Annotated in this window: 54 protein-coding genes and 1 pseudogene (1 of these 55 cut by a window edge); 20 read left to right on the forward strand and 35 right to left on the reverse strand. The window is 72.0% G+C overall.

What is annotated here, in order from left to right:
• Positions 1-395 (reverse strand): amidohydrolase family protein (locus tag ACF07V_RS35200; protein ID WP_392159749.1); only part of this gene is annotated, 395 nt, incomplete at its 3' end.
• 339 nt (positions 396-734) lie between these two features.
• Here ACF07V_RS35200 and ACF07V_RS35205 point away from each other — a divergent pair.
• Both ACF07V_RS35205 and ACF07V_RS35210 read left to right on the forward strand, forming a co-directional pair.
• Positions 735-1,544, forward strand: a complete 810-nt coding sequence (locus ACF07V_RS35205; protein ID WP_369147381.1) for an IclR family transcriptional regulator — start codon at positions 735-737, stop codon at positions 1,542-1,544.
• 7 nt (positions 1,545-1,551) lie between these two features.
• Complete coding sequence (locus ACF07V_RS35210) at positions 1,552-2,148, forward strand: hypothetical protein (RefSeq protein ID WP_392159750.1); 597 nt, start codon at positions 1,552-1,554, stop codon at positions 2,146-2,148.
• Positions 2,149-2,284: 136 nt separating this feature from the next.
• On the opposite strand, the gene ACF07V_RS35215 is transcribed toward ACF07V_RS35210, so the two are convergent.
• Together ACF07V_RS35215 and ACF07V_RS35220 are read right to left on the reverse strand one after the other, a co-directional pair.
• A complete protein-coding gene (locus tag ACF07V_RS35215) occupies positions 2,285-2,953 on the reverse strand; it encodes a response regulator (protein WP_392159751.1) in 669 nt (222 codons plus the stop codon).
• On the reverse strand, positions 2,950-4,074 hold the full coding sequence (locus tag ACF07V_RS35220) for a sensor histidine kinase (RefSeq protein WP_392159752.1): 1,125 nt from the start codon (positions 4,072-4,074) through the stop codon (positions 2,950-2,952). Before ACF07V_RS35220 ends, ACF07V_RS35215 begins: the two co-directional genes overlap by 4 nt.
• A 194-nt stretch (positions 4,075-4,268) precedes the next feature.
• Between ACF07V_RS35220 and ACF07V_RS35225 the strand changes: the two genes are divergently transcribed.
• Positions 4,269-4,697: a DUF6223 family protein gene (locus ACF07V_RS35225; RefSeq protein WP_392159753.1), complete on the forward strand. Its 429-nt coding sequence runs from the start codon at positions 4,269-4,271 to the stop codon at positions 4,695-4,697.
• A gap of 15 nt (positions 4,698-4,712) precedes the next feature.
• Here the strand turns inward: ACF07V_RS35225 and ACF07V_RS35230 are convergent, their stop codons facing one another.
• Together ACF07V_RS35230 and ACF07V_RS35235 are read right to left on the reverse strand one after the other, a co-directional pair.
• Complete coding sequence (locus ACF07V_RS35230) at positions 4,713-5,393, reverse strand: ABC transporter ATP-binding protein (protein WP_392159754.1); 681 nt, start codon at positions 5,391-5,393, stop codon at positions 4,713-4,715.
• Positions 5,390-6,466, reverse strand: coding sequence for an ABC transporter permease (locus tag ACF07V_RS35235; RefSeq protein WP_392159755.1), 1,077 nt, complete (start codon positions 6,464-6,466; stop codon positions 5,390-5,392). Before ACF07V_RS35235 ends, ACF07V_RS35230 begins: the two co-directional genes overlap by 4 nt.
• 112 nt (positions 6,467-6,578) lie before the next feature.
• Here ACF07V_RS35235 and ACF07V_RS35240 point away from each other — a divergent pair, with 112 nt between their 5' ends.
• Positions 6,579-7,748 (forward strand): histidine kinase, encoded by a 1,170-nt coding sequence (locus ACF07V_RS35240; RefSeq protein WP_392159756.1) that lies wholly within the window; start codon positions 6,579-6,581, stop codon positions 7,746-7,748.
• 3 nt (positions 7,749-7,751) lie between these two features.
• Positions 7,752-8,378 carry a response regulator transcription factor gene (locus ACF07V_RS35245; RefSeq protein WP_351188462.1) on the forward strand — a complete coding sequence of 209 codons (627 nt, stop codon included), beginning with the start codon at positions 7,752-7,754 and terminating at the stop codon, positions 8,376-8,378.
• A gap of 55 nt (positions 8,379-8,433) precedes the next feature.
• Here the strand turns inward: ACF07V_RS35245 and ACF07V_RS35250 are convergent, their stop codons facing one another.
• The 7 genes from ACF07V_RS35250 to ACF07V_RS35280 all read right to left on the reverse strand — a co-directional run bounded on the left by ACF07V_RS35250 (position 8,434) and on the right by ACF07V_RS35280 (position 14,038).
• Positions 8,434-8,658, reverse strand: a complete 225-nt coding sequence (locus ACF07V_RS35250) for a hypothetical protein (RefSeq protein WP_392159757.1) — start codon at positions 8,656-8,658, stop codon at positions 8,434-8,436.
• Between the two features lie 124 nt (positions 8,659-8,782).
• On the reverse strand, positions 8,783-9,394 hold the full coding sequence (locus ACF07V_RS35255; protein WP_392159758.1) for an amphi-Trp domain-containing protein: 612 nt from the start codon (positions 9,392-9,394) through the stop codon (positions 8,783-8,785).
• 2 nt (positions 9,395-9,396) lie between these two features.
• Positions 9,397-9,822, reverse strand: a complete 426-nt coding sequence (locus tag ACF07V_RS35260) for a hypothetical protein (protein ID WP_392159759.1) — start codon at positions 9,820-9,822, stop codon at positions 9,397-9,399.
• A 28-nt stretch (positions 9,823-9,850) separates the two neighbouring features.
• A complete protein-coding gene (locus tag ACF07V_RS35265; RefSeq protein WP_392159760.1) occupies positions 9,851-10,309 on the reverse strand; it encodes an SHOCT domain-containing protein in 459 nt (152 codons plus the stop codon).
• 67 nt (positions 10,310-10,376) lie between these two features.
• Positions 10,377-10,574 carry a hypothetical protein gene (locus ACF07V_RS35270; RefSeq protein ID WP_392159761.1) on the reverse strand — a complete coding sequence of 66 codons (198 nt, stop codon included), beginning with the start codon at positions 10,572-10,574 and terminating at the stop codon, positions 10,377-10,379.
• A gap of 135 nt (positions 10,575-10,709) precedes the next feature.
• On the reverse strand, positions 10,710-13,373 hold the full coding sequence (locus ACF07V_RS35275; protein ID WP_392159905.1) for a LuxR C-terminal-related transcriptional regulator: 2,664 nt from the start codon (positions 13,371-13,373) through the stop codon (positions 10,710-10,712).
• 347 nt (positions 13,374-13,720) lie between these two features.
• Positions 13,721-14,038 carry a DUF5955 family protein gene (locus tag ACF07V_RS35280; protein ID WP_392159762.1) on the reverse strand — a complete coding sequence of 106 codons (318 nt, stop codon included), beginning with the start codon at positions 14,036-14,038 and terminating at the stop codon, positions 13,721-13,723.
• 194 nt (positions 14,039-14,232) lie between these two features.
• Here ACF07V_RS35280 and ACF07V_RS35285 point away from each other — a divergent pair, with 194 nt between their 5' ends.
• The 3 genes from ACF07V_RS35285 (at position 14,233) to ACF07V_RS35295 (ending at position 18,107) form a co-directional block, all read left to right on the forward strand.
• On the forward strand, positions 14,233-14,847 hold the full coding sequence (locus ACF07V_RS35285; protein ID WP_392159763.1) for an NTP transferase domain-containing protein: 615 nt from the start codon (positions 14,233-14,235) through the stop codon (positions 14,845-14,847).
• A 224-nt stretch (positions 14,848-15,071) separates the two neighbouring features.
• Positions 15,072-16,694, forward strand: a complete 1,623-nt coding sequence (aceB, locus tag ACF07V_RS35290; RefSeq protein ID WP_392159764.1) for a malate synthase A — start codon at positions 15,072-15,074, stop codon at positions 16,692-16,694.
• Positions 16,695-16,961: 267 nt separating this feature from the next.
• A complete protein-coding gene (locus ACF07V_RS35295; protein ID WP_392159765.1) occupies positions 16,962-18,107 on the forward strand; it encodes a GDSL-type esterase/lipase family protein in 1,146 nt (381 codons plus the stop codon).
• A gap of 12 nt (positions 18,108-18,119) precedes the next feature.
• Here the strand turns inward: ACF07V_RS35295 and ACF07V_RS35300 are convergent, their stop codons facing one another.
• The 3 genes from ACF07V_RS35300 to ACF07V_RS35310 form a co-directional block, all read right to left on the reverse strand.
• Entirely contained in the window at positions 18,120-19,907 is a 1,788-nt protein-coding gene (locus tag ACF07V_RS35300; protein WP_392159766.1) for a hypothetical protein, read from the reverse strand.
• A gap of 51 nt (positions 19,908-19,958) precedes the next feature.
• Positions 19,959-21,026, reverse strand: a complete 1,068-nt coding sequence (locus ACF07V_RS35305; protein WP_392159767.1) for a hypothetical protein — start codon at positions 21,024-21,026, stop codon at positions 19,959-19,961.
• A 96-nt stretch (positions 21,027-21,122) separates the two neighbouring features.
• A complete protein-coding gene (locus ACF07V_RS35310; RefSeq protein WP_392159768.1) occupies positions 21,123-22,082 on the reverse strand; it encodes a fibronectin type III domain-containing protein in 960 nt (319 codons plus the stop codon).
• A gap of 131 nt (positions 22,083-22,213) precedes the next feature.
• On the opposite strand from ACF07V_RS35310, the gene ACF07V_RS35315 reads away from it, so the two are divergent.
• Positions 22,214-23,026, forward strand: coding sequence for a hypothetical protein (locus tag ACF07V_RS35315; protein WP_392159769.1), 813 nt, complete (start codon positions 22,214-22,216; stop codon positions 23,024-23,026).
• Between the two features lie 16 nt (positions 23,027-23,042).
• Here the strand turns inward: ACF07V_RS35315 and ACF07V_RS35320 are convergent, their stop codons facing one another.
• From ACF07V_RS35320 to ACF07V_RS35360, 9 genes are all read right to left on the reverse strand, one after another.
• Complete coding sequence (locus ACF07V_RS35320; protein ID WP_392159770.1) at positions 23,043-23,699, reverse strand: aspartate/glutamate racemase family protein; 657 nt, start codon at positions 23,697-23,699, stop codon at positions 23,043-23,045.
• A 59-nt stretch (positions 23,700-23,758) separates the two neighbouring features.
• Positions 23,759-25,108 (reverse strand): nucleobase:cation symporter-2 family protein, encoded by a 1,350-nt coding sequence (locus ACF07V_RS35325; RefSeq protein WP_392159907.1) that lies wholly within the window; start codon positions 25,106-25,108, stop codon positions 23,759-23,761.
• A 409-nt stretch (positions 25,109-25,517) separates the two neighbouring features.
• Positions 25,518-26,906 (reverse strand): 8-oxoguanine deaminase, encoded by a 1,389-nt coding sequence (locus ACF07V_RS35330; RefSeq protein WP_392159771.1) that lies wholly within the window; start codon positions 26,904-26,906, stop codon positions 25,518-25,520.
• Positions 26,907-26,954: 48 nt separating this feature from the next.
• Complete coding sequence (locus ACF07V_RS35335; RefSeq protein ID WP_392159772.1) at positions 26,955-28,373, reverse strand: nucleobase:cation symporter-2 family protein; 1,419 nt, start codon at positions 28,371-28,373, stop codon at positions 26,955-26,957.
• A gap of 74 nt (positions 28,374-28,447) precedes the next feature.
• The gene (pucL, locus tag ACF07V_RS35340; protein WP_392159773.1) at positions 28,448-29,371 is read right to left on the reverse strand and encodes a factor-independent urate hydroxylase; all 924 of its coding nucleotides are present in this window, start codon (positions 29,369-29,371) and stop codon (positions 28,448-28,450) included.
• A gap of 5 nt (positions 29,372-29,376) precedes the next feature.
• Positions 29,377-29,766, reverse strand: coding sequence for a hydroxyisourate hydrolase (gene uraH / locus ACF07V_RS35345; protein WP_116158141.1), 390 nt, complete (start codon positions 29,764-29,766; stop codon positions 29,377-29,379).
• Positions 29,763-30,296, reverse strand: coding sequence for a 2-oxo-4-hydroxy-4-carboxy-5-ureidoimidazoline decarboxylase (uraD, locus tag ACF07V_RS35350; protein ID WP_392159774.1), 534 nt, complete (start codon positions 30,294-30,296; stop codon positions 29,763-29,765). Before uraD ends, uraH begins: the two co-directional genes overlap by 4 nt.
• Before the next feature lie 156 nt (positions 30,297-30,452).
• The gene (locus ACF07V_RS35355) at positions 30,453-30,791 is read right to left on the reverse strand and encodes a helix-turn-helix domain-containing protein (RefSeq protein ID WP_362648219.1); all 339 of its coding nucleotides are present in this window, start codon (positions 30,789-30,791) and stop codon (positions 30,453-30,455) included.
• A 44-nt stretch (positions 30,792-30,835) separates the two neighbouring features.
• Positions 30,836-31,090 carry a hypothetical protein gene (locus ACF07V_RS35360; protein WP_078908558.1) on the reverse strand — a complete coding sequence of 85 codons (255 nt, stop codon included), beginning with the start codon at positions 31,088-31,090 and terminating at the stop codon, positions 30,836-30,838.
• 137 nt (positions 31,091-31,227) lie between these two features.
• Between ACF07V_RS35360 and ACF07V_RS35365 the strand changes: the two genes are divergently transcribed.
• From ACF07V_RS35365 to ACF07V_RS35375, 3 genes are all read left to right on the forward strand, one after another.
• Positions 31,228-32,061 carry a TIM barrel protein gene (locus ACF07V_RS35365; RefSeq protein ID WP_392159775.1) on the forward strand — a complete coding sequence of 278 codons (834 nt, stop codon included), beginning with the start codon at positions 31,228-31,230 and terminating at the stop codon, positions 32,059-32,061.
• 44 nt (positions 32,062-32,105) lie between these two features.
• Positions 32,106-32,996, forward strand: a complete 891-nt coding sequence (locus tag ACF07V_RS35370; protein WP_392159776.1) for a 2-hydroxy-3-oxopropionate reductase — start codon at positions 32,106-32,108, stop codon at positions 32,994-32,996.
• A 187-nt stretch (positions 32,997-33,183) separates the two neighbouring features.
• The gene (locus ACF07V_RS35375) at positions 33,184-34,641 is read left to right on the forward strand and encodes a catalase (protein WP_392159777.1); all 1,458 of its coding nucleotides are present in this window, start codon (positions 33,184-33,186) and stop codon (positions 34,639-34,641) included.
• A 339-nt stretch (positions 34,642-34,980) separates the two neighbouring features.
• Here ACF07V_RS35375 and ACF07V_RS35380 read toward each other — a convergent pair whose 3' ends face one another.
• Entirely contained in the window at positions 34,981-36,183 is a 1,203-nt protein-coding gene (locus tag ACF07V_RS35380) for an MFS transporter (protein WP_392159778.1), read from the reverse strand.
• 58 nt (positions 36,184-36,241) lie between these two features.
• Here ACF07V_RS35380 and ACF07V_RS35385 point away from each other — a divergent pair, with 58 nt between their 5' ends.
• Positions 36,242-37,216 (forward strand): ArsR family transcriptional regulator, encoded by a 975-nt coding sequence (locus ACF07V_RS35385; RefSeq protein WP_392159779.1) that lies wholly within the window; start codon positions 36,242-36,244, stop codon positions 37,214-37,216.
• A 132-nt stretch (positions 37,217-37,348) separates the two neighbouring features.
• Here the strand turns inward: ACF07V_RS35385 and gcl are convergent, their stop codons facing one another.
• Positions 37,349-39,136, reverse strand: coding sequence for a glyoxylate carboligase (gcl, locus tag ACF07V_RS35390; RefSeq protein ID WP_392159780.1), 1,788 nt, complete (start codon positions 39,134-39,136; stop codon positions 37,349-37,351).
• 1,020 nt (positions 39,137-40,156) lie between these two features.
• Between gcl and ACF07V_RS35395 the strand changes: the two genes are divergently transcribed.
• The 3 genes from ACF07V_RS35395 to ACF07V_RS35405 all read left to right on the forward strand — a co-directional run bounded on the left by ACF07V_RS35395 (position 40,157) and on the right by ACF07V_RS35405 (position 41,938).
• Positions 40,157-40,519, forward strand: coding sequence for a hypothetical protein (locus ACF07V_RS35395; RefSeq protein WP_392159781.1), 363 nt, complete (start codon positions 40,157-40,159; stop codon positions 40,517-40,519).
• A 98-nt stretch (positions 40,520-40,617) separates the two neighbouring features.
• The gene (locus ACF07V_RS35400) at positions 40,618-41,403 is read left to right on the forward strand and encodes a TIGR04222 domain-containing membrane protein (protein ID WP_392159782.1); all 786 of its coding nucleotides are present in this window, start codon (positions 40,618-40,620) and stop codon (positions 41,401-41,403) included.
• A 19-nt stretch (positions 41,404-41,422) separates the two neighbouring features.
• The gene (locus ACF07V_RS35405; RefSeq protein WP_392159783.1) at positions 41,423-41,938 is read left to right on the forward strand and encodes a GNAT family N-acetyltransferase; all 516 of its coding nucleotides are present in this window, start codon (positions 41,423-41,425) and stop codon (positions 41,936-41,938) included.
• On the opposite strand, the gene ACF07V_RS35410 is transcribed toward ACF07V_RS35405, so the two are convergent.
• Together ACF07V_RS35410 and ACF07V_RS35415 are read right to left on the reverse strand one after the other, a co-directional pair.
• Positions 41,935-43,548 (reverse strand): AMP-binding protein, encoded by a 1,614-nt coding sequence (locus tag ACF07V_RS35410; RefSeq protein ID WP_392159784.1) that lies wholly within the window; start codon positions 43,546-43,548, stop codon positions 41,935-41,937. The genes ACF07V_RS35405 and ACF07V_RS35410 overlap by 4 nt on opposite strands.
• A 119-nt stretch (positions 43,549-43,667) precedes the next feature.
• Entirely contained in the window at positions 43,668-45,353 is a 1,686-nt protein-coding gene (locus ACF07V_RS35415; RefSeq protein ID WP_392159785.1) for an AMP-binding protein, read from the reverse strand.
• A 91-nt stretch (positions 45,354-45,444) separates the two neighbouring features.
• Between ACF07V_RS35415 and ACF07V_RS35420 the strand changes: the two genes are divergently transcribed.
• On the forward strand, positions 45,445-46,269 hold the full coding sequence (locus tag ACF07V_RS35420; RefSeq protein WP_392159786.1) for a LuxR C-terminal-related transcriptional regulator: 825 nt from the start codon (positions 45,445-45,447) through the stop codon (positions 46,267-46,269).
• Between the two features lie 35 nt (positions 46,270-46,304).
• On the opposite strand, the gene ACF07V_RS35425 is transcribed toward ACF07V_RS35420, so the two are convergent.
• The 5 genes and pseudogenes from ACF07V_RS35425 to ACF07V_RS35445 form a co-directional block, all read right to left on the reverse strand.
• Complete coding sequence (locus ACF07V_RS35425; RefSeq protein WP_392159787.1) at positions 46,305-47,306, reverse strand: SUKH-3 domain-containing protein; 1,002 nt, start codon at positions 47,304-47,306, stop codon at positions 46,305-46,307.
• Between the two features lie 13 nt (positions 47,307-47,319).
• Positions 47,320-47,712: a YwqJ-related putative deaminase gene (locus tag ACF07V_RS35430; protein ID WP_392159788.1), complete on the reverse strand. Its 393-nt coding sequence runs from the start codon at positions 47,710-47,712 to the stop codon at positions 47,320-47,322.
• Positions 47,705-48,193, reverse strand: a complete 489-nt coding sequence (locus ACF07V_RS35435) for an SUKH-3 domain-containing protein (RefSeq protein WP_392159789.1) — start codon at positions 48,191-48,193, stop codon at positions 47,705-47,707. The genes ACF07V_RS35430 and ACF07V_RS35435 overlap by 8 nt, the downstream gene beginning before the upstream one ends.
• Before the next feature lie 35 nt (positions 48,194-48,228).
• Positions 48,229-49,947: pseudogene (locus ACF07V_RS35440) on the reverse strand (YwqJ-related putative deaminase); the annotation flags it as partial.
• Between the two features lie 83 nt (positions 49,948-50,030).
• Entirely contained in the window at positions 50,031-51,179 is a 1,149-nt protein-coding gene (locus ACF07V_RS35445; RefSeq protein ID WP_392159790.1) for a winged helix DNA-binding domain-containing protein, read from the reverse strand.
• Between the two features lie 302 nt (positions 51,180-51,481).
• Between ACF07V_RS35445 and ACF07V_RS35450 the strand changes: the two genes are divergently transcribed.
• The 3 genes from ACF07V_RS35450 (at position 51,482) to ACF07V_RS35460 (ending at position 54,078) form a co-directional block, all read left to right on the forward strand.
• Positions 51,482-52,588 (forward strand): magnesium and cobalt transport protein CorA, encoded by a 1,107-nt coding sequence (locus ACF07V_RS35450; RefSeq protein WP_392159791.1) that lies wholly within the window; start codon positions 51,482-51,484, stop codon positions 52,586-52,588.
• Between the two features lie 423 nt (positions 52,589-53,011).
• On the forward strand, positions 53,012-53,404 hold the full coding sequence (locus tag ACF07V_RS35455) for a hypothetical protein (RefSeq protein WP_392159792.1): 393 nt from the start codon (positions 53,012-53,014) through the stop codon (positions 53,402-53,404).
• Positions 53,405-53,409: 5 nt separating this feature from the next.
• Positions 53,410-54,078, forward strand: a complete 669-nt coding sequence (locus ACF07V_RS35460) for a nucleotidyl transferase AbiEii/AbiGii toxin family protein (protein ID WP_392159793.1) — start codon at positions 53,410-53,412, stop codon at positions 54,076-54,078.
• A gap of 767 nt (positions 54,079-54,845) precedes the next feature.
• Here the strand turns inward: ACF07V_RS35460 and ACF07V_RS35465 are convergent.
• Positions 54,846-55,004 carry a hypothetical protein gene (locus ACF07V_RS35465; RefSeq protein WP_392159794.1) on the reverse strand — a complete coding sequence of 53 codons (159 nt, stop codon included), beginning with the start codon at positions 55,002-55,004 and terminating at the stop codon, positions 54,846-54,848.
• 448 nt (positions 55,005-55,452) lie between these two features.
• Positions 55,453-55,537: the 3' end of a SpoIIE family protein phosphatase gene (locus tag ACF07V_RS35470; RefSeq protein WP_392159795.1), read on the reverse strand. It continues 1,976 nt past the right edge of the window; the window shows 85 of its 2,061 coding nt (coding positions 1,977-2,061); its start codon lies beyond the right edge, outside the window — the gene reads right to left on this strand; its stop codon occupies positions 55,453-55,455.

The raw sequence follows: 55,537 nt of genomic DNA on the forward strand, positions 1-55,537 counted from the left end.
TCGGGCAGCGCGCCGCCCCAGAAACCGACGTCGACGTGCGCCTTGCTGCGGGCCACCTCCTGCTTGACCCGCAGGTTGTCCACCGTGGTGGTGGGAGGCAGCGAGTTGAGCGGCATGTCGAGCAGGGTGGTGATGCCGCCCGCGGCCGCCGCGCGGGTGGCCGTCCAGAAGCCCTCCCACTCGGTGCGGCCCGGGTCGTTCACGTGCACATGGGTGTCGACGAGACCGGGCAGGACCACGTCGTCGCCGACGTCCTCCAGACGGGCACCCGCGGGCACCTCGGCGTCGTGGGGCAGCACCGCCGCGATCGTCCCACCGGAGACGGCGACCGACGCCGGGCGCGTCCCCTCGGGGGTGATGACGCGTGTCGAGCGCAGGACCAGGTTGACGTCCACCCGTACCCCTATCTTCAAGCGATTCGCAGAGAGAGCACGCGAATTTCAACGAACTGTTGAAAAGGAGTCTTCACTTCCGGGCGACAGGTCGTCAAGGGCACACTTCCAGCATCGGCCGTCGGCGAACTCAACTTAGAGGTTTCCACAAAGTGGAATGAAAATTCCGTACAGTAGAACGTAGCTCCGCACATGCGGGCCAGACCCGGACCGCTCCGGGCCCGCGCCGACACCGGACAAACACCCCCTGACCGGCGCTGACGCCGATACCGGGACCGTGTGCCCCGGCCTGCGGCCCGGTAGGCTGCTGCCTTGCCCGCCTGCCCCGAAAGGACCGTTGACGTGCCGACGTCCAGCGCCAGCACCACCGACGCCGCCAAACCCGCCGCCGCGAGCGGGGGCGTCCAGTCCCTTGAGCGCGCCTTCGACCTCCTGGAGAGGATGGCCGACGCCGGGGGCGAGGTCGGGCTGAGCGAGCTCTCCGCCAGTAGCGGACTCCCGCTCCCCACCATCCACCGGCTGATGCGCACCCTCGTCGCCTGCGGCTACGTGCGCCAGCAGCCCAACCGCCGGTACGCGCTCGGCCCCCGGCTCATCCGGCTCGGCGAGTCCGCCTCCCGCCTCCTCGGCACCTGGGCCCGCCCCTACCTCGCGCGGCTCGTCGAGGAGACCGGCGAGACCGCGAACATGGCGCTGCTCGACGGCGACGAGATCGTGTACGTCGCGCAGGTGCCGTCCAAGCACTCCATGCGCATGTTCACCGAGGTCGGCCGCCGGGTCCTGCCGCACTCGACCGGCGTCGGCAAAGCACTCCTCGCGCACACCCCGGCGGAGGAGGTACGGGCGCTGCTCGCCCGCACCGGCATGCCGGCCGCGACCGAGAAGACCATCACCACGCCGGACGGCTTCCTCGACGCGCTCGTGGCGGTCCGCGAGACGGGGTACGCGGTCGACGACAACGAGCAGGAGATAGGAGTCCGCTGCCTCGCGGTCTCCGTACCGGACTCCCCCACCGCGGCGGCCATCTCCATCTCGGGCCCCGCCGGCCGGGTCACCGAGGCGGCCACCGAGAAGATCGTCCCGATCCTCCAGGAAGTGGCCCGCGAACTGTCGGCGGCCCTGGCGAACACCTCGGGCAACAACCAGGGCTGAGGTCGGCGTGGGGGTCGACATCGACGGTGTGATCGAGGTCCGCGAGCGCGACGGGCGCTGGCGGACCGCACTCGGCCTCCCGGAGTCCGCGCTCCGGCGCGACCGGCACGCCAGGGAGTGCCTCTTCGGCTACGGCGGGGCGCTCCAGGTGGAACGGCCCCTGTTCGACCGGCGCGGGATCCCGGACGACGCCTCGGAAGACGTCCCGGCGTACGACGAGCTGAGCCACAGCCACTCGTACGCCACCTGGGCCGAGGTCGCGGCCGTCGACTGGGACGGGCCGCTCTGCGACGGGCCCGACGGCAACCACGTCGGCGAATGGCGGCCGGGCCCGGACGGCGAACTCGTCCTCCACGCCGTGCCCGGGACGCCGATCGAGGTCCTCGACGCGGCGGAGGAGCTCTTCGGCGAGGACCTGATGCCGCACGAGTGGCCGCCGGGCGGCGAGGTCCCCTGGAACGGCGCCGTCTACCGCCCCGTGACCTGGACGCCCCGCATGTTCGTCCCGCCGGACGGCGACTGGGCCCCGGTGTGGACGGCGATGCGCGACCGGGCCGCCGTCCACGGCGACGAGAACGTCCGCCTGGTCGTCTGGTTCGGCTGACGCCCAACGTCGGGGCCGGGGATGCCGCGGCGATCCCGGCCCTCGCGTCGTACGGCCGGGCGTGCCGCGGCGATCCCGGCCTTCGCGTCGTACGGCCGGGGATGCCGCGGCGATCCCGGCCCTCGCTTTTCGTGGGTCAGGACCCGGGGGTGCGCGGCGCCACCAGGCCGGATTCGTAGGCCAGGACGACCAGTTGAGCACGGTCGCGGGCGGCGAGTTTGGTCATGGCCCGGTTCACATGGGTCTTCGCGGTCATCGGCGTGATCACCATGCGCTCGGCGATCTCGGCGTTGGACAGCCCCCGCGCGACCAGGACGACGGCCTCCCGTTCGCGGTTGGTCAACTCCTCCAGGCCGGCTCCGGCACCCGTCTCCGGCGGCTGGGCGACGTACCGGTCGATGAGCCTGCGCGTGATCGACGGTGCCAGCAGGGCGTCGCCCCGCGCGGCGACCCGCACCGCGTGCAGAAAGTCCTCCGGCAGGATGTCCTTGACCAGGAACCCGGCGGCGCCGGCACGCAGCGCGTGGAAGACGTACTCGTCCAGGCCGTAGTTGGTCAGGATCACCACGTGCACCCCGGCCAGAGCCGGCTCGGCGGCGATGCGCCGGGTCACCTCGACACCGTCCATGACCGGCATCCGGATGTCCACGAGCGCGATGTCGGGCATGCACTCACCCGCCAGGGCCAGGCCCTCCCCGCCGTCACCGGCCTCGCCCACCACCTGGATGTCGTCCTCCAGATCGAGGAGCGCGCGGAACCCGCTGCGGATGAGCGGCTGGTCGTCCACGAGCAGAACGCGGATCACGACGTCCGCTCCAGGGGGAGCCGGGCCCGGACGGTGAAGCCGCCCTCCGTCCGCGGGCGCGCGCTCAGCCCCCCGCCGAGGGCGGTGACCCGTTCACGCATCCCGAGCAGCCCCGTGCCGGGCGTCGGCGCGATGTCCGGCGCCGCCTTCCCGTCGTCGTCGACCCGTACGGTCAGGGCGTCGGGACGGCAGTCGATCCGTACCGAGGCCGTGGCCGCGTCCGCGTGACGGGCGATGTTGGTGAGCGACTCCTGAACGATCCGGTAGACGGTCCTGTCCACCGCGACCGGCACGTCCCTCCGCTCCCCCTCGATCGTCAGCGTGGCGTCCAGACCGGTCAGCCGGGCCCGGGCCACCAGGTCCGGAACGTCGTCGAGACCGCGCGGCGGGGCCGTGTCGTCGTCGCGCAGCGCCTCCAGGGTCGCCCGCAGTTCCCGGGTCGCCTCCCGCCCCGCCTCCTGGATCGCGAGCAGGGCCTCCGGCACCCGCTCGCCGCGCCGGCGGGCCACGTGGACCGCGACCTCGGACTGCACCTTGATGATCGAGATCTGGTGGGTGAGCGAATCGTGCAGCTCACGCGCGATGCGCAGCCGCTCCTCGTCCGCGCGGCGCCGCGCGGTCTCCTCCCGGGTGCGCTCGGCCTCGTCCGCCCGCCGCTCGGCCTGCCGCAGCGCCTCCCCCGCCGCCCCGGCCGCGACCAGCCAGGCCAGCTCCAGGGCGCCCCGGGCCCGCGCGAACGCCTCGCCCGTGTCGTGCAGCGAGGCCAGCGCCGCCACCGGGAGAGCGGCGAGCACGAGCAGGCTCACCGCGATCGTGACCGTGCGGTGCCCCGCCCGCACGGCCGCGTACACCGCGAACAGGTACGCGACGGCGGGCACGTCGAAACCGGCCGCCTGATAGCCCGCCGCACACAGACCGGTCACGACGAGGACGGGGACCGGAGCGCGGCGGCGCGCGGCGAGGGCAAGACCGCCGGCGACGAGGAGCGGGTAGCCGAGCAGGTCCAGACCCGTGCCGGCGTGCGGCCCGGACGCCCCGGCGGACAGCAGCGCCGCCGCCACACCGACGGCGATCACCCCGTCCACGACACCGTCCGGGACCTCGAAGCGTCCTCTGATCATGCGCGCACCCTAGCCGCGCGGGAGGCGTGGGCGGATCCCACTGACGGAGGAGCCGGCGCCTACCGCGGACGCGGTAGTCCCGCCGTTCCTGCCGCGTCCGCGGCAGCGCGAAGTGACCGCGTCCGCCGGACGACGCACGGCCGGTCCGGTGGACATCCTCGGAGGGTCCCGTCACCGAGGAGAAGGAGCACCTCATGTCCGTCCGCACCGTGCTCGCCCTGACCGGAGCCGTCGTGGTCGGCGGTCTCGCGTTCGCCGTGCCGGCGGCCGCGGACCCCGCCGTCCAGCCGGTCGCCGCGAGCGTCTACACCCTGAGCGCCGGCCGCGTCGCATCCTCGCTGGCCGCTGTGGTCGGCCTGGTCGGCACGGTCAACGGAGGCCTCGCCCTGGCCCGCACGACGGGCCGTGGCCACCTGCGCACCTGGGCCCGTCGGAACGGGGCCGTCACCGCCCTCGTCGCCGGGACGATCGCCGTGGTCGTCGGCGCGGTGGTCGCGGCCACCGCGGACGGGGGCCTCGGCACCGGCAACGGTCTCGGCGGCGCGTACGTCGCCGTGCTGGTGGGCCTGGCCTCGGTCGCCCTCGGGTGGCGGGCCCGCGCCCGGGCCCGCCGGGCCGGCTGAGTGCCCACTCGGGGCTCAGGCCGGGATCGACTCCGTCAGGCGGCCGTCCTGGACCGTCACCGTGCGGTCCGTGCGGGCCAGGTGCGTGCGGTCGTGGGTGACCAGGACCGTCGCCGTCCCCCGCTCCGCCGTCAGCGTGGCCAGGAGGTCCATGACCGCCGCCCCCCGCTCGTGGTCCAGGGCGCTCGTCGGCTCGTCGACCAGGAGCACGGACGGCTCGTTCATCAGCGCCCGCGCGATGTTCACCCGCTGCCGCTGGCCGCCCGACAGCTGGTGCGGCCGCCGGTGCGCCTGGTCCGCGAGGCCCACCGCGTCGAGCAGGTCCAGGGCCCGGCCCCGTACCGCCTTGGGCGAACGCTTCGACAGATGGGCCATCACCTGAAGCTGCTCCGCCGCGCTCAGCGAGGGCAGCAGATTCGGCTGCTGGAAGACGATCCCGATGTGCTCACGGCGCAGCTCCGCCTTGGCGGCGGCCGTCAGCGGCCCCGTGTCCGTACCGGCGACGACGACCCGCCCCTCGTCCGGGGTCACCAGGGTGGCGGCGACCGCGAGGAGGCTGGACTTGCCGGAGCCGGACGGGCCGACGACGGCCGTGAGCGTACCGGCGGGGACGGTGAGGGAGACGGCGTCGAGGGCGGTGAGCCGGCCGTCGCCGTCGGGGTAGGTGAGGGTGACGGCGTCGAGGACGAGGCTCATCGGGCGCTCCCGAGGGCGGTGAGGGGGTCGACGGCGGTGATCCGCCGGATGGACAGGGCGGCGCCGAGGACACCGAGGACGACGATCACGGCGGCCGGGCCGAGGACGGTGAGCGGCTCCAGGACGAAGGGCACGTTCCCGCCGCTGACGAGGGCACCGATGCCGACCGCGAGCGCGGTGCCGAGCAGGGTGCCGGCGGTGAGCATGAGGACGGCCTGCCCGAGGGCGTCCTTGAGGAGGTACGGGGTGGACGCCCCGAGCGCCTTGAGGACGGCGACGTCACCGCTGCGCTGGATGGTCCAGACGGTGAAGAAGGCTCCTATGACGAGCGCGGAGATGGCGAAGAGGAACCCGCGCATCAACTGCAGCGAACCGTTCTCCGCCTGGTAGGACCCTATGGCGGTGAGGGCTCCGTCGAGGGTGCGGGCCTCGGTGCCGGCGGCCTTGTCACCGGCCGCCCAGTCGGCACCGTCACCGCTCAGCGCGATCACGGTGGCCTGCTCCTGCGCGGCGGTGCCGCTCCGGCCGACCTTCTGCCAGTCGTCGAGGGAGGTCCACACCACGGGCGTGTGGCTGTACGAGGCATCGCCGGAGACCGCGGCGACGGTGACCTCCAGCGGACCGAGGCGGAGACTGTCTCCGACGCCCACGGCCAGCTCCTCCGCCGCCGACTCGGACAGGACGACCTTGCCCGCGCCGACCTTCGCGGGGGCGAGTCCGGCGTCCGGCTCCGAGCCGAAGGCGGAGACGGCGGCGGTGTGGTCACCGGCGGCGGCGTTGAGGGTACGGATGCCGAGCGGATCGGCCGCCGTCACCCCGGGCCGCTCCGCCCACCCGCGCCACTGCTCCTCCGTCACCGTCGAATTGGTGAAGGAGGCCGACTGCCCGGCCGGCGGCGCCGCGAAGGCCAGCCGGTCGGCGGGCAGGCCGGTGATCGCGGAGATGTTCTCTCGCGCGAGTCCGGCGGTCAGCCCGGACAGCAAACCCACGAGCAGGGTGATCAGCACGATCACCGTGCCCATGAGGGTGAAACGCCCCTTGGCGAATCTCAGGTCTCTCCATGCCACGAACATGCTGACCAGAGTGGTCCGCGAGGTACCCCGCGGGCATCGCGCCACGGATGGCTCCGGAATCAAACTTTCGGTTGAGTCCGGATTGTCGCCCGGTGTCTACGCTGGAGGGATCATGGATCCCCGCTCTCTGACCCCCGCCCTGCGCGCGCTGCGCCTCTGCCTGCACCTCCTCATGGCGGGCCTGCTCGTCCTGGCGGCGGTACGGGCGGACTCGACCGCCGGGACGGTCGCGGCGGTGGTCATGGGCGCGGTCTACGCGGCCGGCTCGTACCTGCCGTCCGTGCGGAGCTCACAGCGCGCCGCCGCGGTGTGGCTGGCGGTCCTCGGAGCGTCCTGGCTCGGCCTGCTCTGGCTCACCCCGGAAGCACTCTGGCTGGCCTTCCCCCTGTACTTCCTCCAGCTGCACCTGCTGCCCACCCGCTGGTCGCTGCCGGCCGTGGCCCTCACGGCGGGCGCGGCGATCCTCTCGTACGTGGGGCACGGCGCCGCGCTCAATCCGGGGGTCTTCATCGGGCCGCTGCTCGGCGCGGCGGTCGCGGTGGCGACGGTCCTCGGCTACCAGGCCCTCTACCGGGAGAGCGAGCGACGGCGCCGGCTCATCGAGGAGCTGATCGAGACGCGGGCCGAGCTGGCGGCGGCGGAGCGGCACGCGGGGACGCTCGCCGAGCGGGAGCGGCTCGCGCGCGAGATCCACGACACGCTCGCGCAGGGCCTGTCCTCGATCCAGCTGCTGCTGCGGGCGGCCGAGCGGGTGCTCCCGCCGGACTCCCCCGCCGCGGGCCACATCGGCCGGGCGCGCGAGGCGGCGCAGGACAATCTGGCGGAGGCGCGGCGCTTCGTCCGGGCGCTCTCGCCGCCGGACCTGGAGCACGGCTCCCTCGCCGCGGCCCTCGAGCGCCTGTGCGAGCCGGTCACCGGGCTGCCCGCGGCCGGGCCCCGGGTCCGCTTCTCCGTGAGCGGCACACCGGCGGAGCTTCCCACGCCGTACGAGGTGGCGCTGCTGCGGATCGCGCAGTCGGCGCTCGCGAACACGGTGCGGCACGCCTCGGCCTCGCGGGCCGAGATCACCTTGTCGTTCATGGACGCGTCGGTGACCCTGGACGTGGTCGACGACGGCCGGGGCTTCGACCCCGCCTCCGTCCGCCCGTCCTCCGACGGCGGTTTCGGGCTTCCGGCGATGCGCTCGCGGGCGGAGTCGCTGGGCGGCACGTTCACCGTCGAGTCGGCGCCCGGCCAGGGCACCGCCGTCGCCGTCTCCCTCCCTCTCCCCGCTGGAGCCTGAAGCATGACCATCCGACTCCTCCTGGCCGACGACCACCCGGTGGTACGGGCCGGCCTGCGCGCGGTCCTCGACACCGAACCGGACTTCGCCGTGGTCGCGGAGGCGGCCACGGCCGAACGGGCGGTGGAACTGGCCGCAGCCGGGGACGTGGACGTGGTCCTGATGGACCTGCAGTTCGGCGCCGGGATGCACGGTTCGGAGGCGACGGCGGCGATCACGGCGGCGCCGGGCGGGCCGAAGGTGCTGGTCCTGACGACGTACGACACGGACGCGGACATCCTGGCGGCGGTGGAGGCGGGGGCCTCCGGCTACCTCCTGAAGGACGCGCCGCCCGAGGAGCTGGCGGCGGCGGTCCGGACGGCCGCCGCCGGTCAGTCGGCCCTCGCGCCGGCGGTGGCGCACCGGCTGATGGACCGGATGCGGACCCCGGCGGAGGCCCTGACCAAACGCGAGCTGGAGGTCCTCCAGCTGGTGGGCGAGGGCCTGTCGAACCAGCAGATCAGCAAGGCGCTGTTCCTGAGCCAGGCGACGGTGAAGTCCCACCTGGTGCACATCTTCGCCAAGCTGGGCGTGGACTCGCGCACGGCGGCGGTGGCGGCGGCGACCGCCCGCCGGCTGATCCGGCGGTGACGACGAAGGCCACGACGGCCACGGCGACGACGGTCGGGACAGCCAGGACGGCCGGTCAGGCCATGGCGCCGTCCGGCCGGCCCTCCGCCGACGCCTCGGCCCGGGCGCTCATCAGGTCCTGGAAGGACCGCATGCACGACGGACAGTGCCGGTCCGTCCGCACCCCGTCCGCGCCACGGTCGACCGGCTGACCGCAGAGACTCCTGACCGCCTCCTTGGCGATCACGTGCCAGACCAGAAGGCCGCTGGAGTCGTCGGGCGCGATGTGCATCTCGTACATGGCAGGCTCCGTTCTCCGGGGTCCGGGTGTCCTGGTTCCACCCAACTCCCGCCCGGCCGCACCGGCACGGCAGCCAGGTCATGTGGGTGAAACAGGAGCACTCGGCCCCCCGAGAGCCCCCGGTTCACGTACGCTTCGCGGCGGCGCGCCCGGGCTTGGCGGCCTTCTTCGCCGCCGGCTTGGTCGTGGCCTTGACCTCGGCCTTCTTCGTCGGTGGCTTGGCCTTCGCCTTGACCACCGTCTTCTTCGCCGCCGCCGGCTTGGCCTTCGCGTCGACCACCGTCTTCTTCGCCGCCGCCGGCTTGGCCTTCGCGTCGACCACGGCCTTCTTCGCCGCCGCCGGCTTGGCCTTCGCGTCGACCACGGCCTTCTTCGCCGCCGCCGGCTTGGCCTTCGCCTTGACCTCGGCCTTCTTCGGTTCGGGCTTGGCCTTCGCCTTGACCTCGGCATTCTTCGGCTCCGGCTTCGCCTTGGCCTCGGCCTTCTTCGGCTCCGGCTTGGCCCTGACGCCGTCCGTCGGCCACTTCAGCTCGATCTCCAGCTCGATCTCGCCGTCGCCGACCTCGAACTCCACCTCCGTACGGACTTCGTCGGGAACCTTCAGGGTCAGCACACCCGGCCCCATCGGGAGGTCGACCTCGCCACCCTCCCTGAGCGCGGCGGCGAGCGCCTCCAGCTGGGCCGCGGCCTCCGTGCGGGACAGGGAGCTCTTCTGCTCGAACTTCAGATCGCTCATGGCTACCGCCCCACGCCCGTGTCCTCGCCCCGGTCGACACACAGGGCCCAGATGATGAAGCCGGACATCGCGATCACGATGACGGACCACCACGGGTAGTACGGCAGCGACAGGAAGTTGGCGATGATCACGAGTGCGGCGATACCGATGCCGCTGTACCGCGCCCAGGTCGCCGCCGTGAAGAGTCCGAAGCTGACGAGCACGGCGACGATGCCCAGGCCGAGGTGGACCCAGCCCCACCCGGTGAGGTCGAACTGGAAGACGTAGTTGCGCGTGGTGACGAAGACCTCGTCCTCGGCGATGGCCGAGATGCCGCGGAGGATGCCGAGCACGCCCGCGAGGGCGAGCATGACGGCGGCGAAGATCCGCAGGCCCCCGGCCCAGGCGTACTTGGCCGATGACGCGTGAGGGGTGTGCGTGGCGTTCATCTCGGTCTCTCCTTTCCTCGCACCCGTCTCACTGACGGGCGGTGGTGGTGCCGGCGGACGCGGGCCGGTCGTCGTTCAGGACGAGGCTCTTGGCCCGCTGGAACTCCTCCTCGCTGATGTCGCCCTTCGCCCGGAGGTCGGCGAGCCGGGAGAGCTCCTCGGCCCTGCTGGGACGGCTGTCACCGGCGGCGGTCTCGCGGACGTAGGCGTCGAAGGCCTGCTGCTTCTTGCGGGCGTGCTCGATCTCCCTGCCGCCCATGCTCTTGCCGCGGGCGATCAGGTACACGAACACACCGAGGAACGGCAGCAGGATGACGAAGACGAGCCAGCCGGTCTTGCCCCAGCCGTTCAGGGAGTCGTCACGGAAGATGTCGCCGATGATCCGGAAGAGCAGGATGAACCACAGGATCCACAGGAACAGCCAGAGCATGGTCCAGAACATGCCCAGCAGCGGATAGTCATAGGCGAGGTACGTCGGTGTGTCCATGTCCGTGCTCCGTTTCCGGGTCCTTGTCCCGTCGGGCTCCCGCCGGGGTCCCCCCTCGGTCGTTCCGTCATTCCGGCAGCCTCCGCAGTTCCACCACGTGCAGTCCGAGCGACTGGAAGCGGGCCAGCAGGCCGTAGAGGTGCGCCTCGTCGAGGAGAGGGCCGTACAGCAGTGTCTGGCCGGAGATCATCACGTGCTCCAGCTCGGGGAAGGATCCGATCAGCGCCTCCGACATGAGGCCGTCGACGCGGATCTCGTACTGCATGGCGCGCCCCTCCCGGGAGTGCCTGTCACCGGGCCGGTCGGCCCTTGCTCCCAGCGTCCGCCTCACGGTCTCCTCCTGCCTCACCCGCCGCGGGTGATCGTGGGGCGGTCCCCGCTCCGGCACCGGGCGTCCGGTTCACAGCAGCCGCAGCTCGCGGGCGCGGCGGACGGCGTCGTTGCGCCGGTGCACCGAGAGTTTTCGGTAGACGCTCTTCAGGTGGGTCTTCACCGTGTTCACCGACACGTACAGGTCGGCGGCGATGTCCTCGGTCGACATCGCCCGGGCGAGCCGCTCCAGGACCTCGCGCTCCCGCCCGCTGAGCTGCTCCAGCGGCGTTTCGGGTCCGGGTCCGGGTCCGCCCGGCGAGGGTGCCGGCGACTCAAGTCCTGGTACGAGCCATCCGGCGGCCAGCGCGCTGAGCGGGGGCTCCGCGAGGAAGGGCCCGATCCAGGGCCCGGCGTCCCGGAAGACGCGTCTGAGCTCCTCGCGGCGGCCCGCGACGAGCGCCTGCGCCAGCAGCCTGCGGGTGGTGGCGGTGTCTCCTTGGAGCGCCGCCGCCCGGGCCCGTACCAGCGCGGCCGGTACGGCCACCCCCGGTCCCCACCGCCCGTGGTCCGCGAGACCGTCGAGCAGGTCGAGGGCCGTGCCGGGGTCCCCGGCGGCGAGGTGTGCCCGCGCCGTGCCGACGGTGCACAGCGGCTGGTCCCCGGCGACCCGCCGGAGGACGTCGACGGCCGCGTCCGGACGGCCTTCGGTCAGGTGCGCGTCCGAGACGGCCAGCGCGGCACGCCCCCGCGCCCAGGGCGAGTCGTCGGCGGCGGGGACGGGGCGGGTCGCGGCGGTCAGAGCGGCGCTCGTACGGCCCCGGGCCCGCAGCACGTCGGCCGTGACGGCGTTTCTGGTCGCGGCCGCCACCGGATCCACCGGCGCCGGATCGGGCAGCTCGGCGAGGAGGGCCTCGGCCCGGTCCACGTCGTCCCGGCCGAGGGCGACCGCGGCCAGGACCAGCTGTCCGAGTCCGGAACCCCGCGGGGTGAGGCCGTACCGCTCGGCCTCGGCCGTCATCGCGAGGACCTTGCGTTCCGCCGCGTTCGGCCACCCGTCGAGGTGGTCGACGAGCGCCAGGAGTTCGAGCGCCTCCATCCGCGGGAGCACGGTGGACGCGGTACGGGGGGTGCGGGCCGCCAGGGTGAGGGCCTCCCGCGCCTCGTCGAGGCGTCCGGCCCACAGCCGGGACGAGCCCACGTGGGTGAGCAGCAGGGCGCCGAGTTCCGGGTGGCCGTCAAGGAGCCGGGAGGGCATCTGCCGCATGAGCCGGCGGGCCGACCGGGTGGCCTGTTCGGCCAGGTGCGCCGAGCCGGACAGCCGCCCGGCCAGTGCCCCGAGGAGGGCGCAGGTCAGCAGGGCCGCCGGGGAGCGGCACTCCTCGGCGGAGAGCTGTTCCGTCGCTCGGCGGAGGTGTGCGAGGCCTCTCTCGAGATCCGACCGGGACAGCTCGCACGCGGCGCGGACGAGGTTCGTGGCCGGGTCGGGTGTCTCGCCCTCCATGCCGGCGAACCAGTCCACCGGCTCTCCGGAGCCGGGGCCGGCGAGGAGCTGCCCGATCTCTCCGGAGCCCGGGCCGGTGAAGAGCTGCCCGATCGCGAGGTCCTCGACCAGGGCCCCGGCGATGTACGTCCAGTCCTGCGCGGCGGCGCCGTGGACCAGCATCTCGCGCAGTGTCCCGGAGCGCCGGAGCCAGTGCGCGGCGCGCCGGTGCAGCCGGGTTTCGAGGCCGGGGGCGCGCCGGCGCAGATGGGCCCGGAGGATCTCCCGGAACAGCGGATGGAGCCGGTACCAGCTGTGGCCGTAGTCCTCGACGAAGGCGTTCGCGCGGTGCAGTCCCGCCAGGATCGTCGCGGCGTCGCGCCGCCCGGTCAGCTCGTCCGCGAGGTCGGGACAGAAGCGGTCCAGGACGCTGATCCGCAGCAGCAGGTCCTGGGTCTCGGGGGGCTGCCGGTCCAGCACCTCGGCGAGCAGGAAGTCGGCGATGGTGCTCCGTCCCGCCTCGAACTGCTTCAGATAGAGCTCGGGGTCCGGGCTCGACCGCGCCGCGAGGGCGCTCAGCCGGAGGCCGGCCGCCCAGCCACGGGTGCGCTCCACCAGTGCCCGGGCCACCGGTACGGACAGCGAAAGACCGTGCAGTTCGAGGAGGTCGACCGCCTCCTCGGTGGTGAAGGCCAGCTCCGCGTCCCGGATCTCGGTCATCTCACCGGCGATGCGGTAGCGGTGGAGCGGGAGGAGGGGCTCGCTGCGGCTGACGAGGACGAGGCGCAGTCCCGGGTTCGCGTGCCGCAGGACGAACTCCAGCTGACGCGCGAGCTCGGGGTCGGCCACCTGGTCGAACTCGTCGATCACCACGACGACGGGCCGGTCGCGCCCGGCGAGTTCCGAGGCGATCCTGCTCAGGAGCGTGTGATGGACGCGGGTCGCGTCGGCGGGGAAGCCGATCGCGGCGGGTACGGGTACGCCGCCGGCGTTGAGGGCCTGGAGCAGATGGGCCCAGAACATTCCGGGGCCGTCCACGGCCGCGTCGAGCGTCAGCCAGGCGACCGGCTGTCCGAGGTGCGCGGCCCAGTCCGCGACCAGGAGGGTCTTGCCGGCTCCCGCGCTGCCGTTGACCACGGTCAGCGGGGTCAGCAGGGCCTGCCCGAGGTGCTCGACCAGCCTGTCGCGGCGCAGAAACGTGCCGGGGCGACCCGGCAGGGCGAATCGCGTCCGCAGGAACGGATCTCCCAGCGGGTCGGAGCCGCCGGGGATGCGTGTCGGCAGGAACGGATCACCCAGCGGGTCGGAGCCGCCGGGGATGCGTGTCGGCAGGAACGGATCACCCAGCGGGTCGGAGCCGCCGGGGATGCGTGTCGCCAGGAACGGATCACCCAGCGGGTCGGAGCCGCCGGGGAGCGGGATGTCCCGCTCGTCCTCGTCACCCGTGGCCGCCACGGCCACCACCACCTTCCGGACGGCCCCGCCGTGGCGGGGCCTCCCCTCAGGATGGAAGTCTTCTCCCCGGTTCGGCCACCGCACAGGGCCCCGGAAACCCCTCCGGGGTACCCGAAGGTCCCCTCCGGGTACCCGGAGGTCCCGGCCCGGGAACGGGTGGCCGGCTACTGCCCGGGCCGCGGGGGCCCGAAGAGCTCGACGGCCCGCCGCACGCCGGCGAGTCCCTCGGCGAGGGCGCTGACGGAGCCGACGGAACCCGCGACGAGCAGCAGGGAACGGCGCAGCCGCCGCACCTCGGGGTCGCCGCTGAGCGCCATGGCGTCCAGGGCGGCGAGCTCGTCCTCGGCGATGCCGCGGTCGGCGAAATCGACCCGGAGCGCGGCCAGTTCGCGTCGGAGCCGGGACACGGCGGACCGCAGTTCGACCACCCTGGGGTCCACGCCCTCGCCGGTCACTCGCCTCTGCCCCACGCTTCGCAACATGGTTCTCCCCCCGCACGACACCGTGCGCAGAACTCCGTACGACGAACACTCCGGGCATCCCGAGCCGATCCCCCGAACGGCGGGCGGCGCCCTGAGTCGCGGGTCAGTTAACTCCTTCGCCACCCCCCGCGCCACCCTTGGTGGCCGGAATTCAGGCGACCGTGTGATTCCGACCCATGAGGTATGCAGTCCCCATGACAAGTACAGAAGATCGAACCCCCGTCGTCGCCGGACTGCTGCTCGCCGCCGGAGGCGGGAGGCGGCTCGGGGGGCGGCCGAAGGCCTTGCTCCCGCACCGGGGGCGGCCGCTGGTCGAGCATGCCGTGGGGGTGCTGCGCGCGGCCGGGTGCGAGGTGGTGCACGTGGTGCTCGGGGCGGCGGCCGGGACCGTACGGCAGCGGGCGGAGTTGTCCGGATGCGTGCTGGTGGACAACCCGGAGTGGGCGGAGGGGATGGGGTCCTCGCTGCGGGCCGGGCTCGACTCGCTGGCCGCCGATCCGCGGGGCGTGGACGCGGCGCTCGTGCTCCTGGTCGACCAGCCGGGGATCGGCGCGGAGGCCGTGGCCCGGGTCCGGGCGGCGTACGGCTCACGGGATTCGCTGGTGGCGGCCTCGTACGACGGGGTGCGCGGCCATCCGGTGCTGTTCGGCGCCGGGCACTGGGCGGGCATCGCGGAGACGGCGGTGGGCGACCGGGGGGCGCGGGACTATCTGGCGGCTCATCGGGATGCGATCACCCCGGTGGACTGTTCGGATGTGGCCGAGCCCTATGACATCGACACGGAGGCGGATCTGTCGCACCTGGAGTGAACGGGATGGCACCCAGCGCCATGTTCTGTCGATCCGGAGAATCTCGACATCAACAAACCATTGAACTTCCACCATGAGGAAACTAGTATCCACTGTTCAGAAGCCCTGCTAGCTCAGAGGGCGCTCGCGGCCGTATCTCGGCGCCTGCGGCACTCCGTGCCGTCCCGTGACGCCCGGCGGCCGCCTGGCACGCCCGTGAAGTCCGCTGAAGGAAGTGACAGTTCATGTCCGCACCAGCGCCGTCCCCCCTGGCCGTCGTCGATGCCGAGCCCCTCCCGCGTCAGGAGGAGGTGCTCACCGAGGCCGCCCTGGCCTTCGTCGCCGAACTGCACAGGCGGTTCACCCCGCGCAGGGACGAGCTCCTCGCCCGACGGGCGGAGCGTCGCGCCGAGATCGCCCGTACGTCCACCCTGGACTTCCTTCCGGAGACCGCCGCGATCCGCGCCGACGACTCCTGGAAGGTCGCGCCGGCCCCGGCGGCCCTGAACGACCGCCGTGTCGAGATCACCGGCCCGACCGACCGCAAGATGACGATCAACGCGCTCAACTCCGGCGCGAAGGTCTGGCTCGCGGACTTCGAGGACGCCTCGGCGCCGACCTGGGAGAACGTGGTCCTCGGCCAGGTCAACCTGATCGACGCGTACACGCGCCAGATCGACTTCACGGACCCGAAGTCGGGCAAGTCGTACGCCCTGAAGCCGGCCGATCAGCTCGCCACCGTCGTCATGCGGCCGCGCGGCTGGCACCTGGAGGAGCGTCACCTCACCTTCGACGGACGCCCGGTGCCCGGCGCGCTCGTCGACTTCGGTCTCTACTTCTTCCACAACGCCCAGCGCCTGATCGACCTCGGCAAGGGCCCGTACTTCTACCTCCCGAAGACGGAGTCGCACCTGGAGGCCCGCCTCTGGAACGACATCTTCGTCTTCGCGCAGGACTACGTCGGCATCCCGCAGGGCACCGTCCGCGCCACGGTCCTCATCGAAACCATCACGGCCGCGTACGAGATGGAGGAGATCCTCTACGAGCTCCGCGACCACGCCGCCGGCCTGAACGCCGGCCGCTGGGACTACCTGTTCTCCATCGTCAAGAACTTCCGTGACGGCGGAGCCAAGTTCGTCCTGCCGGACCGCAACGCGGTCACGATGACCGCCCCGTTCATGCGCGCGTACACCGAACTCCTCGTCCGCACCTGCCACAAGCGCGGTGCGCACGCCATCGGCGGCATGGCGGCGTTCATCCCGTCCCGCAAGGACGCCGAGGTCAACAAGGTCGCGTTCGAGAAGGTCAAGGCCGACAAGGACCGCGAGGCCGGCGACGGCTTCGACGGCTCCTGGGTCGCCCACCCCGACCTCGTCCCGATCGCGATGGCCTCCTTCGACGCCGTCCTCGGCGACAGGCCGAACCAGAAGGACCGCCTCCGCGAGGACGTCTCCGTCGCGCCCGGCGACCTCATCGCCATCGACTCGCTCGACGCGAAGCCGACGTACGACGGCCTCCGCAACGCCGTGCAGGTCGGCATCCGCTACATCGAGGCCTGGCTGCGCGGCCTCGGCGCCGTCGCCATCTTCAACCTGATGGAGGACGCGGCCACCGCCGAGATCTCCCGCTCCCAGATCTGGCAGTGGATCAACGCGGGCGTCGTCTTCGAGAACGGCGAGACCGCCACCCCGGAGCTGGCCCGCAAGGTCGCCGCCGAGGAGCTCGCCGCGATCCGCGCCGAGATCGGCGACGAGGCCTTCACGGCCGGCAAGTGGCAGCAGGCCCACGACCTGCTCCTGCACGTCTCCCTCGACGCGGACTACGCGGACTTCCTGACGCTTCCCGCGTACGAGCAGCTGGTCGGCTGACTCGATCCGGACGGCTGATTCGGCTGCCCGCACAGCCGCCGACAGCAACCTGAACAGGGCTTCGTCCCCGGTGTCGCACAGCACCGGGGACGGGGCCCTGTTCCCGTTCCCATGATCACTCCGGCGACTTCCTGTGATCACACAGGTGACGTGACGCAACCGAGATATGCAGCTACCTAGCGGTAACAAGCCGGGGCGTGCGAGATTCCGCCATGCCACCGGCCGGCGGCTGTCCCCCACGTCACTGCGTACCGCAGGAGCACAGCCATGCCTTCGACCCCCCACCGTGCGCTGCGCGCACTCCTGGCACTGTGTACCGCCGCCGGGCTCGCCTCCGTCGCCGTCCCGGCAGCCCACGCCGCCCCCGGCGCGGGCCCCACCGCCGTCGTCGCCATGGGCGACAGCTACATCTCCGGAGAGGCCGGCCGCTGGCAGGGCAACAGCCTCACCAACTCCGGCAGCCGCAACGGCACCGACCGCGCCTGGACCGGCAGCGCCTACGACCCGTCCCGGGTGTACGGCGGCACCGCAGGGGGCTGTCACCGCTCGGACACCGCCGAGGTGAAGAGCGCCGGTGCGATCGCGAGCTCCCTGATCAACCTCGCCTGCTCCGGGGCGACCACGGAGAACGTCTTCCGCGCCTCCCAGGGCGGCCAGGCCTTCAAGGGCGAGGCGCCCCAGGCCGACCAGCTGGCGGCCGTCGCCGCCGCGAACGACGTCAAGCTGATCGCGCTGTCCATCGGCGGCAACGACCTCGGCTTCGCCGACATCATCTCCACCTGCGCGACCGACTACATCGTCTGGTACTCGTACTGCCACGACGACCAGCAGGCCGAGGTCGACGCGAAGATCGACGGTGTGATGGCCGACGTCGGCCGGTCCGTCGACGAGATCCGGGCGGTCATGACCTCCGCCGGATACGCCGCCTCCGACTACCGGATCGTGCTCCAGTCGTACCCCTCCCCCATCCCGCGCGCCGCCGAGAACCGGTACGGCGAGAGCGGCTGGGCCCGTACGAACACCGGTGGCTGCCCCTTCTGGAACGCCGACTCCGACTGGGCCCGCGACTCCCTCGTCCCCCAGATCGCCGACCGTCTCAAGGGTGTCGCCACGGCGAAGGGCGTGCAGTTCCTGGACCTGCGGGACGCGCTCCAGGGCCGTGAGGTCTGCGCGAAGGCGAGCAAGCAGGTGACGTCGACCGTGCCGCCGTCGGCGACGACGAGCGAGTGGGCGCGCTGGATCGACAGCCAGAGCACCCAGGGCCTCGTCCAGGAGTCGATGCACCCCAACGCCTACGGCCAGCAGGGCTTCGGCCGCTGCCTGGCGCTGATCTACGCCCGCCCGACGGGGCACCAGAGCTGCCGGAACACGGCCGGGTCGGGACCCTCGGGGATGTATCTCACGGCGGGGTGACGCCTGCCGGGCTCACGGGAGGGCGATGCCGAGCGGGCGGAGGACCCGCTCGGTCTCGTGCCGGTCCGCCGCCGCCATGGCGCGGACCAGGGCGGCGGAGCCGCCCGGCCAGGCGGCCGCCGCCGTGTCGAACGCGGCCCGGCGGGACTCCAGGGGCCCCTTCTTGGCGGGCAGCGCGTCGAGGACGTGCAGGGCCCGTGCCGAGGTCCGCACCTGGATCGGGTCCGCCTCCTCGTCCCTGTCCCGCAGGACATCGAGGGCGTAGGCGCCGATGACCGGATCGCGGAGGGCGCCCCGCAGGGCCTCGGGCGGTGCGCCGGCCGTGTCCAGGGCGGCGAAGAGACCGCGGGTGGCGGCCGCCTCGGCGGTCCCGGAGTGGACGGTGCCGAGGGCGGCGAGCAGCTGCGACCAGGCGTCGGCGGTGTCCGCGCGCGCGTGGAGCCAGTCCGTGAGTACGCGCGCGGCGACGGACGCGGACCAGCCACCGGCGGCGGCGACCACGTCCCGCGCGGTCCAGGCGGTGGCCTCGCCGGCGTCGGGGGCGGCGACCCCGCGCACTCCGAGCAGATAGCGCACGACGCCCGCGCCGCGCGGGGTGAGCCCGAAGGCGTCCCCGGCGCGGAAGACCAGGCCGGTGGCGGCCAGGCGGTCGAGGACGGCGGCGAGGTCGCGGGCCGGTCCTTCGAGCCGGGCGCGGTCGGCCTCGTTCAGCTCCGCCGTGCCGAGGAGCCGTACGAGCTCCGGCACGGGCGGGGCGGTGTAGGTGTCGGGTGCCGTGTCCGGCACCACCACGGGCAGGTCCTCCAGGGCCGGGTCGACGGACCAGTCCTCGTACTCGGCGGCCTTGCGGGCGACGGAATCGGCGGAGCAGCCGCGCTGGTACACCGCGTACAGCAGGTGCGGCGCCTCGCCCCCGTAGGGCTCGAACTCCTCCTCGGCGAGCTCCTCGACGGCGGCGATGAGGGTGTCGGCGTCCTCCTCGACGGGCCCGGCCTCGATCGCGGGCGGCGGGGGTACGGGGGCGGCGGGGTCCCCGTAGTAGTCCAGGTGCTCGTCGAGGAGGGCGTCGGCGAGGACGAGGTGGGGGAAGGCGTCGGGTCCGGGTGCGAAGCGCGCGTACGGGCCGGCGAGCTGTTCGGCGAGCCCGGCGGCGGTCCAGCGGTCCTGGAGCGCGGCGGCGAGCTGCCCGATGCCGGTCGCGACGGCGTGGTCGGTGAGCAGCGGACCCACGGCCGGCGGCGCCTCGGCGTCCCGTACGTACGCGCGCGTGAGCGCCTCGGCGAGCAGGACGTCGGCGAGGGCCGTCCGCCCCATGAGGTGGGCGGGGCGCACGCCGTCGGGGAGCGGTGCGCCGTCGAGGGCGGCGAGCCTGCGGCGTACGTCCTCGGGGTCGGCGAGGTCGGCGCCGACGGTCCGCAGGAGCGAGGCGTACCAGCGGTGCCAGGTGAGGTTTCCGGGGTCGTTCATCGCGCGTACGAAGTCGGGCGCGGACTCGGCGACGACCACGGCGATCCGCTCGCGCCGCCCGCCGTCGAACCGCCCGGCGAGGACGCCGAGCACGGCCGGATAGGCGGCGAGCTCGCCCGGCGGCGCGTACACGAAGATGGGCAGGTCCTCCACCAGGAGCTGCCGCACGAGCCCGGGCGTCGGCTCGGGCACCCCGGTCGCCCGGTCGGCGCCGCGCAGGGCGAGCAGTCCCAGGACCGCCTCGGCGGCCCGTACGAACGCGGGGTCACGGCGCTCGGGCGCTCCGTCGAGGAAGCTGTCGAGCCCGGTGTTGGTGAGAACGGTCCCGGCCACGCTTCCCAGGGTAATTCCGGGGAGCCGGTTCCGGCGGGCAAGGACCATGGGTCAGGAGTGTCGCCGCAGTTCACGGGCGACGTGGGTCAGGTGCTGGAGGTGGCCGGCGCAGATCCAGAGGTCGGGGTGCCCGGTGCCGCGCAGGCCCCTGCCGTCGGCGCACGCCCGGAGCCAGCGGTCCCCCTCGCTGTACCGCGCTCCCCGGAACTCCGGGGAGGTGACGATCTCGCGGGCGAGCGCGCGGACCCTGAGGTGGTGCCCCGACTCGGGCGGGACCTCGCCGATGAGAAAGGTCTGTTCGCCGGTGTAGCGCAGGGCCCCGCAAAAGGGGTCGTCCCCCGTGTCGGAGACCCGGTCGGCACTCGCGGCGTCGTGTGCCCCGTAGTCGCCGTGGAGGGGGCGCGGACCGGGGCCGCGGCCGGCGCGGCGGACCAGGTCGGCCAGGAGGCGGTCGGCCCGGCAGGTCTCGGCCAGGGGTGCCCCGTACGCCTCGGGGCGGGTGCGGGGGAAGGCGCCGGCCAGGAGCACGACGGTGCGCCAGGGGTGGAGGGGGCCGAGGAGGTTCAGGGTGCGGAGCGCCGCGTCGTCCGCGCCCCGGCCCTCGTCGACCGCGCCCAGGTCGACGAGGAGGTCCAGTGGGCACCGTGCGAACGCGATCCGCTTCAGGAGGCGGCAGAGTGCCTCCGCCGTCGTTTCGCCGGTGCTCCGGCGTACCCGGATACCGAGGCCGGTGCCACCGGCCCGGGCCGCCTCGGCGCAGGCCATCTGCCGGCCGGTGTCGCGTTCGATGCCGGTGACGGGCCGCAGTGGGGGCCGGACGGCGCCGAGGCCGGGGAAGCCCGGTTCGCGCTCGACGTGGCAGGTGTCGACCCAGGCGGGCCGGTCGCGCTGGACCCGCGCGATGAGAGCCAGGGCGTCGCGCGCGTGGCGGGCGAGAGCGGCGGGGTCGGGGTCGAGGGGGTGGGACGACGGGCGTGCGGGGGTCCGTTCGCGGCCGACGCGCGGTGGGACGGTCCAGAGTGGCGCCACGACGGCGCGGACGTCCGGCGCCAGCCGGTCGTACGCGGCGAGCGCGCTCCGTCGGGCGGGCAGCGCGGGTACGTAGATCGGCTCGGTCATCGGCGCCCCCCAGCGGCCTGTCGCATCCCCTCCTGGCAGGGTGAGGTGCCGTCAGGTGGCGCGAAAGGGTGCGATTCCGGCCAGGCGGACGGCGGTTCAGCGCACCACCACCGTCCTCGGCGCCGAGAAGTCGCCCCAGGTGCCGTCCGGGAGCCGGGCGCGGAGGGTGAGGGTGTAGCGGGTGCCCGGGGGGTCCTGGACCGCGAAGGTGTAGGTGGCGCGGCCGGGGGGCGGAGTGGTGCCCCAGACGATGGTGGTGGCGAAGCGGCCGTCGAGGTGGAGTTCGTGGTGGGTGACGGGGGCGCCCGTGTGCGGCGGGGTCCAGGTGAGGGTGATCTCGCCCTTTCCGGCCGTGGCCGTGAGGTTCCTCGGAGCGGTGTTCGGCGGGGCGCCCGGGGAGGGGGCGGTGGTGAGGTCGGCCGGGGGGCTGTCCGGGGAGGAGTTCTCGGCGGCGTCGCGGGCGCGGAGGGTGAACGCGTAGGCGGTGCCGGGGCGCAGGCCGGTGAGGTGGGCTGTGGTGGCGGTGCCGGGGACGGTGTGGATGCGGGTGTCGGCCTGGTAGACGTCGTACGCGGTGACCCGGGTGTCGTCGCGGGCGGGGGCCCAGCGGAGGGTGGCGGCGCGGCTGCCGTCGGCGGTGACGCGGAGGGCCGTCGGGGCGGTGGGGGGCGTGCGGTCCTCGGCGGCGGCGCGGAGGGTGGTGGCGGTGACGCCGGCGCTGGGGGGTGAGACGTTGCCGGCGGCGTCGCGGGCGCGGACGGTGAAGCGGTGGCGGGTCGCGGGGGTGAGGCCGACGACGTCGGTCATCAGGGTGGTGGCGGGGAGGTCCTTGACCTTGCGGCCCTCGCGGTAGACGGAGTATCCGGTGACGGCACGGTCGTCGGTGGCCGCGCTCCACATGACGTGGACGGTGCCGGCGCTGCCCGCCGTGGCGGTGACTCCGGTGGGGGCGGTCGGCGCCCGGGTGTCCTCGGGTGCGGGGGCGGCTGCGCCGGAGCAGGCGGTGAGGGCGAGCGCGAGCGCGGTCAACAGGCTTGCGGCGAGCGGGCGTTGCACGGGCCGGCCTCCGTCCGTCGAAAAGGTCCAGACCTATATCGCACAGCCGGTGCCGGCTCGGCAAGGGGGCGTTGTCAGTGGGGTGCGCTTCACTGGAATCGTCACGCTCCGTAGTCGATCGAGGGGGAATCATGACGGACCGTACGACCTATGTGACGCTCGCCGGGGTGCGCCGGCGCGGCTGGACCGACGCGATGGTGCGGGATCTGCTGGGCACGCCCGATGTGCAGGGGCGCGACCCGCGCCGCTGGTCCCTCGCGCCCGTGCGGCTCTATCTCCTGGCCCGGGTGGAGACGGTGGAGCGGACGCCCGAGTTCACACGGACGGCCGCGCTCTGCCGGTCCCGGGCCTCGGCCGCCGGGGTCCATGCCGAGCGGCGGCGGGCCGCCGTCCTGACCGCGATCCGCGCGGAGCCGATCGAGGTGCCCCGGCTGCCCGGGCCGGAGCTGGAGCGGCGGGCGGTGCGGCACCGGCACCTGCTGGGGGCCCGGAGTCCGGGGCCGGATCCCACCGCGGCACGGGCCGGCTCACCGGATCCCGCCGCGGCTCGGGCCGGCTCACCGGATCCCGCCGCGGCACGGGCCGGCTCACCGGATCCCGCCGCGGCACGGGCCGGCTCACCGGATCCCGCCGCGGCACGGGCCGGCTCGCCGGATCCCGCCGCGGCTCGGGCCGGCTCACCGAAGCCCGCCGCGGCTCGGGCCGGCTCGCCGAAGCCCGCCGCGGCACGGGCCGGCTCGCCCTCCGGGGCCTTGGTGCGGTGGCAGGTGAGCTATCTGCGGCACGCCCTCTCGCGGTACGACTCCCTGCTCGACGGCTTGTACGGGGAGACCGGGCGGGGCGAGGCCGAACGGCTGCTGAGGCGGCGGTTGTACGAGGCGATCGCCTCCGTCTACCCGTCGCTGGCCGGGGAGTGCCTCCGGCGGATCGCGGTGGAGGGGTGAGGACCGTCGGCCGCTGTCAGCCCGTCAGCACGTGGGTGATCGCCCGGCAGGCCGCCGGGATCGGGGCGACGACGCGGACCGCGCAGCGGGAGTGGAGCTCCTCGGCCGCCTCGCCGAGCGGGCCGCCGCCGATGACGACCGCGCGGGCGCCGTCCCGTTCCGCGCAGGCGCGGACGGCACGTTCGAGCCGGTCGAGGAGGACCGCCGGGTCGGCGGAGAGCCGTTCGGGAGTGCCGGCGGTGAGCCGGAGGCCGGTGTACCGGTCGGCGAGGCCGAGGGCGGTGACGCGTGCGTTGATGGCGTCGGCGAGGAGCGGGGTGGTGGTGGCGATGCCGAAGGGGACCCCGTCGGCGGCCGCTTCCAGGAGCGCCGCCTCGCCGAGGCCGACCACCGGGATCCCGGTCCCCGCCGTCGCCGCGCGCAGCTCGGCCAGGCCCGGGTCGCCGAAGGCGGCGACGAGGAGAGCGGCGCAGTCGCCCTCGGCCGTGGCGCGGAGGCCGGCGGCGAGGACCTCGGGTGCGGCGGCCCGCAGCGCCTCCGGGTCGGTGAGCATGCGCGGCCCCCGGGCGGCGGTCACCCCCCGGGCCGGGAGGGCGGGCCCCAGGGTGCGCCGGGCGATGGCGGTCATCATCGCGGTCGTGGCGGTGGAGGTGTTGGGGTTGACCAGCACCACGGCCCCGGGCCCCGCGGCGTGCGCGGGGACCGGGGCGGGCGGTGGGACGAGGAGCGGGTTCAGTGGGCGTGCGCCGCCTTCGCGCCGGCGGTGCCGGAGATCTCCTCGCCGGGCTCCATGGGAGCGGTGACCTGGTCGGCGTCGCGACCCCGGCCCAGGTGGTTGAAGACCACGTTGAGCAGGACGGCGGCGACGCAGCCGGTGGAGATGCCCGAGTCCAGGATGATCTGGGCGGTCTCCGGGAAGGCGTGGTAGAACTCCGGCTTCGTGATCGGGATGATGCCGACGGCCAGGGAGACGGCCACGATCAGCACGTTGTTGTCCTTCTCCAGGCCCGCCTTGACCAGGGTCTGGATGCCGCTGGCGGCGACCGAGCCGAAGAGGACCACACCGGCGCCGCCGAGGACCGGCCGGGGCACGACCGAGATGAGCGAGGCGGCGACCGGCGAGAGGCCCATCAGGACCAGGAAGCCACCGCCGCAGGCGACGACGAAGCGGCTGCGGATCCGGGTCATGGCGACCAGGCCGATGTTCTGCGCGAAGGCGCTGCACATGAAGCCGTTGAAGAGCGGGCTCAGCGCGGAGCCGAGGGTGTCGGCGCGCAGTCCGGCGGCGATGGTCTTCTCGTCGGCGGGCCGCTCCACGATCTCGCCGAGTGCCAGCATGTCGGCGGTCGACTCGGTCATGGAGACCAGCATGACGACGCACATGGAGATGATCGCGGCGAGGGCGAACTGCGGGGCGCCGAAGTGGAACGGGGTCGGGAAGCCGACGATGTCGGCCTCCTTCACCGGGCTGAAGTCCGTGACGCCGAAGGGTATGGCGATGAGCGTGCCGAGGACGAGACCGACCAGGACCGCGACCTGCTTGAGGAAGCCGCGGGTGAAGCGGCGGAGCAGCAGGACCACGACGAGCGTGATGCCGGCGAGCGAGAGGTACGTGGTCGAGCCGTAGTCCTCGGCCTTGGGATTGGGCCCCTGGGCCCAGCCGAACGCGACCGGGAGGAGGGAGACACCGATGAGGGTGATCACGGTGCCGGTGACGACCGGCGGGAAGAACCGCACGAGCCGGGAGAAGAAGGGGGCGGCGGCGAAGCCGAGGAGTCCGGCGACGATGATCGCGCCGAAGATCACGGGGAGCGCGTCGGCCTTGTTCTCGGTGGTGTCGACGATCGCCAGCATGGGCGCGACACCGGCGAAGGTGACGCCGTTGACGAACGGCAGCTTGGCGCCGATCTTCCAGATGCCGAGCGTCTGGAGGAAGGTGGCGAGGCCTGCGGTGAAGAGGCTCGCGCCGGTGAGGAAGGTCAGTTCGGTGCCGGAGAGGCCGACGGCCGCTCCGACGATCAGGGGCGGGGCGACGACGCCCGCGTACATGGCGGCGACGTGCTGGAGGCCGCTGGTGAGCATCTTCAGTGGGGGCAGCGTCTCGTCGACCGGATGCTTCTCGCGGTCGTCGGGGGCGGAGCCTGCGGCTTGTGCATTGCGAACCTGGGGCTTGGCGGCCACGGCGGTTCCTCCGGTCGGTTACACGTCGGCGGCGACGCGGGGTTCAGGGAGGTGGTGCGATGCGGTGCGAGGTGCAGGAGGTGCGGCTCGTTGCGGGGTGAAGCGGGTGGGGCCGGTGGAACGGTGCCGCGGAGGGGGTGCGGCGCGGGGACGGGTGCCCGGTGTGGGGGTGCGGGCACGCTTCACCGTCCCGGGTGGTGCCGTACGCCTTGTGCGCACGGCACCACCCGGTCGGGCTGCCGCGGGCCCCGCTCGGGTCCGCGGCGACCGACCGAGGGCCGTCCCCCTCGGTCGGACTCCATGGGGAGGGTCAGCTCTGGGCCGTGATACGGGCCAGGCGCTGCGCCTCCGCGCGCGCGTCGCGCGCGATCTGCTCCTCGTCGGCGAACAGGAGTCGGTTGTTCTCGACGATCTGCTTGCCGTTGACGAAGGAGGCGGTGACCGGGGCCGCCGCGCCGAAGACGATGGCGGTGACCGGGTCGGCGATCGAGGAGTGGCCGAGGCCGTCGATCTTCCAGAGGACGAAGTCGGCGAGCTTGCCGGCCTCCAGCGAGCCGATGTTGTCGGCACGGCCGAGGACCTGGGCGCCGCCGTAGGTGCCGAGGCGGAGGGCCTGGCGGGCGTTGAGCGCGGCCTCACGGTGGGCGCCGAGGCGGTTGATGAGGAGCGCGTTGCGCAGCTCGGTGTGGAGCTCGCCGGACTCGTTGGAGGCGGTGCCGTCGACGCCGAGGCCGACGGGGACGCCCGCCTTGAGCATGTCCGGTACGCGGGCGATGCCGGCGGCGAGGCGCGCGTTGGAGGAGGGACAGTGCGCGACACCGGTCTTGGTGCGGGCGAAGGCCTCGATGTCGGAGTCGTTCATGTGGACGCAGTGCGCCATCCACACGTCCTCGCCGAGGAAGCCGGTGGACTCGAAGTAGTCCGTCGGGCCCATGCCGAAGAGCTCGTGGCAGAACTTCTCCTCCTCCACGGTCTCCGAGCCGTGGGTGTGCATGCGCACGCCGAGGCGGCGGCCGAGCGCGGCGCCCTCGCGGAGCAGCTCGGTGGAGATGGAGAAGGGCGAGCAGGGGGCGACGGCGACCTGGGTCATCGCGTCGAAGGAGGCGTCGTGGTACTTCCGCACCGTCTCCTCGGTCGCGGCGAGCGCGCCCTCGGTGGTCTCGACGGCGAAGTCCGGCGGCAGGCCGCCGTCCTTCTCGCTGCGGTCCATGGAGCCGCGGGCCAGGGTGAAGCGGACGCCCATGTCGGCGGCGGCGCCGATGATGGCGCCGGACAGGTCGCCGGAGCCCTGCGGGTAGACGTAGTGGTGGTCCATGGCCGTGGTGACACCGCCACGGGCCATCATCGCCAGGGAGCCCTGCGCGGCCACGCGGACCATCGACTCGTCGATCCGCGACCACGTCGGGTAGAGCGCGACCAGCCAGTTGAAGAGGTTGTGGTCGGTGGCCAGGCCCCGGGTGATCCACTGGTAGAAGTGGTGGTGGGTGTTGACCAGACCGGGCGTGATCAGGTGACCGCCGGCGTCGATGCGCCGGACCACGTTCTCCAGGCCCTCGGGGGCCTTGCCGGCGCCGAGGGACTCGATCTTGTTGTCGGCGACGACGAGGTAGCCGGAGGCGTACTCGGTGTCGTTCGCGTCGACGGTCGCGATCGCCGCGTTCTCGATGACGATGCGCTGGGCTGCCGAAGGTGCTGCCATGGCGGTGCTTCCTTCATTCCTCGGGGATGGTTCGGGCACGGCAGGACCCTAGGAGGATTTGAGTGCCGGAGCCGCGTGACGGCTCCGGGTGCCGAGATGGTGGAAGAACAGGTTCAGCAGGACGGCCACGAGCGCGCCCGCGCTGATGCCGGAGCCGAGCACCGTCTGCGCCCAGGCGGGGAAGCCGGCGTAGAAGGTGGGCGCGGCGAGCGGGATGATGCCCGCTCCGAGCGCGACGGCCACCAGGATGATGTTGGAGCTGTCGTCGAGTCCGGCCTCGGACAGGGTACGGATGCCGCTGACCGCGATCGAGCCGAAGAGGACGATGCCGGCGCCGCCGAGGACGGGCATCGGGACCATGGAGACGACCGCGCCGAGGACGGGGAAGGCACCGAGGACGAGGAGGGCGCCGCCGGCGACGGCGACCACGTACCGGGAGCGGACCCGGGTCAGCGAGACGACGCCGACGTTCTGCGCGAAGGCGGAGGTCGGGAAGCCGCCGAAGACGGGGCCCAGGAGGGTGGCGATGCCGTCGGTGCGCAGGCCGCGGGTGATGGTGTTCCCGTCGCTGCGGCGCTCGCAGATCTCGCCGAGGGCGAGCATGCCGGCGCTGGACTCGGTCATGAGGACCAGCATCACGATGCACAGGGAGAGGATCGCGGCGGGCTGGAACTCGGGGGCGCCGAAGGCGAAGGGGGCGGGCAGGGCCGCGACGGGCGCCTCGCGCAGGGCGCTGAAGTCTGCCATCCCGAACGGGATCGCGGCGAGGGTGCCGATGAGCAGGCCGAGCAGCAGGGCGATCTGCTTGACGAAGCCCTTGCCGAAGCGCTGGAAGAGCAGGATGACGACGAGGGTGAAGCCGGCGAGTGCCAGGTACTTCATGGCGCCGAAGTCGGCGGCGGTCTTGTCGCCGCCCTGGGCCCAGCCGACGGGCACGGGCATCAGGGTGACCCCGATGAGGGTGATCACGACGCCGGTGACGAGCGGCGGGAAGTAGCGCAACAGCTTGCCGAAGAAGGGTCCGACGGCGAGGCAGAAGACTCCGGCGACCATCACCGCGCCGTAGATGGCGGGGAGTTGGTGTCCGGGGGCGCTGGTCTCGGCGATGGCGAGCATGGGGGCGATGCCGGCGGACGAGGCGGCGTTGACGAACGGGAGCCGGTTGCCGGCGAAGCGTCCGAGGCCGAGGGTCTGCAGGATGGTCGCGCAGCCGGCGATGAGCAGGCTGGCCGCGATGAGCCGGGTCATTCCTGCGGCGTCCAGGCCGACGGCCTGGCCGATGATCAGCGGAGGGGTGACGACGCCGGCGTACATGGCGGCGATGTGCTGGAGTGCCGCGGGGACGAGCCGCGAGGCGGGGAGCCTCTCGTCCACCGGGTGGCACTCGGCCGATGCCGAGACCGTGGTGGACGGAGGGGTGGAACACGGGCCTTCGGCGTTTGCCGGCCCCTTTGCAGGCTGAGCCATTGTTGTTCCCTCCGGTCCGGTGCACCGGCCCCGCCCGACTGCGGGCGGGCGGGGCCGGTGACGCGGATGCCGCTTTAGAGGTTGGTCATGTCGACCGGGATCTGCGCCGTGGCTCCGTCGCGGAGGACGGTGGCCTCGATGAGGCCGTACATGCGGTCGGCGGCGTAGTAGACCTCGTTGTCGTTCTTCAGGCCGAAGGGCTCGAGGTCCACCAGGAAGTGGTGCTTGTTCGGGAGCGAGAAGCGGACTTCGTCGATCTCCGAGCGGTGGTTGATGATGCGCGTGGCCATCTGGTACAGCGTCTGCTGCAGGGAGTACGAGTACGTCTCCGAGAAGGCCTCGAGCATGTGCTTCCTGGTCTGCTCGTAGGACCGCTCCCAGTTGGGCATGCGCTGGTCGTCGTCGGTCCAGTTGAACCGCCAGCGACCCGACACCTGGGTGGCCAGGATGCGGTCGTACGCCTCCTGGAGGGTGGTGTACTGGTCCTTGATGTAGCCCCAGAACTCCGAGTTGGTGGAGTTCATGACGACGAGGTCCTTGAGGCCGGAGATGACCTCCCACTTCTCGCCGTCGTAGGTGATCTGCGAGACGCGGGTCTCCTGGCCCTTGCGGGCGAAGGAGTGGTTGACCTCGTCGGAGCCGATGAACTTGGAGTTGGCGTCCGAGGAGGCGATGCGCTCCCAGGAGTACTCCTCGATCCGGATCCGCGCCCGCTTGATCGGCTCCTGGCTCGTCACGAAGTGACGGGCGAGGTGGATGCCGAACTGCTCGGCGGACTCGATGCCGTACTCCTTGGCGAACGCGAAGACGGTGTTCTTCGTCGTGTCGGTGGGGAGGCAGTGGGCGTTCGAGCCGGTGAGGTGGACGTCGTCGAGGTCGCCGGAGAGGGCGACGGAGACGTTCAGGTCCTTGATGTGGTGGGTGGCGCCGTCCCGCGTGATCTTGACGACGCGGTTCTCTGCTTTGCCGTACTGGTTCTGGCCGAGAATCGTGGGCATGTCTGCTAGCTCCCTCGGTAAACGGAGTAGCCGAACGGGTTGAGCAGCAGCGGTACGTGGTAGTGCTCGCCCGGCTTGACGGCGAACGTGATCGCCACCTCCGGGAAGAACGCACCGCTGTCCCTTACGCGGGGGGCGTCCTGCTGCGCCTCGGCTTGCTTCTTGGCGAAGTACGTCTCGGTCTCGAAGTCGAGACGTACGTGGGTGGTTTCTTCCGGCAGCGCCGGCAGGTCCTTGCAGCGCCCGTCCGCGTCGGTGGCGGAGCCGCCGAGCGTGACCCATTCCGCGTCGGAGCCGCTGCGGGCCGCGAGCGTGATGGCCACGCCCTCGGCCGGGCGGCCGATGCTGGTGTCCAGGATGTGTGTGGACACCGAGGCGGTGGTGTCGGTGCTCATCGGGAGCTCTCTTCCTCGGGGGTCTCGGGGGTCTCTACGAGACGGGTCAGCCGGATGCGGTTGATCTTGCCCAGTTCGGTGCGGACGATCTCCCGCTCCTGCTCGGGCGAGTTGCCGATCCGGTCCCGGACCGCGTCGCGCATCTGCTCGCCGGTCCTGCCGGTGGCGCAGATGAGGAAGACATGACCGAACTTGTCCTGGTAGGCCAGGTTGAGTTCGAGCATCTCGGCCTTGAGCTCCTCGGAGGCGCCTGCCATCCCGCTCTGTTCGCGGGAGGAGGTCGGGTCCCCTGCCTTCGGACGACCGATCGGCGGGTGCCCCGCCATCGCCTCGGCCAGGTCCTCGGCGGTCAGCTCGGCCATGGCGGCGTCGCTGGCGAGGAAGAGGGCTTCGGCGGTGGAGTACGGGCGCTGGGCGAGGACCTTGCTCCCCCACGCCGAACTGGAACACACCTCGTGGAGCGCGGCGACGGCCTCGCTGTCCGAGGAGGTGTTGAACCGGGTGAGGCCCGGTGTCGTACCTGAAGTCACGGGAAGCCTCCGTGGCTGTTTTTCGCTGTGCGTCGGACGGGCTGCGGATAGCTAACGCCCTCCGCAACACAACGTCAACACTTTGTTGAAAACTCGGCCATACAAAAGCCGTCGTCCCGACATCTGGACGACGGCTTACGGCCCGCACATGATCAACTACTCGCCCTTGGCGGCCTTTTCCCTGTTCAGGGCGGTCTCCCGGTTCAAGTAGTTGTACACGGTGAAGCGGCTGACACCCAGTGCCCCCGCCACCGTCTCCACTCCATGGCGTACGGAGAAGGCGCCGCGCGCCTCCAGTATCCGGACGACCTCCTGCTTCGCCTTGCGGTCCAGTTCCGCCAGCGGCATCCCGTGCCGCCGCTCCATCGCCGCGAGGATGTGGTCCAGGGAGTCCGAGAGCTGCGGCAGGCGCACGGCGAGCACGTCCTCGCCCTCCCAGGACAGGACCACGTCGTCGCCCTCCGCCTGCGCGGGGACCAGGAGCTCGGCGCCCATGGCGTCCACCAGGGGCTTCACCGCCGCGACCAAGGGGTGCTCGCTCACTTCTCGCCCTCCCCGATCACGTTGACCTGGAGCGAGACGCGCGTGGCGCCGGCCGCGAGCGACTTGCGCAGCAGGGCGTCGACGGCGGTGAGCACCGCGTCGGCGCCGCCTTCCGCCGTGTTGCCGAAGGGGCCGACATCGACCGCGTCCAGCTCGGCCGACTGGATGACCTCACGAGCCACGACCGCGTGCGCCGGCGCCTCGTCGAGGTCGAACGGCTCGGTGGTGAACTCCACTCTCAAACGCTCCATGGCCCCACGCTACGGCCCCGCCCCGCCCCACGGGAGCCCCGGACCTGCGGGGACCTCTTGACAAGTGCGTCACCCGCCTTGCAACATTCCGTCAGACAGAAACTTACTTCCGCAATACGGAAGGAGCGCCGCCCCTCATGGGATACACGGACCAGCGCTTCGATGTGAACCTGTCGATCCTCTTCACGGAACTCCCGCTCCTGGAGCGCCCCGCGGCCGCCGCCGCGGCGGGCTTCACCGCGGTCGAGCTGTGGTGGCCCTGGATCGACACCGCCACCCCCGAGCAGAGCGAGCTCGACGCCCTCAAGAAGGCTCTTGAGGACGCCGGCACCCAGCTGGTGGGCCTGAACTTCTACGCCGGGCAGCTCCCCGGCCCGGACCGCGGAGCCCTCTCCGTACCCGGGGAAGAGTCGGACCGCTTCCGCGCCAACATCGAGGTCGCCGCCGACTTCGCCGCCTCGGTCGGCTGCAAGGCGCTCAACGCGCTCTACGGCAACCGCGTCGAGGGCGTGGACCCGCAGATCCAGGACACCCTCGCCCTGGAGAACCTGGTCCTGGCCGCCCGCGCGGCCGACCGCATCGGCGCGATCCTCCTCGTCGAGACCCTCAACAAGCCGGAGTCGCCGCTCTACCCGCTGGTGAGCGCCCCCTCCGCGATCGAGATCGTCGACAAGGTCAACGCCGCCACGGGCCTCGGGAACGCGAAGTTCCTGCTCGACATCTACCACCTGGCCATGAACGGCGAGGACGTCAGCGCGGTCATCGCACAGTACGCCGACAAGACCGGCCACGTGCAGATCGCCGACAAGCCGGGCCGTGGCGCCCCGGGCACCGGCGACCTTCCGCTGGAGCAGCTCCTCGACGAGCTGAAGAAGGCCGGTTACGACGGCTGGGTCGGCCTGGAGTACAAGGCCGCCGACGCCGCCGCTTCCTTCGAGTGGCTGCCCGCCGAGGCCCGCCCGGCCCGCTGACGCAGGTCCCCTCCCCGTACCACCTTGTTTTGAGAGGCACCCTCATGAGCAACCTCCCCAAGATCGCTTGGATCGGCCTCGGCATCATGGGCTCCCCCATGTCCGAGAACCTCCTCAAGGCCGGCTACTCGGTCACCGGCTTCACGCTGGAGCAGGACAAGCTGGACCGCCTGGCCAAGGCCGGTGGCGCCGCCGCCGGCTCGATCGCCGAGGCCGTCAAGGACGCCGACGTCATCATCACGATGGTGCCCGCCTCCCCGCAGGTCGAGGCCATCTCCTACGGCCCCGAGGGCATCCTGGAGAACGCCAAGCAGGGCGCGCTGATCGTGGACATGTCCTCGATCACCCCGCAGACCTCCGTCGACCTGGCCAAGAACGCCAAGGAGAAGGGCATCCGCGTCATCGACGCGCCCGTCTCCGGCGGCGAGGCCGGCGCCATCGAGGCCGTGCTCTCGATCATGGTCGGCGGCGAGCAGGCCGACTTCGACGAGGCCCTCCCGATCCTGGAGGCCCTCGGCAAGACGATCGTCCTCTGTGGCCCGCACGGCTCCGGCCAGACGGTGAAGGCCGCCAACCAGCTGATCGTCGCGGTCAACATCCAGGCCTGCGCCGAGGCCGTCGTCTTCCTCGAGAAGTCCGGCGTGAACCTCCAGGCCGCCCTGGACGTCCTCAACGGCGGTCTGGCCGGCTCGACCGTGCTGACCCGCAAGAAGGACAACTTCCTGAACCGGGACTTCAAGCCCGGCTTCCGGATCGACCTGCACCACAAGGACATGGGCATCGTCACCGACGCCGCCCGCAACGTCGGTGCGGCCCTCCCGGTCGGCGCGGTCGTCGCCCAGCTCGTCGCCTCGCTGCGCGCGCAGGGTGACGGCGGCCTGGACCACTCGGCCCTGCTCCGCGCCGTCGAGCGCCTCTCCGGCCAGCAGGTCTGATCCCCCGCCCCTTCACCGGGGCCCCTGAATTCCGGTCGGCGGCGGCGCTGACAACCTGTCCTGTCGCGCCCAGGCGTCGCCGCCGACCGGAACACCACACTTCATTTTCAACAAACTGTTGACGTGCTGTTCGAGCCGAATTTACGCTCCTCGGACCGTCAGCAGAGCTCCCGTACGGAAGGTCACGATGTCGAAGCGCGTGCTTACGACCGAGTCCGGCGCCCCCGTCGCCGACAACCAGAACTCCGCCACCGCCGGCGTCGGTGGCCCTCTCCTCCTCCAGGACCAGCACCTGCTGGAGAAGCTCGCGCGCTTCAACCGTGAGCGGATCCCGGAGCGCGTGGTGCACGCCCGCGGTTCCGGTGCGTACGGCTACTTCGAGGTGACCGACGACGTCACCGCGTACACCAAGGCGAACTTCCTCGGTGAGGTCGGCAAGAAGACCGAGACCTTCATCCGCTTCTCCACCGTGGCCGACTCGCTCGGCGGCGCGGACGCGGTCCGCGACCCCCGCGGCTTCGCCCTGAAGTTCTACACCGAAGAGGGCAACTACGACCTCGTCGGCAACAACACCCCGGTGTTCTTCATCAAGGACCCGATCAAGTTCCCCGACTTCATCCACTCCCAGAAGCGCGACCCCTTCACGGGCAAGCAGGAGGCGGACAACGTCTGGGACTTCTGGGCCCACGCCCCCGAGGCCACCCACCAGATCACCTGGCTCATGGGCGACCGCGGCATCCCGGCCTCGTACCGTCACATGAACGGCTACGGCTCGCACACCTACCAGTGGACCAACGAGGCGGGCGAGGCCTTCTTCGTCAAGTACCACTTCAAGACGAACCAGGGCATCCGCTCCCTCTCCGCCGAGCAGGCCGCCGAGCTCGTCGGCAAGGACGCCAACTCGCACCAGACCGACCTGCTCCAGGCCATCGAGCGCGGTGTGAACCCCTCGTGGACCCTGTACGTCCAGGTCATGCCGGCCGCCGAGGCCGCGGACTACCGCTTCAACCCCTTCGACCTCACCAAGGTGTGGCCGCACAGCGACTACCCGCTGCAGCGCGTGGGCCGCCTGGTCCTCGACCGCAACCCGGAGAACGTCTTCGCCGAGGTCGAGCAGGCCGCGTTCTCCCCGAACAACTTCGTGCCGGGCATCGGTCCCTCGCCGGACAAGATGCTCCAGGGCCGTCTCTTCGCCTACGCGGACGCCCACCGCTACCGCCTCGGCGTGAACCACACCCTGCTGCCGGTCAACGCCCCCAAGGCCACGACCGCGCAGAACTACGGCCGCGACGGCGCCATGGCGCTGCGCAACGGCTCGCGCCACGACAAGAACTACGAGCCCAACTCGTACCAGGGCCCGGCCCAGACCGACGCCGCGCTCTCCGCGCCGCTCGCCATCCACGGCTGGACCGGCACCCACGAGGCGCCCGCGCACACCAAGGACGACGACTTCTTCCAGGCCGGCGAGCTCTACCGCCTGATGTCCGAGGACGAGAAGAAGCGCCTGATCGCCAACATCGCCGGCGGCCTGTCCCAGGTGTCCCGCGAGGACGTCATCGAGAAGAACCTCGCGCACTTCGCCGCCGCCGACCCGGAGTACGGCAAGCGCGTCGCCGAGGCCGTCGAGGCCCTGCGCGAGGACTGACCGCACAGCAGCACCCAGACTGCGTACGGCACCTGACGGGAGGTCAGTGCCGTACGTGGTCCGGATCGCCGGCCCGGATGAGGGGTGGTCGGCGAACCGGACAAGCGTGAGGACCGCGGCGGCTCCGAGCCAGTGCGGTGGTAAGGACGCCGGGCCCCCTTCTTGACCTGAAGGAAGGGGAACCGCCACGGCGCCCGTCGGAACCGCCGCGGTCCCAACGCCCCCTTCCGAGGGGACCCAGCAGCAACACGAGCAACACCCGCAGCACCCGCAACACCCCCGAAGACTCCGCCCGGCGGCGCGAACGTCCTGTCGCGCCAGCCTCGTGCCGTCGGGCGGTCACAAGACGGGAGAGCGCGGAACCAGGTTTACGGTCCCTGGTTCCGCGCTCTTCTTCGTTGTACGGGCGAGCAGAAAGGTCACGGTGAGCGAGGCCGCGGCGAGCAGCACCATTCCCGTGCGCGGTGACGTGTACTGGGCGAGCGTGCCGGCGAGCGCCGCGCTCACCCCCTGGAGCGCGAGCATCCCCGAGGTGTGCAGCCCCAGGGCGTGACCGCCCAGCTCCTCCGGCACCAGGGCCATCAGCACCTCCTGGTGCAGCAGGCTCGCCCCGTACCCCACCGCCGACACCGTCACGAGGACGAGCGCGAGCGGCAGCCCCGGATCGAGGGCGAACAGCAGGAACGGGGCCGCGAGCAGCGCCTGGAGCGGGAAGCGGATCCGGCCGCGCAGCCGCGCCGGTACGAAACGGCCGACGACGGTGTCCCCGGCCAGCATCCCCAGCGCGCCGCAGGCGAAGAGGAGCCCGGCGCGCTCGGGGGCGTACGGCACGAAGAGCGACTCGCAGCCGACGATCAGACCGTTCGGCACCCAGAGCGCCAGGTAGGCGCGGCGACGGGCGGGCACGGCCCAGAGGCGTCCGTTGGTGCGCCAGGTCTCGGCGACCGACGGGCGCCCGGCCGCACGGGGCGGGCGGGCGCCGAGGCCGAGGCGGGCGGTCAGGGCGGCGGCGAGGTAGAGCCCCGCGCCGGCGAGGACCGTGCCGCGGGGCGAGAGCAGGGCGATGAGGAGCCCTCCGGTGGCGAAGCCGCCGATCTGGCAGGCGCCGGTGGCCATGTTCGTCACGGAACGGCCGAGGAGGTACTCCTCGCGCGGGAGGATCTCGTTCAGGAGCCCGTGGCGCACCCCGCCGCCCAGCGAGGCCGCGAGCCCCTCGGCGAGCAGGATCACGAAGACCGCCCAGGTCGGCAGGGCGGGGATCGCGAGGACGGCGGTGCCGAGGGCGAAGAAGAGGGCGATGCCGGAGAGCGCGGCGCGCGGCGGCAGCCGGTCGGCGGCGGAGAGCAGGGTGGTCGCGCCGAGGAGCTGGGCGAGCGAGGGACCGAAGAGGGCCAGGGCGGAGAGGAACGGGGAGCCGGTCGCGCGGAGGACGAGCGTGGCGAGACCGAGTCCGGCGACGGTCTGGGCGGCGGTGTGGGCGGCGCCGGTGAGGAAGAGCGGGGTGAACTCGGGGGTGCGGAAGAGCGCGCGGTAGCGGGGCATGCGGGGAGTCTCGGAGGACGTGGCCGACCGCCGGTAATGTTTCGCGGGGAGGCGAAACATGGGCTGGTGGCAGATCGGTACGGACACCCTGGCGGGGAGCTCGTTCGTGCTGTCGCCGCTCGCCGAGACGGTCGCCTCGCTCAAGACCCTGCACGCGGGGGCGGCGGCGCACCCGGGTGAGCGGGCCTGGCTCGGCCGGCATCTGACCGCCTATCGGGAGCGGCTCGCGGCCGAGCCGCTCGACGCGCTGCTCGTGCGGGCGGCGATCGGGCCGACCTGGAACGCGGACTTCCTCACGCCGACCCCGCTGGGTGACCGCGAGCGGAGTTTCGAGGAGGAGGTCGCGGCGGTCCGGGCGACCGAACCGGCGGACGCGGTGGACCAGTTGGCGGTGGCGATCGGCGGCCCGGTGCCGGAGCCGCTGCGCTCGGCGCGGGATCTTCCGGAGCGGCTGGCGGACGTGCTCGGCTGGGTGTGGCGGGAGACGGTACGGCCGGAGTGGGCGCGCCGGCGGCGGATCCTGGAGGCCGACGTGGTGGCGCGGACGGCGCTGCTGACCCGGGGCGGCTGGGCGGCCGCGCTCGACGAGCTGTGCCCGGGGAAGATGCGCTGGCTCGGCGACGGCCGGCTCCAGGTCAACACCCGTGACCATCCACCGCGTTCGGTCGACCGCGGGCGCCTGCTGTTCGTGCCCGTGACGCCGGCGACCGGCTGGGTGTCGTGGGAGGGGACGGAGCGGTACGCGATCGCCTACGCCTGCGCGGGAGTTCTGGCGGACGCGTCCGGGCCCGCGGTGCCGCAGGCCTTGGGGGCCCTGCTCGGGACGGCCCGCGCCGGGGTGCTCGTACGGCTCGAGTCGCCGTTGTCCACGAGCCAGTTGGTGGCGCTGACCGGCCAGGGCCTCGGCTCGGTCGGCCGGCATCTGAAGGTGCTGCTCGACGCCGGGCTCGTACGGCGGGGACGGGCGGGCCGCTCGGTGCTGTACGAGTGGACGGAGGCGGGCGCGGTGCTCGTACGGGCGGGGAAAGGGTGAGGCCTCCGCCCCTGTACTCGTACGGGCGGGGAAAGGGTGAGGCCCCCGCCCCGGTACTCGTACGGGCAGAGAAAGGGTGAGGCCCCCGCCCCGGTGCTCCTCGGGGCGGGGGCCGTCTTCACGGCTCCGTGATCAGACCTGGAGGGCCTTGATCGCGGTCGGCGCGTGGCCGGGCTCGGTGGCCAGGTCCTCGAACTCGGTGACGTCGCTCATGTCGACCGTCTTGCTCATCGCGATGTTCGTGATGCGCTCCAGGATGGCCTCGACGACGACCGGGACCTGGTGCTCGACGGCCAGCTTCTTGGCCTCCTCGAGCGCCTCGCCGAGCTTGTCCGGGTCGGTGACGCGGATGGCCTTGACGCCGAGGCCCTCGGCGACCTTGACGTGGTCGACGCCGTAGACGCCGATCTCCGGGGTGTTGATGTTCTCGAACTCGAGGTTGACCTCGAAGTTGATGCCGAGGCCGCCCTGCGCCTGACGGATCAGACCGAGGTAGGCGTTGTTCACGAGGACGTGGACGTAGGGGACCTTGTGCTGGGCGGCGACCGCCAGCTCCTCGATCATGAACTGGAAGTCGTAGTCGCCGGAGAGCGCGACGACCGGGACGTCCGGCTGCGCGGTGGCGGCGCCGATGGCGGCCGGGATCGTCCAGCCGAGCGGGCCGGCCTGGCCGCAGTTGATCCAGTGGCGCGGCTTGTAGACGTGCAGGAACTGCGCGGCCGCGATCTGGGAGAGACCGATGGTGGTGACGTAGCGGGTCTCCGGGCCGAAGGCCTTGTTCATCTCCTCGTAGACGCGCTGCGGCTTCATCGGGATGTTGTCGAAGTGCGTGCGGCGCTGGAGGGTGGCCTTGCGCTCCTGCGCGGAGGCGGCCCAGGCGGAGAAGTCCGGCAGCTTGCCGGCGGCCTTCCACTCCTTCGCGATCTCGATGAAGAGCTCCAGGGCGACCTTGGCGTCGGAGGCGATGCCGTAGTCGGGGGCGAAGATCTTGCCGAGCTGGGTGGGCTCGATGTCGACGTGGACGAACTTCCGGCCCTTGGTGTACGCCTCCAGGTTGTAGCCCGTGTGGCGGTTGGCCCAGCGGTTGCCGATGCCGATGACGGTGTCCGACTCCAGGAAGGTCGCGTTGCCGTAGCGGTGCGCGGTCTGGACGCCGACCATGCCGGCGGCGAGCTCGTGGTCGTCCGGGATGGTGCCCCAGCCCATGAGGGTGGAGATGACCGGGATGTTCGTCAGCTCGGCGAACTCGACGAGGAGGTCGGAGGCGTCGGCGTTGATGATGCCGCCGCCGGCGACGATCAGCGGGCGCTCGGCCTCCAGGAGGAAGCTCAGCGCCTTCTCGGCCTGCGCGCGGGTCGCGGACGGCTTGTAGACCGGCAGCGGCTCGTAGGTCTCCGGGTCGAACTCGATCTCGGTCAGCTGGACGTCGATCGGCAGGTCGATGAGGACCGGGCCGGGACGGCCGGAGCGCATCAGGTGGAAGGCCTGCTGGAAGACGCCCGGGACCTGCGCGGCCTCCAGGACGGTCGTCGCGGCCTTGGTGACCGGCTTGGCGATCGTGGCGATGTCGACGGCCTGGAAGTCCTCCTTGTGGAGCTTCGAGACCGGAGCCTGGCCGGTGATGCACAGGATCGGGATGGAGTCCGCGATGGCCGAGTACAGGCCGGTGATCATGTCGGTACCGGCGGGGCCGGACGTACCGATGCAGACGCCGATGTTGCCGGCCTGGGCACGGGTGTAGCCCTCGGCCATGTGGGACGCGCCCTCGACGTGGCGGGCGAGCGTGTGGGCGACACCGCCGACGTTCTTGAGCTCGCGGTAGAAGGGGTTGATCGCCGCGCCGGGGACGCCGAACGCCTGGGTGACGCCTTCGCGCTTGAGGATCTCAACGGCCGCTGCGGCGGCGGTCATACGAGGCATGGGAGTGCTCCTGCTTCGGCCGGTCGGATCCAGGCGGGCGCCTCGTCTCGGGAGGTCCGGACCGCCTGTTTCCGTAATGCGGAAATGCTGTTCTGCTATACGGAAGCAATGTAGGTCGGGCCCCGGAGAGCCGTCAAGAGAAGTCCGCCCGCCGGGATCACGGAAGTGGCCGAACACCCTCCCCCGGGGCGTCGGAAGGGTGGACGATGGGGCGGAACGACAGGGGGTTGGGCTGTGGGCGAGTCGGTACCGGTGCGCTGTCCGGAATGCCTGCGCACGCAGGCGTACGCGCCACCCGTCTTCCCCTGCGTCTGTGGACGCCCGGTCGCCCCACCGGTGGCGGCGGGCGCGGTCGCGGAGCCGATCACGCACCGGAACTGGGCGGACGAGTGGGTCACCGTCCGCTGCGAGGCCTGCGACCGCGAGAACGACTGGCCCCACCCGGAACTGTGCTGCCCGTGCGGAACGGTCCTGCGGGTACCGGTACGGGCCGTGGAGACCACGAGTACGGGGCCGGGGGCGGCGGACGGAAGCGGCGCGGGGGCCGACGGCGCGCCGGGGGGTGCGGCCGGGGGCGTGGCCGGAAGCGACGGCGCGCCGAGGGGTGCGGCCGGAACCGGTGGGGGCGCCGCACCGGCGCCGGAGCCGGAGGCCTCGGCGCCCCTCCCCTCCCGCGCACCGGCCTCCCCGCTCCCTACCCCGGCCTCCCCGCTCCCGGAGCCGCCCGGCGCGGTCCAGGGGCCGGGGCCGGCGCCACGGTCCGGGGCCGGGGCGCCCTCCGGCGGGGCCCCGCCCCGGCCCGCGGAGTCCGGGTCCCCGTGGTTCGGGCCCGGGCCCAGGGCGCGCGGCGGCGCCGGTGCCGCGGCGGGGCGCGGGACGGACGAGCCCGGCCCGGCCGGGCGGCACAAGGACAGGACCGGTCCCGCGGGCCCGCGCAGCTTCGCCGAGCGGTACCCCGCGCACATACCGGCGCCCGTCACCGCCCCTCGCCCGGATCCGCTGCGCGGGACCTTCCGGCCCGTGACGATCCGGACCTCGCGGGACGCGGTCGCGGCGGCGGCCGGGTATCTGCGGTGGCTCGGCTTCAGGGACGTCGTCCAGCCCGAGGAGCGCCCCTCGTCCGGCGTGGACCTGCGGGCGCCCGGCCTGGTCGCCCAGGTCGACCCGAGCACCCGGCCCACCAGCCTGCGTGCCGTCGAGTGCCTGTGGCTCAACGGGCTGAGCACCGCCACCGTGAGCGTGTTCTTCTCGCTCGCCGGCTACACCCCGGAGGCCCGCTCGCGCGCCGCCGAGGTCGGGCTCCCGCTCTTCGTGCTCGACCTGACGGGCACCCCTCAGCCGGTCAACGACGCGGCGGACGACCTGGCGGCGGGCGGCGCCTGACCGCGGACGCCGCACACAACTCCTCGGCATCCGAAATCGGCCATTCACGCGTGACGATCACGCTCCCCCGGGCACAACATCCTCGGGGGGTGGGTGTCATGCCGACGGCTGCGTGGTGGTTCATCGGGGCGGTGTGGGCCGAACTCCTGCTCGCGGCCCTGCTGTTGAGGAGCGGTGGAAGCCGCAGCGAGGAGACCGGGGCGGCTGCCGTGCCCGCGCCGCAGGCCCTCGCGCTGCTGCGGGGCGGGCGGCGGGCGGCCGTCACCGTGGCCCTGGTGGCGCTGCACCAGCGCGGGGCGGTCGCGGCGGGCCGCAAACATACGATTCGGGCCAATGGCGGACCGGGCCGCACGCGCGACCCCGTACAGCTGGGCGTGCACGGGGCGCTGCACCGGGCCCTCGCGCTGCGGACGCTCGCGCTGCGTCCCGAGGCACGGCGGGCGGTGGACGCGCTGCGCGGCGAGCTCCGCGGTGCGGGGCTGCTCCGGCCGCTCGCGCGGCTGTGGGCGGCCAGGGTGCTGCTCGGGTGCGTACCGCTGACGGCACTGGCGGGGCCGTTCCTGGCCGGGGCCTCGGGGGCGGCCCTCGCCTGGGCACTCGCGGCCGGGGCGCTGCCGGTCCTGGCGGCGGTGGCGCTGCTGCGCCTGCCGGACACGACGAGGGCGGCGCGGCGGCTCCTGACCGGGCTGCGGGAGCGGTACCCGCTGCCGTCCCACCGGCGCGAGGTGACGGACGGCGGGCTGGTCCAGCTGTACGTGGCGCTGTACGGCGATCCGGCCCTGGCCCTGTTCCTGCCCCGTTTCTCCCGCGAGGGCGGCCTGCTCGACCGCCCCCGGGAGGACGACCACCACCGACCACCGACGCACGGCGGCCCACCGCGCTGAGCCCGCGTCATACTGTCGTATGCGCATTAGAGCGGCCGCTCCGGCCGAACTCCCGCTGCTCCAGGACATCGAACGGGCGGCGGGCGAGCCGTTCCGTACTCTCGGCATGGCGGCGATCGCCGACGACGACCCGCTGCCCCTGGACGTCCTGGAGACGTACCGCAGTGGCGGCCGGGCCTGGGTGGCGGTGGACGCCGCCGACCGCCCGGTCGCGTACCTGCTCACGGACACCGTCGACGGCGCCGCCCACATCGAGCAGGTGTCGGTGCACCCGGACGCCGCCCGCCGGGGCGTCGGCCGGGCGCTGATCGAGCACCTGGCGGCGGCCGCCAGGGAGCAGGGCCTGGCGGCCCTGACCCTGACGACCTTCACCGAGGTGCCGTGGAACGCCCCGTACTACACGCGCCTCGGCTTCCGCCCGCTCACCGACTCCGATCCGGCGCTCACGGAGGGCCTGCGCGCCATCAGCCGCGCCGAGGCGGCCCACGGCCTGTCGGTCTGGCCCCGCGTGTGCATGCGCCGGGAGGTCGTCTAGGACGTCGCCCCGGCCCCTTCGCCGTACTTCTGCCGGAGCTCCACCTTCCGCACCTTGCCGCTCACCGTCATCGGGAACTCGGTGAGGATCTCCACCCTGCGCGGGATCTTGTAGTGGGCGAGCCGGTCCCGGCAGAAGGCGGCCAGCTCGTCCGTGGTGGGCGGGTCGGCGGGGTCGCGCGGGATCACGCAGGCCAGGATCTCCTCGCCGTACCGCTCGTCGGGGACGCCGACGACCTGGACGTCCGCGATCTTGGGGTGGCCGTAGAGGAACTCCTCGATCTCGCGCGGGTACACGTTCTCCCCGCCCCTGATGATCATGTCCTTGATGCGGCCGACGATCTGCACGTAGCCGTCGTCCCGCATGACCGCCAGGTCCCCGGTGTGCATCCAGCGGCCGGGGTCGATCGCCTCGGCGGTCTTGTCCGGCTCGTCCCAGTAGCCGAGCATCACGCTGTAGCCGCGGGTGCACAGCTCCCCCGCCGTGCCGCGCTCGACGGTCAGTCCGGTCGCCGGATCGACGACCTTCACCTCGACGTGCGGCATGACGCGGCCGACGGTGCCGGTGCGGCGCTCCAGGTCGTCGTCTCGGCGGGTCTGGGTGGAGACGGGCGAGGTCTCGGTCATGCCGTAACAGATCGACACCTCCGCCATGTTCATCTCGGCGACGACCCGCTTCATCACCTCGACCGGACACGGCGAGCCCGCCATGATCCCGGTGCGGAGCGTGGAGAGGTCGTACGCGGCGAAGTCGGGGAGGTTGAGTTCGGCGATGAACATCGTCGGCACCCCGTACAGCGAGGTGCAGCGCTCCTCCTGGACCGCCCGGAGGGTGGCGGCGGGGTCGAAGGAGGCGGCCGGGATGACCATGCAGGCGCCGTGCGAGGTGGCCGCGAGGTTGCCCATGACCATGCCGAAGCAGTGGTAGAAGGGCACCGGGATGCAGATGCGGTCCTGCTCGCTGTAGGCGATCATCTCGCCCACGAAGTACCCGTTGTTGAGGATGTTGTGGTGGGAGAGCGTGGCGCCCTTCGGGAAGCCCGTGGTCCCCGAGGTGTACTGGATGTTGACGGGCTCGTCGCAGGAGAGCGGCTCCGGGCGCAGCTCGCCGGGCGTCCGGTCGAGCAGCGCGTCCCAGGTCGGGTCGCCGAAGTACACGGCCTCGCGCAACTCCGGGCACTCGCCGCGGACTTGCTCGACCATGGCGCGGTAGTCGCTCGTCTTGTGGGCGAGGGAGGCGAAGAGCAGCGAGATCCCGGCCTGCTTGAGGACGTACGCCAACTCGTGGGCGCGGTAGGCCGGGTTGATGTTCACCATGATGGCGCCGAGGCGGGCGGTGGCGTACTGGACGAGGACCCACTCGGCGCAGTTCACCGCCCAGATGCCGACCCGGTCGCCCTTGCGGACGCCGCTGCCGAGCAGGGAGCCGGCCAGCCGGTCGACGTCCGCGCCGAACTCCGCGTACGTCCAGCGGCGGCCGGTGGGGACGTCGACGAGCGCCTCCCGGTCGGGCCAGGCGGCGACGGCCCGGTCGAGGTTGTCGGCGATGGTGTCGCCGAGGAGTTCGGTCGTGGAGGTCCCGTGGGAGTAGGACGGGTTCACGGTCGTCATGCGAGGTCCCCTTGCGCGTACGAGGGATTCTTGGCGGTCACGCGAGGTCCCCTTCCGTGCACGAGGGGTTCATGGCGGTCACGCGAGGTCCCCTTCCGTGCACGAGGGGTTCATGGCGGTCACGCGAGGTCCCCTTCCGCGTACTCCTTGCCGCCGCCCTCCGCCGTCAGCCGGCGCAGTTCGACGCGCCGGATCTTGCCGGAGACGGTCTTGGGCAGGTCGGCGAACTCGATGCGGCGGACCCGCTTGTACGGGGCGAGGACCGCCCGCGAGTGGGCGAAGAGGGCCTTCGCGGTTTCCTCGCCCGGCTCCCAGCCCGCCGCGAGGACGATGTACGCCTTGGGGACGGCGAGCCGCAGCGGGTCGGGGGCGGGGACGACGGCCGCCTCGGCGACGGCCTCGTGCTCCAGGAGCGCGCTCTCCAGCTCGAAGGGGCTGATCTTGTAGTCGGAGGCCTTGAAGACGTCGTCGGCGCGCCCGATGTACGTGATGTAGCCGTCCGCGTCCCGGGAGCCGATGTCACCGGTGCGGTAGTAGCCGCCCTCCATCGCCTCCGCCGTACGCTCCGGGTCGCCGTGGTAGCCCGTCATGAGGCCCACCGGGTTGGCGGAGAGGTCGAGACAGATCTCGCCCTCCTCGACGTCCGGCGTGCCGCTCACCGGGTCGACGAGGGTGACCCGGAAGCCGGGGCTCGGGCGGCCCATGGAGCCCTCCTTGAGCCGCTGGCCCGGGCTGTTGGACACCTGGACGGCGGTCTCGGTCTGGCCGAAGCCGTCCCGGATGGTGACGCCCCAGGCGCGCCGCACCGACTCGATGACCTCGGGGTTGAGCGGTTCGCCGGCGGCGACGACCTCGCGCGGCGGGGTCTTCAGCTGGCCGAGGTCGGCCTGGATCAGCATCCGCCACACGGTCGGCGGGGCGCAGAAGCTGGTGACGCCGTTGCGCTCCATCTCGTCCATGAGGCGGGCCGGGTCGAAGCGGGTGTAGTTGTGGATGAAGACGGTCGCCTCGGCGTTCCACGGCGCGAAGAGGTTGGACCAGGCGTGCTTGGCCCAGCCCGGCGAGGAGATGTTGAGGTGCACGTCTCCGGGCTTGAGGCCGATCCAGTACATCGTCGAGAGGTGGCCGACGGGGTACGAGGTGTGGGTGTGCTCGACCAGCTTGGGGCGGGCGGTCGTACCGGAGGTGAAGTACAGCATCAGGGTGTCGTCGGCGAGGGTGACCCCGTCGGGCTCGAAGACCTCCGACTCCTGGGCGGCGAGCTCGTACCCCAGCCAGCCGACCCCGTCGCCGCCGACCGAGATCCGGGTGTACTCCCCGGGGACGTCGTCGAACTTGGCGGTGTCCTCGGCGCGCACGATCACGTGCCGGGCGCGGCCCCGGTCGACGCGGTCGCGCAGGTCGGCGGGGCCGAGCAGCGGGGTGGCGGGGATGAGGACGGCCCGCAGCTTCATGGCGGCGAGCACGGTCTCCCACAGCTCGACCTGGTTGCCGAGCATCAGGATGATCCGGTCGCCGGCGCGCACGCCCTGGGCCCGGAGCCAGTTCGCGACCCTGTTGGAGCGGGCGGACATCTCGGCGAAGGACACCTTCGTCTCGGAGCCGTCCTCCTCGACGATGTGCAGCGCGGTCCGGTCGTTGCCGGCCGCGATGACGTCGAACCATTCGAGCGCCCAGTTGAAACGGTCGGGCCGGGGCCAGGCGAAGCCCTCGTAGGCCGTCTCGTAGTCCTCGCGATGCTGCAGCAGGAAGTCCCGGGCGGCCCGGAACCTCTCCGTCGCGCCGGTCGCGCTCGTGGGCGTCATGTGTCCTCCTCATTGCGGGACCTGTCCCGGACATCGTGTAATCGGTGACCCAGGTCTCACTACCCCCGTTCGGGGGTGAAGGAGTGGTTCCGTGCCCGAGATGGTGGAAGCGGTGGAGTTGCGTACGGCGCTGCTGCGGCTGAGGCGCGCCAGCGGGCTGCCCGTCGCCTTCGGCGGACTGCTCCAGGAGGGGGCGACGGGCCGCACGGTGCGGATCGCCGAGCTGAGCGGGGCGGTGACGCCGGCGCTGAGCGGTCTGACGATCTCGGCCGGGTCGGGCCTGGGCGGAAAGTGCCTGGCGCTGTCGCGGCCGTGCGCGGTCACCGACTACCCGGCGTCGCGGCACATCACCCACGAGTACGACGTGCCGGTCTCGGCGGAGGGCCTGCGCGCGGTGATCGCCGTCCCGGTCGTCGTGCGGCGCAAGGTGCGCGGTGTGCTGTACGGGGCGCTGCGCGAGTCCCTGCCGATCGGCGAGCGGGTCTTCGACGCGGCGATGGCGGCGGCCCGTGACGTCGAGCAGGCCCTGGCGGTACGGGACGAGGTGCGGCAGCTGCTCGCGCCCCCGCCGCCGGGCCCGTCCTGGGAGGAGGTGCGGCAGGCGTACGGGGAGCTGCGCGAACTGGCCCCGAAGGTCCTCGACCCCGGGCTCCGTGAGCGTCTCCTCGCCGTGTGCGGCCGCCTCGAATCGGCTTCCGGCACCGCCCCGGCGCCCCTCGGGGTCTCCCTCACCCCACGTGAGACGGACGTCCTGGCGGCGGTCGCCTCCGGCGCCACGAACGCGACGGCGGCGGAGCGGCTCGGCCTCCGCCCGGAGACGGTGAAGGGCTACCTCCGCTCGGCGATGCGCAAACTGGGCGCCCACACCCGCCTGGAGGCGGTGGTGGCGGCCCGCAGGGCGGGGGCGCTGCCGTAGCCCTTTGCGGGACCGGCACGCGAGGTCCGCCGCCCTCAGAGCGTGGCGGCCCAGGCGTCGAAGGCAGCGACGGAGGCGTCCACGACCGTCGACGGACGGCCGATCGAGGCGCCCGGGCCCGTCGCCAGGGTCAGGACGAAACCGGCCTGGCCGCCGATCGTGACACTGCAGTCGAGGCCCGCCAGCGGCGCCGGGGTGCGGGACGGCGCGGGTACGGACAGCGACAGCTCGCAGGAAGCGGCCGTTCGCGTGAGGGCGGACAGTGCCGCGTCCATCACCTCGACGAGGGCCGGCGCGTTGTCCTCCAGGGACCCGGTGCGCAGGGGGAAGCCCTGGTCCAGGACGGTCACCCCGATCCCGCGGAGCGTGGTGGCCCGCAGGCGGATGGTCCGGGCGTCGAACACCCCGTGGGTGTGCAGGACGTAGACGGCGACGAGCGCGGCGCGGACTCCGGCGGCAAGGTCGGCCGGTGCCGCTCGCAGCGGCCATTGCCACTCCCGTCCCCGCAGGCGTACCGGTCGCAGCCCTTCGGTCAGCGCGAGGAGCCCGTCCCGCACGGTCTCCCCGTGCAGCCAGGCACCTCCGGTGCCGAGGGAGAACAGCCGCCCCTCCTCGTCCACGGCCATCGGCGCGTCCGCGTCGGTGCGGCCGAGGGGAAAGAGCCGGGTGCCGAGCAGTTCGGCGAGCCGGTGCAGGGGCGGGCCGGAGTACCGGGCCTCCTGGGGGTCGACGACGCAGCCGGTCGCAGCGACCTCGCGTCCGCCGCGAGTGGCCGCTTCCGGACGGAGACCATAAAACTCCCGGACCGCGCGCTCGGCGGCGGGAAACAGGGGCCAGGGCCCCAGGCCCGCCGTCTTGAGGATGGCGATCATGGCGGCGTCACCGGCGTCCCGCCCGGGGCGCCAGCCGGCACGGGTCAGGGACGTGCCGTCCTCGCCCCCGCGTACGGGGGCGGTGCTCGCACGCTCGGGGGTCTCGGAGTCGGTCGTCTCGGCGTCGGTCGTCTCGGCGTCGGTCTCCGCATCCTCGGTCGTCATCGTGGGCCCCGCGTCACGAGTCCTGGAGCACGGTGATGCCGAGCGCGTCGGCCAGGGCCGCGCAGGACCGGCAGAGGGCGGCGGGCGTGCCGTGCTCGGGGTCTCCCTGAGGGCGCACTTTGCGGGAGACGAGGGCCGCGCCCACGAAGTGCGACGGCGCCTCGGCGAGGCTCGTGGTCCCGCCGTCCGCGCGCTGGGCGTCGACCGCATACAGCCGGTCCGAGACGAGCGCGGACTCGGCACAGTATCCGAGGAACGGCTCACGCAGCCTCGGTGCGAGCCCGTCGAAGAACTCCTGCACGGCGGGGTGGAGCCGGGGCTCGCCGTCGCCGGCCAGGTTGGTCTGGCTGGTGATCGTGCCCTGGACGAGAAGGGAGGAGGCCGTTCCCGGAACGGTGTCAGACAAAGTAGTCCCGCGCTTCCTGCTGGGGGCCGCGCAGCAGACAGCTGATGGCCTCGTACGTGTTTGCTCCCAGAAAGTAGGGACCGGTGTGGTGCATGAGGAAGAAACGTCCGATCTCGTCGATGAGAACCATCGCTCCGTCGAACGTCTCATACCCGACGGGGAAGAGCTTCCTGCCCACATTCTGGGCGAGTTCGGCGACGTCCTCGCCGCTCTCCTCGTAGATCCAGTGCGGTGTGAATCCGACGGCGTCCGGTGGCGTCCCAGGAATCACCAGGCGCAGTCCGCCGAATTCCCGGACGAAGTCCCGGGCGGCCTGGAACGGTTCGACCGGATGACCTTCCTCGGCGAAACGGTCGGTCACGAAGCTCAGGAGCTCGGGCAGCTGCGCACCGATGTCACGCCCTCGCGCCCAACCCGCCTCGGTCAGGACGGCCTCGACTTCCTCCGATGTCATTCTCGGCATGTGCAGGCTCTCTCTCATTGGTGCGCGATGACGCCGGCGAGGGGCAGCATTCTCTCACAGGACCGGCAGGGCGGTTTGTACTCGCCGTGCAGCAACTGATCGTCTCCGGGGCGCATATTGCCGATCTGAACCGAATAGACACGGGACCCTTCCATTGCCTTCCGTACGTCCTCCGGCGTGACGATGCCCGTCCCGTTCGGATCCATCTGGTGCAACCGGTCGGAGATGAGCGAGACTTCCGCGCATTTTCCGTGACCGTTGCCCGGATTCTGATCGGCCGCCTTCATGTCGTTCTCCACCCGATCCAGGATCTGCTTGAGGGCCGGGTGGGTGGACATCGTGGAGTCACCGGTCGTGGAGCTGCTCGAATGTGCGGTCAGGGTGCCGTCGTGCAGCAGGGTTCCGGCGCACGCCGTCTTCAGCCGGTGCTTGCCCTCCGGATACGGATTGCTGGGCGGCTGGTCCCTGGCGTCGTTGGCGAGCCTGCCGGCCTCGTCGACGAGGGCCCTGCGCTGTTCGTCCTCGCTGAGGTGACTGACGTCCAGCGCGTCCCTGCGGTGGTTCTTCATGCCCTGACCCGTCTGACCGTGCCAGGGCGGCTGGGGGGTGATCGGCTTTCCCCCCGGGTTGTTCCCGCCGCCACCGCTGTTGGAGCCGCCTCCGCCGCCCGGGGGCGTGCCGCCTCCGCCCGAACCGCCCGGGTTCTTGCCTCCTGTACCGCCGCCGGAGCCCTTTCCAGCGTCGTGGTCGCCCTTGCGCTGGCGGGCGATGCGGTCGCGGATGTCGTCGTCGTTGTTCTTGTGGTCCTTGGATATCTGCTTGACGGCTTTGGGCAGCGTCTCGCCGATGTGGTCGCCCATGGTCTTGGCCGACTTCACGAGGGCGCCCATGGCCTTCTCGATGACCGGGTCCAGGGCGTCGGCGATGTCGTCCCGGCCCTTGTTACGGCCCTGGTGCCCCTTCGCCTTGGTCAGTTTCCCGGCAGTCTTGCCGTGGATGCCGAGACTCACCCCGTTCAGCTTCGTGCCGGCCTGCTCGTGCTCGTCGTGCTCGATGTGGAAACCCTTGCCCCCGGGGCGACCGCCGCCACCCCCGGCGGAGGCGAGCTTCAGCCCCTCCTTGGCACCCTGCACCCCTTCGTCGAAGCCGTCCTTGCCGGCCTGCTTCGTCTGATCGAGGTCCACACCGTTCTGGACGCCCAGCGCGTCCATGCTCACCTGGACCACCAGGTCCGCCGCCATGTTCTCAAGGGCGGCCACGACGGGCTCGGTCATCACCCCGACGATGTGACCGACCGCCTCTTCCATCGCGGCTGTGATGAGCTTCAGCAGTTGCTTCTTCGTGAATGCGATCGCTCCGGCACCGAGCAGCGCGGACAGACCTCCGGTCACGGGTATCAGCGCCATGGCAAGGCCGGTCTGGCCCGCCAGGACCCCCAGCTCCGCGACGGCCTTCCACTTCATGGCCTCGATCGCACCCGCCGCCAGGTCCAGCGCGTCCGCGATCGTACGCGCTGCGGACACCATGTCCTTGAGGTGTTTGTCCTTGACCTTGGTCCAGTGCGCGTTGAGCGCGTCCATCGCCTCGCCGTGCCCCGAGGACAGCAGGCGCTGCACGTGATTGTTGGCGAGCTGACCGTCGTCGGCGAGGTCGTCCGCGAACTCCCGCAGCGCGTCCGCCATGTCGCGGTACGCGTCCTCGTCGACGTTGGGCCAGTTCACCCCCACCAGATCCAGAAGCGTGTCAGCCCAGTCCGGCACCGTCACAGCCATGACCGAATTCCCCCCATGCACACAGACGTTCGCAGAACGCAAGTGTGAACACCCTGTCATGTCCGGGGAGATCCATCAACGCACTACCGGTCGCACCCGCCGGCGTGCCCGACGGCCCGCCACTCCCCGGCGTGCACGATGTCGTACGGGGTGCCCGGTGGCGTCATGAGCCGGAGGGTCCGCTCGGCCTCGGCGGTGAGCGCGGTGCGCGTCGCGCGCGTCAGGTGCGCGAAGGGTTCGACGGTGAGGGTCGTGCGGTCCTTCGCCTCGTCGAGGTGCCAGATCCCGGCGAGGAAGCCGTCGACGAAGAAGGTGCGGTGCGCCTGGTTGCCGGTCCAGGTGCGGCCGTGGTGTTCGGCGGGGACGACACGGCTGCGGTCGGCGTGAGAGAGGAGCAGATTGTCGAACTCGGGGAGGAAGCGGGGCGGGGCCGGGGTGTCCTCGTCGGGGCGGGGCGCGTCGGGAAGGTCGAAGAGCTCGGCGCCCCGCTCGTCCCGGAAGACGAGGAGCTCGGGCCGCAGCCGCTCGAAGGCGGGACGCAGCCGGGTCAGACCGCACCAGGTCTGCATGTCCTTGACGGAGGCGGGACCGAAGGCACCGAGGTAGCGCAACACGGTCCCGTCGAGATCGGCCGCCTCGCCCTCGACCCCGTCGAACCACGTACGGACGGTGGTGAGCGCGACCTGCCCGCTGCGCCCCCACAGACCGCGCGGCGTGACCTGCACCATCAGGAGCAGACAGCGGGCGGCGATGGTCAGCGCCTGCGGGTCGGCCTCCGGCCACTCCCGGAGGAGGTGCTCCCGCAGCTCCTTGGGTGTACGGGGCCGCTCCTCGACGTACGCGGCGGCCAGGGCGGTGAGCCGGTCGAGGTCGACGCCGTCGAGCCCCTTGCGGAACATCTTCAGCTCCCGGTCGATCGCCCCGGCCTGCACGAGCCGGCGCAGGCCCACGGCGTCGCGGGCGGTGTGGGTGTGCACGGTGGACCGCAGCGAGACGATCCGGGCCACCCGCCGGGACTCCATCAGGGCGGACAGGTCCTCGGGCCGGAACCCGTCGAGGCGGGCGGCGAGCGCGTAGTACGGGGGCTTGGTGTTCTGCGCCTGCAGCCCGACGAGGTGATCCACGGCCTCCTCGACACCGAGCGGGGCGGGGCGCAGAAGCAGCTGCCGGTCGAGGGTGGCGCGGTTCAGGGCGCGGGGGCCGAGCAGCGGGTGGGTCGTCTTGAGGGCCATGGGTGGCACGCTAGCGAGACTTGCGGACAGTTTCGTTCCTCAATGCGAACTGGCCTGGATACAAGATCCGGGATACAGGATCCAATGTCCGGGATCGAGGCTCCGGATCCAATGCCCGGGATCGGGCTCCGGATCCAATGCCCGGGATCCAACCCCGGGATCCAATACCCAGGATCCAATACCCAGGATCCGCTGTCCAAAATGCGAATATTGGATCCATTATCCGAGATCCATACGCGAGCGTTTCACCCCATATATCCTGCCCTCGACCGACCTGCAGCCCAAGGTGGAGGTGCCCGACGATGTCCGACCGCCGCCCCCGCGCGGCCTGGCGCCGCCGGCTCGACCCGCAGCCGGAGGCCTCGGCCGCACGGCCACCCTCGGTGGAGCCGAGCGTCGTGCAGTCGACCCTCTACCGCGACGGCCGCCGGGTCGCCTCCCCCAGCACCCTCGCGGAGACGTTCCGCCAGCTGCGCGAACACCCCGACGGCATGGCCTGGATCGGCCTCCAGCGCCCGACCGAGGAGGAACTCCACTCGCTGGCGGGCGAGTTCGACCTGCACGAGCTCGCAGTCGAGGACGCGAGGGAGGCCCATCAGCGCCCCAAGCTGGAACGGTACGGCGACACCCTGTTCGTCGTCCTGCGCGCCGCCCGCTACCTGGACGCCCCGGAGGAGGTCGACTTCGGCGAGCTCCATGTCTTCGTGGGCCCGGACTTCCTGATCACGGTCCGGCACGGCGCCGCCCCGGACCTCTCGGCGGTCCGCCGCCGCATGGAGGAGAACCCGGACCTGCTGGCCCTGGGTCCGGAGGCGGTCCTGTACGCGATCCTCGACGCGGTGGTCGACGGCTACGCGCCGGTGGTGGCGGGCGTCCAGAACGACATCGACGAGATCGAGACGGAGGTCTTCGGCGGCGACCCGGCGGTCTCCCGCCGCATCTACGAACTCTCCCGCGAAATGGTGGAGTTCCAGCGCGCCACCCGCCCCCTGGTGGGCATGCTCCACGCCCTGATGGCGGGCTTCGCCAAGTACGGAACGGACGAGGAGCTTCAGCGCTACCTCCGGGACGTGGCCGACCACGTCACCCACACCAGCGAACGCGTCGACGGCTTCCGCCAGGCCCTCACGGACATCCTCACGGTCAACGCGACCCTGGTCACCCAACAGCAGAACGCCGAGATGCGCGCCTTGGCGGAAGCCGGCTTCGAGCAGAACGAGGAGATCAAGAAGATCTCCGCCTGGGCCGCGATTCTCTTTGCACCCACACTCGTTGGAACTGTCTACGGCATGAACTTCGAGGCCATGCCTGAGCTGGCTTGGAGCCTCGGATACCCGTTCGCAGTCGGCTTGATGGCGGTGGTTTGCGTCAGTTTGTACGCCATTTTCAAGCGTCGAGACTGGCTCTAGAGGTCGGCCGACCCCACTCACACCGCGCGCATGGTTTGCTTCTGCACCTGCCGCACGAACCGCCCATTTCAGGCTCTGGGGAGAAGTGATGCGGGTGATCTCGTCTACCTGTCTCGAGCAGAGCCCTGACCAGCACCTTTACCCTCCTACAGGCGCTGGGGAGAATCCGGGGAGAATCGACTGACGGCACAGCTCCTGCGGCAGCGGCTTCGTCCATGTCCCCCTCCCCGCTCAACATCTCGCCGGTCGCCCTTGCCGCCCCCGCGCCAAATCACAGACAGTGACATCGACTCCGTGCCTCCCACTGAGGGACGAGAACGGGCTGCGACAGCCGGTGCACCGCCGGGGTCCACCGCTGCTCACTCTGGGCGCGGGCTCGCACATCACGGCCCGCACCACTTCCGCGGCCGCCATAATGGAGGCATGTCCTCCAGCCCGCAGCACCCCGCACCCGCGCCGAGGGACCTTTCGGGCGCGGACGCCGAGGACCTGGCGCTGTACCGGGAGAAGTTCCGCCGCCGCCTGCCGCAGTCGCTGGACGAGCTGCATGGGCCGACGCACGGTGTCGTAGAGCTGCCGCTGCACCTGGCCTGGTCCGGGATGACCTCGTACGACCTGAGCAAACCTCGCCAGCGCATGGGCCTGTACCGCACCGTCCTGCACGAGGGCCTGCACGACGACCTGCCTCGCTACCTCAACCAGGATCTGCTCCTCCAGCTGTGGCCCGTGCTGCGCGCCCTCGTCGGTCGCACCGTGCGCACCGTGTGGGAGGACGCCTTCCCCCAGCTCGCCTCCCGCACCCGGGCGGCCGCGTGACGGACATGCCGGAGCTGCACAGGCGGCTCTTGGCGGATGTGATCGCCCTCGGCTCGCCGTATCCCTTGGTCCTCACCGGCGGGTATGCCGTGAGGGCGCACCGCCTCGTGAACCGTCCGAGCCAGGACCTCGATGTCGCCACCGAGAACCCGGCGCCGATGGCCGACATCGCGGCCGCACTCTGCCGCGGCCTCGATGCCCGGGGCTGGAAAGTGCAGGCGCTGGAAACTGCACCGCTATCCGCTCGCTTCATCGTGGCCGACCCACTGACCGGGCAGGAATGTGAAGTCGACATCCTCAAGGAGATCTTCTGGCGGCCCGTCTCCCAGAGCCCGTACGGGCCTGTCCTCGCGGAGGAGGACGTGATCGGGACGAAGGTCCGAGCCCTTGCCGACCGCGGAGCGCCCCGTGATCTGATCGACGTGTTCGCCGCCTCCCGGCGTTGGACGAACTCCGAGCTCGAGGAGTTCGGTCGCCGCCACGCCCGCGGCCGCTTCGAGCGCGAGGACCTCCAGGCGAACCTCACCGGCGCCGAGTGGACCGATGACGAAGCCTTCGCCGCCTACGGCCTCGACGATGCCACCATCAACGCTCTCCGCACCTGGGCAGTGGAGTGGGCCGACGACCTCGGGACCCGCCTGCTCGAAGAGTCCGATGATCCGGACATCGACTGATCGCAGCCGGGCGAGAACGAATCTTCAAGCAGTCCGGGCGGCAGACGCCACTTCAACTCCTCTAGCTCAAACCCTGATCGGAAGGATGACGCCCCGCAGTCAGCTCGCGATCTGGCATCCCCCGGTATCAGCTCCGAGGGCGACATCGCGCTGCCCCGCCCCATTGGAGCGTCAGCTCCTTTACTCCGAGAGCCGGGTGGTCGCGCCGAGCCAGCCGACCGCCTTCAAGTCACAGATGAGCCACTCATAGGCGAGTGCAGTCGCCGGGCGGGATGAACCCGTCGGCAGTTCGCGATCTTCGTAGTGCGGCTGATGGAAATTCGTCTTGGATTCGACCGGCCCTCCGGGTATCGGCAGGGTTGGGCCGAACCCGGGCTCGGTCCACAGGACCAAGTCCACCTCGGGCGGGTCATTGCGGCGTCCGGCTGCCTTGGGACGGGGAGGGGCTCCTGGACTGACACGACGGCTGCCAGAGTTGGCTTCCTCGCCTGGGGCCTCTCATGCCGGCAGGAAGTCAAGCGAGGACGCAGTTTCGACGAACGTGGCAGATCCGAGAGATGACGGAGGAGCTCATGGAGGGGACGCCCCGGTCCATCCTGCCTCGACCGTCCGTCTACCTCGGCGGGGTCGCCGGCTTCGCCGGAACCTGCCACGGCCCATGCTCAAAGACACGGAGTGGAGGCGGGACACCAAACAGGATCCCGCCGCCAGCTCTCTGAAAGGTCATCTCGTTTGGGCCGCCGCTTTCTGCCTGTGAGGTTGGCGCCTCACGTTCCGCGGTCCGGGCCGCACCAAGGTTCGGGGCGTTCGTCGGCGGGCACCGGAAGGTGCTGCGGTTTCACAGGGCCGGGCTGGAAGGCTGAGCTGTTGGGGCCGGCCAAGTCTTCGCCGATGAGGTAGCGGTAGAACCATTTGGTGAAGCTCATGAGGTGCTCCGCCCAGCCGGCTTCGCCGTCTGTGACCAGGAGTCTGGGGTACCGGCGGCTGCGACGAGGAAGATCGTCTCTCCTCGGTCGGTGCTCGCTCGCAGGTCAGCGGCCTGCTCGGGAAATGTCAGGCGCAAAGCCAGCGTGCGTTACGGGCAGTACGGGTGCTACGTGCGCAATTCTGACGCACGATGCGGCGGTCAATCGATCGGTGCGTGAAGTCACCGCGCTGCATGGGGCTGCGCCGCCCGGCTGGGCTGGAAACTGGCCATGACTTGGAGCTGTGCCGGGCGTGGCAGCCCACATTCCGAGCGCAGCCGACGCCGTCGATGATCAGGCGGGGGTGGTGGGCTGCGCGCGTGGCCGGTGATCCGGATGTGGGTCGATGCCGGGGTGGCCACCGGCCGACGCCGCAGGAAGTGTGAAGCCCCCCATGAGCCTTGTTCTCTTACCCCAGCGCCTGCTCGGCCCAGATGGTCTTGCCTCGGGCGGCGTAGCGGGTTCCCCAGCGGTCGGCGAGCTGGGCGATGAGG

The organism is Streptomyces sp. NPDC015661 (assembly GCF_043077765.1).
In the GTDB taxonomy this organism is placed as follows: Bacteria; Actinomycetota; Actinomycetes; order Streptomycetales; family Streptomycetaceae; genus Streptomyces.

Coding starts and splice junctions, on each gene's coding strand:
- ACF07V_RS35460 (WP_392159793.1), top strand. CDS start 53,410: ATGCCGGAGCTGCACAGGCGGCTCTTGGCGGATGTGATCGCCCTCGGC.
- ACF07V_RS35230 (WP_392159754.1), bottom strand. CDS start 5,393: ATGAGCCTCGTCCTCGACGCCGTCACCCTCACCTACCCCGACGGCGAC.
- ACF07V_RS35325 (WP_392159907.1), bottom strand. CDS start 25,108: ATGCTCACCAGCGGCCTCCAGCACGTCGCCGCCATGTACGCGGGCGTC.
- ACF07V_RS35465 (WP_392159794.1), bottom strand. CDS start 55,004: ATGAGCTTCACCAAATGGTTCTACCGCTACCTCATCGGCGAAGACTTG.
- ACF07V_RS35245 (WP_351188462.1), top strand. CDS start 7,752: ATGACCATCCGACTCCTCCTGGCCGACGACCACCCGGTGGTACGGGCC.
- ACF07V_RS35235 (WP_392159755.1), bottom strand. CDS start 6,466: ATGTTCGTGGCATGGAGAGACCTGAGATTCGCCAAGGGGCGTTTCACC.
- gcl (WP_392159780.1), bottom strand. CDS start 39,136: ATGCCTCGTATGACCGCCGCCGCAGCGGCCGTTGAGATCCTCAAGCGC.
- uraH (WP_116158141.1), bottom strand. CDS start 29,766: ATGAGCACCGACACCACCGCCTCGGTGTCCACACACATCCTGGACACC.
- ACF07V_RS35425 (WP_392159787.1), bottom strand. CDS start 47,306: ATGACGACCGAGGATGCGGAGACCGACGCCGAGACGACCGACGCCGAG.
- ACF07V_RS35385 (WP_392159779.1), top strand. CDS start 36,242: ATGGGCTGGTGGCAGATCGGTACGGACACCCTGGCGGGGAGCTCGTTC.
- ACF07V_RS35450 (WP_392159791.1), top strand. CDS start 51,482: ATGTCCGACCGCCGCCCCCGCGCGGCCTGGCGCCGCCGGCTCGACCCG.
- ACF07V_RS35225 (WP_392159753.1), top strand. CDS start 4,269: ATGTCCGTCCGCACCGTGCTCGCCCTGACCGGAGCCGTCGTGGTCGGC.
- ACF07V_RS35315 (WP_392159769.1), top strand. CDS start 22,214: ATGACGGACCGTACGACCTATGTGACGCTCGCCGGGGTGCGCCGGCGC.
- ACF07V_RS35445 (WP_392159790.1), bottom strand. CDS start 51,179: ATGGCCCTCAAGACGACCCACCCGCTGCTCGGCCCCCGCGCCCTGAAC.
- pucL (WP_392159773.1), bottom strand. CDS start 29,371: ATGCCCACGATTCTCGGCCAGAACCAGTACGGCAAAGCAGAGAACCGC.
- ACF07V_RS35405 (WP_392159783.1), top strand. CDS start 41,423: ATGCGCATTAGAGCGGCCGCTCCGGCCGAACTCCCGCTGCTCCAGGAC.
- ACF07V_RS35435 (WP_392159789.1), bottom strand. CDS start 48,193: ATGAGAGAGAGCCTGCACATGCCGAGAATGACATCGGAGGAAGTCGAG.
- ACF07V_RS35410 (WP_392159784.1), bottom strand. CDS start 43,548: ATGACGACCGTGAACCCGTCCTACTCCCACGGGACCTCCACGACCGAA.
- ACF07V_RS35360 (WP_078908558.1), bottom strand. CDS start 31,090: ATGGAGCGTTTGAGAGTGGAGTTCACCACCGAGCCGTTCGACCTCGAC.
- ACF07V_RS35380 (WP_392159778.1), bottom strand. CDS start 36,183: ATGCCCCGCTACCGCGCGCTCTTCCGCACCCCCGAGTTCACCCCGCTC.
- ACF07V_RS35270 (WP_392159761.1), bottom strand. CDS start 10,574: ATGCAGTACGAGATCCGCGTCGACGGCCTCATGTCGGAGGCGCTGATC.
- ACF07V_RS35365 (WP_392159775.1), top strand. CDS start 31,228: ATGGGATACACGGACCAGCGCTTCGATGTGAACCTGTCGATCCTCTTC.
- ACF07V_RS35260 (WP_392159759.1), bottom strand. CDS start 9,822: ATGAACGCCACGCACACCCCTCACGCGTCATCGGCCAAGTACGCCTGG.
- ACF07V_RS35220 (WP_392159752.1), bottom strand. CDS start 4,074: ATGATCAGAGGACGCTTCGAGGTCCCGGACGGTGTCGTGGACGGGGTG.
- aceB (WP_392159764.1), top strand. CDS start 15,072: ATGTCCGCACCAGCGCCGTCCCCCCTGGCCGTCGTCGATGCCGAGCCC.
- ACF07V_RS35285 (WP_392159763.1), top strand. CDS start 14,233: ATGACAAGTACAGAAGATCGAACCCCCGTCGTCGCCGGACTGCTGCTC.
- ACF07V_RS35295 (WP_392159765.1), top strand. CDS start 16,962: ATGCCTTCGACCCCCCACCGTGCGCTGCGCGCACTCCTGGCACTGTGT.
- ACF07V_RS35250 (WP_392159757.1), bottom strand. CDS start 8,658: ATGTACGAGATGCACATCGCGCCCGACGACTCCAGCGGCCTTCTGGTC.
- ACF07V_RS35280 (WP_392159762.1), bottom strand. CDS start 14,038: ATGTTGCGAAGCGTGGGGCAGAGGCGAGTGACCGGCGAGGGCGTGGAC.
- ACF07V_RS35335 (WP_392159772.1), bottom strand. CDS start 28,373: ATGGCTCAGCCTGCAAAGGGGCCGGCAAACGCCGAAGGCCCGTGTTCC.
- ACF07V_RS35375 (WP_392159777.1), top strand. CDS start 33,184: ATGTCGAAGCGCGTGCTTACGACCGAGTCCGGCGCCCCCGTCGCCGAC.
- ACF07V_RS35305 (WP_392159767.1), bottom strand. CDS start 21,026: ATGACCGAGCCGATCTACGTACCCGCGCTGCCCGCCCGACGGAGCGCG.
- ACF07V_RS35400 (WP_392159782.1), top strand. CDS start 40,618: ATGCCGACGGCTGCGTGGTGGTTCATCGGGGCGGTGTGGGCCGAACTC.
- ACF07V_RS35355 (WP_362648219.1), bottom strand. CDS start 30,791: ATGGGCGCCGAGCTCCTGGTCCCCGCGCAGGCGGAGGGCGACGACGTG.
- ACF07V_RS35370 (WP_392159776.1), top strand. CDS start 32,106: ATGAGCAACCTCCCCAAGATCGCTTGGATCGGCCTCGGCATCATGGGC.
- ACF07V_RS35415 (WP_392159785.1), bottom strand. CDS start 45,353: ATGACGCCCACGAGCGCGACCGGCGCGACGGAGAGGTTCCGGGCCGCC.
- ACF07V_RS35265 (WP_392159760.1), bottom strand. CDS start 10,309: ATGGACACACCGACGTACCTCGCCTATGACTATCCGCTGCTGGGCATG.
- ACF07V_RS35330 (WP_392159771.1), bottom strand. CDS start 26,906: ATGGCAGCACCTTCGGCAGCCCAGCGCATCGTCATCGAGAACGCGGCG.
- ACF07V_RS35455 (WP_392159792.1), top strand. CDS start 53,012: ATGTCCTCCAGCCCGCAGCACCCCGCACCCGCGCCGAGGGACCTTTCG.
- ACF07V_RS35255 (WP_392159758.1), bottom strand. CDS start 9,394: ATGAGCGATCTGAAGTTCGAGCAGAAGAGCTCCCTGTCCCGCACGGAG.
- ACF07V_RS35240 (WP_392159756.1), top strand. CDS start 6,579: ATGGATCCCCGCTCTCTGACCCCCGCCCTGCGCGCGCTGCGCCTCTGC.